General features: G+C 60.5%; 55 protein-coding genes (2 of these 55 only partly in view). 25 read left to right on the top strand and 30 right to left on the bottom strand.

Annotation, left to right across the window (positions count from 1 at the left end):
- Window positions 1–72 carry the start of a phosphate uptake regulator PhoU gene (locus tag Harman_RS16450; protein WP_137684872.1) on the bottom strand. Its footprint begins 945 nt before the window's first position, so only the first 72 of its 1017 coding nucleotides appear in the window; it begins with the start codon at window positions 70–72; the stop codon falls past the left edge of the window.
- 191 nt (window positions 73–263) lie between these two features.
- Here Harman_RS16450 and Harman_RS16445 point away from each other — a divergent pair, with 191 nt between their 5' ends.
- Window positions 264–1139 (top strand): helix-turn-helix domain-containing protein, encoded by an 876-nt coding sequence (locus tag Harman_RS16445; protein WP_137684871.1) that lies wholly within the window; start codon window positions 264–266, stop codon window positions 1137–1139.
- Between the two features lie 49 nt (window positions 1140–1188).
- Here Harman_RS16445 and phnE read toward each other — a convergent pair whose 3' ends face one another.
- Genes phnE through Harman_RS16430 form a run of 3 tightly spaced genes read right to left on the bottom strand, consistent with a single transcriptional unit; the run spans window position 1189 to window position 4103 of the window.
- On the bottom strand, window positions 1189–2229 hold the full coding sequence (phnE, locus tag Harman_RS16440; RefSeq protein WP_137684870.1) for a phosphonate ABC transporter, permease protein PhnE: 1041 nt from the start codon (window positions 2227–2229) through the stop codon (window positions 1189–1191).
- Window positions 2226–3050, bottom strand: a complete 825-nt coding sequence (locus Harman_RS16435; protein ID WP_137684869.1) for a phosphonate ABC transporter ATP-binding protein — start codon at window positions 3048–3050, stop codon at window positions 2226–2228. The genes phnE and Harman_RS16435 overlap by 4 nt, the downstream gene beginning before the upstream one ends.
- Before the next feature lie 27 nt (window positions 3051–3077).
- Entirely contained in the window at window positions 3078–4103 is a 1026-nt protein-coding gene (locus tag Harman_RS16430) for a PhnD/SsuA/transferrin family substrate-binding protein (protein WP_235007246.1), read from the bottom strand.
- A 226-nt stretch (window positions 4104–4329) separates the two neighbouring features.
- Between Harman_RS16430 and phnG the strand changes: the two genes are divergently transcribed.
- Genes phnG through Harman_RS16380 form a run of 10 tightly spaced genes read left to right on the top strand, consistent with a single transcriptional unit; the run spans window position 4330 to window position 12139 of the window.
- Window positions 4330–4773 (top strand): phosphonate C-P lyase system protein PhnG, encoded by a 444-nt coding sequence (gene phnG, locus Harman_RS16425; protein WP_137684867.1) that lies wholly within the window; start codon window positions 4330–4332, stop codon window positions 4771–4773.
- Entirely contained in the window at window positions 4770–5315 is a 546-nt protein-coding gene (gene phnH, locus Harman_RS16420) for a phosphonate C-P lyase system protein PhnH (RefSeq protein ID WP_137684866.1), read from the top strand. Before phnG ends, phnH begins: the two co-directional genes overlap by 4 nt.
- Window positions 5316–6455 carry a carbon-phosphorus lyase complex subunit PhnI gene (locus Harman_RS16415; protein WP_137684865.1) on the top strand — a complete coding sequence of 380 codons (1140 nt, stop codon included), beginning with the start codon at window positions 5316–5318 and terminating at the stop codon, window positions 6453–6455. It abuts the gene before it with no gap.
- Window positions 6448–7500 carry an alpha-D-ribose 1-methylphosphonate 5-phosphate C-P-lyase PhnJ gene (locus tag Harman_RS16410; RefSeq protein ID WP_200830945.1) on the top strand — a complete coding sequence of 351 codons (1053 nt, stop codon included), beginning with the start codon at window positions 6448–6450 and terminating at the stop codon, window positions 7498–7500. The genes Harman_RS16415 and Harman_RS16410 overlap by 8 nt, the downstream gene beginning before the upstream one ends.
- Complete coding sequence (locus Harman_RS16405; RefSeq protein ID WP_137684863.1) at window positions 7497–8327, top strand: ATP-binding cassette domain-containing protein; 831 nt, start codon at window positions 7497–7499, stop codon at window positions 8325–8327. Before Harman_RS16410 ends, Harman_RS16405 begins: the two co-directional genes overlap by 4 nt.
- A complete protein-coding gene (locus tag Harman_RS16400) occupies window positions 8324–9055 on the top strand; it encodes a phosphonate C-P lyase system protein PhnL (protein WP_137684862.1) in 732 nt (243 codons plus the stop codon). Before Harman_RS16405 ends, Harman_RS16400 begins: the two co-directional genes overlap by 4 nt.
- Window positions 9052–10218 (top strand): alpha-D-ribose 1-methylphosphonate 5-triphosphate diphosphatase, encoded by a 1167-nt coding sequence (locus Harman_RS16395; RefSeq protein ID WP_137684861.1) that lies wholly within the window; start codon window positions 9052–9054, stop codon window positions 10216–10218. The genes Harman_RS16400 and Harman_RS16395 overlap by 4 nt, the downstream gene beginning before the upstream one ends.
- A complete protein-coding gene (locus Harman_RS16390; RefSeq protein WP_137684860.1) occupies window positions 10215–11024 on the top strand; it encodes a sugar phosphate isomerase/epimerase family protein in 810 nt (269 codons plus the stop codon). Before Harman_RS16395 ends, Harman_RS16390 begins: the two co-directional genes overlap by 4 nt.
- The gene (locus Harman_RS16385; protein ID WP_137684859.1) at window positions 11017–11685 is read left to right on the top strand and encodes an HAD family hydrolase; all 669 of its coding nucleotides are present in this window, start codon (window positions 11017–11019) and stop codon (window positions 11683–11685) included. The genes Harman_RS16390 and Harman_RS16385 overlap by 8 nt, the downstream gene beginning before the upstream one ends.
- A 58-nt stretch (window positions 11686–11743) precedes the next feature.
- A complete protein-coding gene (locus tag Harman_RS16380; protein WP_200830943.1) occupies window positions 11744–12139 on the top strand; it encodes a hypothetical protein in 396 nt (131 codons plus the stop codon).
- Window positions 12140–12280: 141 nt separating this feature from the next.
- On the opposite strand, the gene Harman_RS16375 is transcribed toward Harman_RS16380, so the two are convergent.
- The 4 genes from Harman_RS16375 to Harman_RS16360 all read right to left on the bottom strand — a co-directional run bounded on the left by Harman_RS16375 (window position 12281) and on the right by Harman_RS16360 (window position 19613).
- A complete protein-coding gene (locus Harman_RS16375) occupies window positions 12281–13255 on the bottom strand; it encodes an ABC transporter substrate-binding protein (protein ID WP_137684914.1) in 975 nt (324 codons plus the stop codon).
- An 806-nt stretch (window positions 13256–14061) separates the two neighbouring features.
- On the bottom strand, window positions 14062–14481 hold the full coding sequence (locus tag Harman_RS16370; protein WP_137684858.1) for a GlcG/HbpS family heme-binding protein: 420 nt from the start codon (window positions 14479–14481) through the stop codon (window positions 14062–14064).
- Between the two features lie 300 nt (window positions 14482–14781).
- Complete coding sequence (gene fdhF / locus Harman_RS16365) at window positions 14782–18093, bottom strand: formate dehydrogenase subunit alpha (RefSeq protein WP_137684857.1); 3312 nt, start codon at window positions 18091–18093, stop codon at window positions 14782–14784.
- Entirely contained in the window at window positions 18090–19613 is a 1524-nt protein-coding gene (locus Harman_RS16360) for an NADH-ubiquinone oxidoreductase-F iron-sulfur binding region domain-containing protein (RefSeq protein ID WP_137684856.1), read from the bottom strand. Before Harman_RS16360 ends, fdhF begins: the two co-directional genes overlap by 4 nt.
- 170 nt (window positions 19614–19783) lie before the next feature.
- Here Harman_RS16360 and Harman_RS16355 point away from each other — a divergent pair, with 170 nt between their 5' ends.
- On the top strand, window positions 19784–20053 hold the full coding sequence (locus tag Harman_RS16355; RefSeq protein ID WP_137684855.1) for a hypothetical protein: 270 nt from the start codon (window positions 19784–19786) through the stop codon (window positions 20051–20053).
- 24 nt (window positions 20054–20077) lie between these two features.
- Here the strand turns inward: Harman_RS16355 and Harman_RS16350 are convergent, their stop codons facing one another.
- Window positions 20078–20458, bottom strand: a complete 381-nt coding sequence (locus tag Harman_RS16350; RefSeq protein WP_137684854.1) for a Rid family detoxifying hydrolase — start codon at window positions 20456–20458, stop codon at window positions 20078–20080.
- A gap of 90 nt (window positions 20459–20548) precedes the next feature.
- Entirely contained in the window at window positions 20549–20959 is a 411-nt protein-coding gene (locus Harman_RS16345; RefSeq protein ID WP_137684853.1) for an EamA family transporter, read from the bottom strand.
- Between the two features lie 172 nt (window positions 20960–21131).
- On the opposite strand from Harman_RS16345, the gene Harman_RS16340 reads away from it, so the two are divergent.
- Both Harman_RS16340 and Harman_RS16335 read left to right on the top strand, forming a co-directional pair.
- Entirely contained in the window at window positions 21132–22382 is a 1251-nt protein-coding gene (locus tag Harman_RS16340; protein ID WP_137684852.1) for an NAD-binding protein, read from the top strand.
- 93 nt (window positions 22383–22475) lie between these two features.
- A complete protein-coding gene (locus tag Harman_RS16335; RefSeq protein ID WP_137684851.1) occupies window positions 22476–24332 on the top strand; it encodes a BCCT family transporter in 1857 nt (618 codons plus the stop codon).
- A gap of 21 nt (window positions 24333–24353) precedes the next feature.
- Here the strand turns inward: Harman_RS16335 and Harman_RS16330 are convergent, their stop codons facing one another.
- Both Harman_RS16330 and Harman_RS16325 read right to left on the bottom strand, forming a co-directional pair.
- Window positions 24354–24926, bottom strand: coding sequence for an anthranilate synthase component II (locus Harman_RS16330; protein WP_137684850.1), 573 nt, complete (start codon window positions 24924–24926; stop codon window positions 24354–24356).
- Window positions 24923–26434, bottom strand: coding sequence for an anthranilate synthase component I family protein (locus tag Harman_RS16325; protein WP_137684849.1), 1512 nt, complete (start codon window positions 26432–26434; stop codon window positions 24923–24925). Before Harman_RS16325 ends, Harman_RS16330 begins: the two co-directional genes overlap by 4 nt.
- Before the next feature lie 316 nt (window positions 26435–26750).
- Between Harman_RS16325 and Harman_RS16320 the strand changes: the two genes are divergently transcribed.
- Window positions 26751–27644, top strand: coding sequence for a bifunctional methylenetetrahydrofolate dehydrogenase/methenyltetrahydrofolate cyclohydrolase (locus Harman_RS16320; protein WP_137684848.1), 894 nt, complete (start codon window positions 26751–26753; stop codon window positions 27642–27644).
- A gap of 35 nt (window positions 27645–27679) precedes the next feature.
- Here Harman_RS16320 and Harman_RS16315 read toward each other — a convergent pair whose 3' ends face one another.
- Window positions 27680–27880 (bottom strand): hypothetical protein, encoded by a 201-nt coding sequence (locus Harman_RS16315; protein WP_137684847.1) that lies wholly within the window; start codon window positions 27878–27880, stop codon window positions 27680–27682.
- 152 nt (window positions 27881–28032) lie between these two features.
- Between Harman_RS16315 and epsC the strand changes: the two genes are divergently transcribed.
- On the top strand, window positions 28033–28896 hold the full coding sequence (epsC, locus tag Harman_RS16310; protein WP_137684846.1) for a serine O-acetyltransferase EpsC: 864 nt from the start codon (window positions 28033–28035) through the stop codon (window positions 28894–28896).
- 799 nt (window positions 28897–29695) lie between these two features.
- Here the strand turns inward: epsC and Harman_RS16305 are convergent.
- The 4 genes from Harman_RS16305 to Harman_RS16290 are packed head-to-tail and all read right to left on the bottom strand — an operon-like array spanning window position 29696 to window position 33031.
- Window positions 29696–30370 carry an ABC transporter permease gene (locus Harman_RS16305; RefSeq protein ID WP_137684845.1) on the bottom strand — a complete coding sequence of 225 codons (675 nt, stop codon included), beginning with the start codon at window positions 30368–30370 and terminating at the stop codon, window positions 29696–29698.
- 1 nt (window position 30371) lies between these two features.
- Window positions 30372–31358: an ABC transporter ATP-binding protein gene (locus tag Harman_RS16300; RefSeq protein WP_137684844.1), complete on the bottom strand. Its 987-nt coding sequence runs from the start codon at window positions 31356–31358 to the stop codon at window positions 30372–30374.
- A complete protein-coding gene (locus Harman_RS16295; protein ID WP_137684843.1) occupies window positions 31355–32074 on the bottom strand; it encodes an ABC transporter permease in 720 nt (239 codons plus the stop codon). The genes Harman_RS16300 and Harman_RS16295 overlap by 4 nt, the downstream gene beginning before the upstream one ends.
- A gap of 3 nt (window positions 32075–32077) precedes the next feature.
- Window positions 32078–33031 carry a glycine betaine ABC transporter substrate-binding protein gene (locus tag Harman_RS16290; RefSeq protein ID WP_200830939.1) on the bottom strand — a complete coding sequence of 318 codons (954 nt, stop codon included), beginning with the start codon at window positions 33029–33031 and terminating at the stop codon, window positions 32078–32080.
- Window positions 33032–33208: 177 nt separating this feature from the next.
- Here Harman_RS16290 and Harman_RS16285 point away from each other — a divergent pair, with 177 nt between their 5' ends.
- Window positions 33209–33982, top strand: coding sequence for an IclR family transcriptional regulator (locus Harman_RS16285; RefSeq protein WP_137684842.1), 774 nt, complete (start codon window positions 33209–33211; stop codon window positions 33980–33982).
- Between the two features lie 30 nt (window positions 33983–34012).
- Here the strand turns inward: Harman_RS16285 and Harman_RS16280 are convergent, their stop codons facing one another.
- Both Harman_RS16280 and Harman_RS16275 read right to left on the bottom strand, forming a co-directional pair.
- A complete protein-coding gene (locus tag Harman_RS16280) occupies window positions 34013–34378 on the bottom strand; it encodes a Rieske (2Fe-2S) protein (RefSeq protein ID WP_137684841.1) in 366 nt (121 codons plus the stop codon).
- Between the two features lie 2 nt (window positions 34379–34380).
- Window positions 34381–35454, bottom strand: coding sequence for an amidohydrolase family protein (locus tag Harman_RS16275; RefSeq protein ID WP_137684840.1), 1074 nt, complete (start codon window positions 35452–35454; stop codon window positions 34381–34383).
- A 407-nt stretch (window positions 35455–35861) separates the two neighbouring features.
- Between Harman_RS16275 and Harman_RS16270 the strand changes: the two genes are divergently transcribed.
- A complete protein-coding gene (locus Harman_RS16270) occupies window positions 35862–36176 on the top strand; it encodes a hypothetical protein (protein WP_137684839.1) in 315 nt (104 codons plus the stop codon).
- Between the two features lie 96 nt (window positions 36177–36272).
- Here the strand turns inward: Harman_RS16270 and Harman_RS16265 are convergent, their stop codons facing one another.
- The gene (locus tag Harman_RS16265; protein WP_137684838.1) at window positions 36273–37793 is read right to left on the bottom strand and encodes an aldehyde dehydrogenase family protein; all 1521 of its coding nucleotides are present in this window, start codon (window positions 37791–37793) and stop codon (window positions 36273–36275) included.
- A 731-nt stretch (window positions 37794–38524) separates the two neighbouring features.
- Here Harman_RS16265 and Harman_RS16260 point away from each other — a divergent pair.
- The gene (locus tag Harman_RS16260) at window positions 38525–38764 is read left to right on the top strand and encodes a hypothetical protein (protein WP_137684837.1); all 240 of its coding nucleotides are present in this window, start codon (window positions 38525–38527) and stop codon (window positions 38762–38764) included.
- A 43-nt stretch (window positions 38765–38807) separates the two neighbouring features.
- On the opposite strand, the gene Harman_RS21630 is transcribed toward Harman_RS16260, so the two are convergent.
- Complete coding sequence (locus tag Harman_RS21630; RefSeq protein ID WP_200830937.1) at window positions 38808–38975, bottom strand: hypothetical protein; 168 nt, start codon at window positions 38973–38975, stop codon at window positions 38808–38810.
- A gap of 407 nt (window positions 38976–39382) precedes the next feature.
- On the opposite strand from Harman_RS21630, the gene Harman_RS16255 reads away from it, so the two are divergent.
- Window positions 39383–40036, top strand: a complete 654-nt coding sequence (locus Harman_RS16255) for a helix-turn-helix domain-containing protein (protein WP_137684836.1) — start codon at window positions 39383–39385, stop codon at window positions 40034–40036.
- Window positions 40037–40180: 144 nt separating this feature from the next.
- On the opposite strand, the gene Harman_RS16250 is transcribed toward Harman_RS16255, so the two are convergent.
- Window positions 40181–40456, bottom strand: a complete 276-nt coding sequence (locus Harman_RS16250; protein ID WP_137684835.1) for a hypothetical protein — start codon at window positions 40454–40456, stop codon at window positions 40181–40183.
- Window positions 40457–40570: 114 nt separating this feature from the next.
- Here Harman_RS16250 and Harman_RS16245 point away from each other — a divergent pair, with 114 nt between their 5' ends.
- Together Harman_RS16245 and Harman_RS16240 are read left to right on the top strand one after the other, a co-directional pair.
- On the top strand, window positions 40571–41068 hold the full coding sequence (locus Harman_RS16245; RefSeq protein WP_137684834.1) for a dihydrofolate reductase: 498 nt from the start codon (window positions 40571–40573) through the stop codon (window positions 41066–41068).
- A gap of 246 nt (window positions 41069–41314) precedes the next feature.
- The gene (locus Harman_RS16240; RefSeq protein WP_137684833.1) at window positions 41315–42691 is read left to right on the top strand and encodes an aminomethyl transferase family protein; all 1377 of its coding nucleotides are present in this window, start codon (window positions 41315–41317) and stop codon (window positions 42689–42691) included.
- 311 nt (window positions 42692–43002) lie between these two features.
- Here Harman_RS16240 and glyA read toward each other — a convergent pair whose 3' ends face one another.
- Window positions 43003–44250, bottom strand: a complete 1248-nt coding sequence (gene glyA / locus Harman_RS16235; protein WP_137684832.1) for a serine hydroxymethyltransferase — start codon at window positions 44248–44250, stop codon at window positions 43003–43005.
- Between the two features lie 214 nt (window positions 44251–44464).
- Between glyA and Harman_RS16230 the strand changes: the two genes are divergently transcribed.
- Window positions 44465–45796 carry an ABC transporter substrate-binding protein gene (locus tag Harman_RS16230; protein ID WP_235007244.1) on the top strand — a complete coding sequence of 444 codons (1332 nt, stop codon included), beginning with the start codon at window positions 44465–44467 and terminating at the stop codon, window positions 45794–45796.
- Between the two features lie 103 nt (window positions 45797–45899).
- The gene (locus tag Harman_RS16225; protein ID WP_137684830.1) at window positions 45900–47102 is read left to right on the top strand and encodes a hypothetical protein; all 1203 of its coding nucleotides are present in this window, start codon (window positions 45900–45902) and stop codon (window positions 47100–47102) included.
- Here Harman_RS16225 and Harman_RS16220 read toward each other — a convergent pair.
- From Harman_RS16220 to Harman_RS16190, 7 genes are all read right to left on the bottom strand, one after another.
- Entirely contained in the window at window positions 47099–47806 is a 708-nt protein-coding gene (locus Harman_RS16220) for an ABC transporter ATP-binding protein (protein ID WP_137684829.1), read from the bottom strand. The two genes, Harman_RS16225 and Harman_RS16220, sit on opposite strands and share 4 nt — an antisense overlap.
- Window position 47807: 1 nt before the next feature.
- Window positions 47808–48776 (bottom strand): ABC transporter ATP-binding protein, encoded by a 969-nt coding sequence (locus Harman_RS16215; RefSeq protein ID WP_137684828.1) that lies wholly within the window; start codon window positions 48774–48776, stop codon window positions 47808–47810.
- Window positions 48773–50554, bottom strand: coding sequence for an ABC transporter permease subunit (locus tag Harman_RS16210; protein ID WP_137684827.1), 1782 nt, complete (start codon window positions 50552–50554; stop codon window positions 48773–48775). The genes Harman_RS16215 and Harman_RS16210 overlap by 4 nt, the downstream gene beginning before the upstream one ends.
- 3 nt (window positions 50555–50557) lie before the next feature.
- Entirely contained in the window at window positions 50558–51976 is a 1419-nt protein-coding gene (locus tag Harman_RS16205; RefSeq protein WP_137684826.1) for a branched-chain amino acid ABC transporter permease, read from the bottom strand.
- 102 nt (window positions 51977–52078) lie between these two features.
- The gene (locus Harman_RS16200) at window positions 52079–52939 is read right to left on the bottom strand and encodes a methylenetetrahydrofolate reductase (RefSeq protein WP_137684825.1); all 861 of its coding nucleotides are present in this window, start codon (window positions 52937–52939) and stop codon (window positions 52079–52081) included.
- 164 nt (window positions 52940–53103) lie between these two features.
- Window positions 53104–54291: a hypothetical protein gene (locus Harman_RS16195; protein ID WP_137684824.1), complete on the bottom strand. Its 1188-nt coding sequence runs from the start codon at window positions 54289–54291 to the stop codon at window positions 53104–53106.
- 135 nt (window positions 54292–54426) lie between these two features.
- Window positions 54427–55383 carry a succinylglutamate desuccinylase/aspartoacylase family protein gene (locus Harman_RS16190; RefSeq protein ID WP_137684823.1) on the bottom strand — a complete coding sequence of 319 codons (957 nt, stop codon included), beginning with the start codon at window positions 55381–55383 and terminating at the stop codon, window positions 54427–54429.
- 521 nt (window positions 55384–55904) lie between these two features.
- Here Harman_RS16190 and Harman_RS16185 point away from each other — a divergent pair.
- A protein-coding gene (locus Harman_RS16185; protein ID WP_137684822.1) for a GcvT family protein crosses the window boundary here: on the top strand, window positions 55905–56722 show its 5' portion. Its footprint extends 1756 nt past the window's final position; only the first 818 of its 2574 coding nucleotides appear in the window; its start codon is at window positions 55905–55907; its stop codon lies off the right edge, out of view.

Below are 56722 nucleotides of genomic sequence, written 5' to 3'. Positions count from 1 at the left end.
GTTCGCCCACGATTTCGGCAGCGAGATAGTGTAGGTCGTTCCCCCGGAGAGCTGGACTTTACGTGTCTCCATACGGGGTCGCGACGACCAAGCGATACCTAATCGTTGATATGAAAGGTCCGTATCGTTACAGAGGACTATGTACTGAGGCAAGCGATAGCTCCTCGCCTGACTCGGTCACGTCTCGTCCGATCCGTCCGAGTACATACTGGTCCGGAGTGTCTGTGGGGCACACATATGCCAGCCAGTCGAAATTTTCAGGTATGTCTCGCCAAATGTATGGGCGCTCGCTGGGCGTCGGTGGTCGTGAGGCGACGCGTGTACAGATTGTCGAAGCCATCGACAGGACGGCACCACAGACGAAGTCAGAGCTAGCACAGGCCGTCGGCATCTCCGAGCAGTACCTCTCGGAGTTGCTCCAGGAACTGAAAGCTGAGGGCGCTGTCCGAAAGGGGTACGTCGTCGATGACGACGCATTGTACGCCAGTGCCGACCACATTACAAAGCTAAGTGGCGGAGATGAGGACAACAGCCCCGGAGCAGACGTTCTAGAGCTTTTAAACCGCCTGGAGTCGGTAACGGCCCGTCAGTACGACGCCGCGCGGGCCGCCTTTGCGGGCGAGTCAGTCGACCGATCCGCCGAAACACTGGAGTCGCTGACCAACGAGCGGTACTCCGCGGTCCTCTCGGAGCTCAAATCCTACACTCTGACCACGGACTGGCCGGGCAACCGTGTCGCCTCGGATCTGGCGACCATCGCCACGAACCTGGAGATTATCGGCGACCGGGCCTGTTTCATCGCGGACGTAGTCGACCGCGAAGACACCGACACAACGGGTATCGTTGGCGAACGGATGGCCGATATCTTCGAGTCCGGCGCGCGCATCAACGACTACTTTTCAGCAATACTCTTCGACTGCGAGCTCACCGTCCACGAGACGCTCCGCGACGAGGAGGAGACGGTCCACCGCGATCTGGACGAACTGTTCGAGCTGGTGACTGCATATGACCCCGAGATGTACGGGTATCTCGTCACCGTCACCCGGGCACTCGAACGGGCCATCTACTACTGGGTCGACGCCGCCGAACTGGCCGTTCAGCTCCACTCCGGCGTCCGACCCGAGCACACTTCGATTTGAGCGGTTCGGGACCGAATGTTTGGTACCAGACCGTTGTCCTCGTAGTAAGTCAGTGCCCGCGTCGTCCCATCGTGGAGGAGAGGATATTCTTGGGCGCGTTGACGAGAGCCTCGATGACGCCCGACTTTTCGACATCGTCTTCCTCACGGAGGTATGACCGGACGCGCTGGCTGAGCAGTTCGACCGAGCCGGCAAGCAGGAAGATCAGGATGATACACGCCATCATATTCGTATAGTGGAACGTCTGGCGCTGGACGTACAGTTCCAGCCCCAGGCCGCCGCCCCCGATGAGGCCCAGTCCGATAGCGGCACGGACGTTGTGTTCGAGGTCGAAGGCGATCCAGGCGATGAACTGCCTGAAGACCTGGCTGAGCATCCCGAAAGAGACGACCTGCGAGCGGTTCGCACCCGTCGAACGGATACCCTCGATGGGACCGTCTTCGATCTCTTCGAGTTCGTCGGTAAACAGTCGCCCCAGGTATCCGGTGGTGTCGATCATGATAGCGAGCGCTGCGGTGAACGGTCCGACCCCACCTAGCGGAATCAGGATGAGGAACCAGACCAGCCCGGGGATAGCTCGAATAAGACTCATCGTTGCACGGAAGGCAAAGTTGAAGGGGTAGGGGATGACCCGCTCGCTGGCCATCACGCCGAACAGCAGTGCCGCGGGCAGTCCCAGAACCGACCCCGCGAACGCGACCGCCAGCGTGACGAACATCGCACCCCAGACGATCCGGCCGCCTTCAATCGTGAGGATGAGGTTCTCCTCCATCATGAACGACCAGTACGCACCCAGGTCGATGAACGGAATCCCGAAGAGTTCTCCCGGTGGGAAGTAGTTGTTCGGTCCGTAGAGCGCATCGATGAACTGCGGAACCTGGTTGTACAGCATCCCCAAATTGAACTCGATGACGACTAGACTGAAATAAAATAGCACTCCACCGCCGATCACGCTAGCAAGCGTCCAGAGACGCCGCTTCGTCTTGCGACGCTTCAGGTCCTGCAGCTTCTGCTCGGCGTCCGAGTCGCCGGCCTCCCCGTACCCGAAATACGTCGCTATCGACTTGCTTTCGGGCCGTGGCGTACTCATGCTTCGATCTCCTCTGTCACGGCCTCCGGTTTCGATGCGGTTTCCGGGGCCTTGCCGTTGTTCAGTATCTCCTCGACAGTCTCGTCCTGCTCGGCGAGGCCGACGGTCTCGACGCTGCCGTAGAGATCATCGATCAGTTCGGGTGTGAGCTCGTCACGACGGACATCGAACAGTTTCTCGCCGTCCTTGAGCCCGATGAACCGGTCGCCGAAGTACGCGGCGATGTTCACCTGGTGGAGGCTTACCAGCGCGGTAACGTCGTGTTCAGCGGCCGCCTTGCGGAGATACCCCATCACCGTCTCGGCGCTGGAGGGGTCGAGGCTGGCGACCGGTTCGTCCGCGAGCAGCAGCCGCGGGTCCTGAACGAGGGCGCGAGCGATACCGACACGCTGCTGTTGGCCGCCGGACATCTGGGAGACCCGCTGGTGGCTCTCCTCCAGCAACCCGACAGTCTCTAAGGCTTCTAGCGCCCGGAGTTTGTCCTCGCGGGACTGCCATTGGAATAGGCTCTTGAGCATCGAGACTCGGTTGAGCGAACCGGTGAGCGCGTTGAGATACGCTGAGACGCCTTCGACGAGGTTGTGTTGCTGGAAGATCATCCCCACGTCCGTCTGTGAGTCGCTGATCTCCGTGCCATCGAGAGCGATGGTCCCCTCGGTGGGTTCGGTCAGGCCATTGACACACCGCAGCATCGTGGACTTGCCGGCACCGGACTCACCGAGCAACACCGCGAACTCGTCTTCGATCTCGAAGGATACGTCTTCGAGAGCCGTTACATCGCCATACTGCTTCGAGAGATTCTCTATCTTGAGGGTACTCATTGGGAGTGAAAATAGCTGAGTGGGAGGTTACGCCGCAGGGTCGATGCCGACCGCGTTCATCCGCTTGATGACAGGTTCATAGGTCTCCATCGACGTGTCACGCAGCGTCGTGAACGCGGGGTTGTCCGTGTCGTAGTCGTCGGGATAGTACTCGCTTATTGTCTCCTGGTCGGAGTTGCGCAGCACCTCGCCGATCTCCTCTTTGACCGGGGACTCCCACGTCTGGCGGGCGTACCACGGCTGTTTGGGGATCGGGAACGAGAACCAGATCGGGCGCAGTTCCGGTTGCTCGGTGCCGACATCTCCGAGGAAGGAACTCTTCTCTGTGACCCGCTCGGGGAACTCAGACTCGAACTTCTCCGGGACGTGCGGGAAGCCATTGCCACCCCAGGTCGTCGCGCCGTCGGCCTTGTCGTTTGCGACACGCTGGATCGCCTGGTTGTGGTCGGTCCAGCTTCCCTCGAAGTCGTTGGGTTGCTCCTCGGGTGCCTCGCCGATGTCGAGGCCGGCCTCCTGAAGCGTGTAGAGTGCGAAAATTGATCCACTGGTGCTCAGGCGGTCCGCGAACGCCCACGTCTTGCCCTCGACATCGGTGCGTTTCTCGATCTCCGAGTCCAACGGGACGAGCATCATCGAGAAATAGAAGGCCGACCCGTCGGTGACGTTGGTCCCGTAAACGTCCATGATATCGGGGTTCGAGATGAGCGTCACGTCGTCCATCCCGATCTCGGCCTGTTCGCTCTCCAGTGCCGGCTTGATCGCCGAGTAGTTTTGCGGGACCTCCATCTCGACCTCGGCACCGTCGACCTTGTCGTTGAGCATCCTGAGGACGGGTTCGTACCGCGGTCGGATGTCGCCCGGCGTGCCAGGCGTGAGCAGCATTGTGACGGTCTCCCCACCCGAGGAACCGCTACCGCCGATAGCGCCGCCACAGCCCGCCAGACCCGCCGTGACCGCCGTCGCCGCGCTACCGGCGATGAACTTGCGGCGACTGATCGATGTACCGTCAGTCAGTGTCGATACCCCCTCACGTCCGCTCTGATTGTCTGACATCATCTCAGGACTGGCAAACAGGTCGAATAACGGTTGTCTGGGTAGAGTCCAACCCGTCAGGGTGGCACTCCGTCGATAGTGGGCAAAGTAATCGCCCGCCACAGCTCGTCCGTACTAGTCCGGATAGGCTACCGTGGGAGGGGGAACAAACCCCCACGTCCGGGAGAGAACAGAGAGTACTGAGCGAAGTCTTATGCGACCGTTGGGGCGTGTTTCCCCCGAGTGCATGGTTGATCCACACGACAGATCGGACCGGTTCGAGTTGATCGCTACCTGTGAGGCGGCGACGCTCGCCCGGTTCGCCAACGAGGTACTTGCGGACGACCCCCCGCTGTCGGTCCGTCAGGAGCCGCGGCCACAGTTGTTGATGCAGCGCGTGGAGGAACCGGTCGAGCGCAGACCGTTCAATTTGGGGGAGATCCTGGTCACCCCAGCGGAGGTCGACCTGGCCGGCGAACGCGGGTTCGCGATGGTCCCCGGAAAAGCCGAACGCGCCGCCCTCTCGGGGGCCATCGTCGACGCAGCGGTGGCCGCCGACCACGAGCGGACACCGGCTATCGTCAGCGCGCTCGACGACGCGGCAGCCCGCCAGCGAGAACAGCGCCAGCGCGCGTGGGCCGAGAGCAAACACACCGCCGTCGAGTTTGAGACGATGGAGGACCAGCAGTGAGAGCGCTCGGCATCGACCCGGTCCACGACACGCGCCGGACGTTCGACGGGCTCCTGTCAGCAATGAGTCGACCAGGAACGGTCCACCAGGTGCCCGCCCCCGCCGACCACGCTGTCGTCGCCACCCTCGTCGATCACGAGGTGACGATAGCGACGGCAGATGAGGGACTCCGGGACGCCCTTTCGGGGCAGGGTCGCCTCGAACCGGCCGCTGTAGAGGACGCCGATATCGTCCATGTCCGGGATCACACCGCTGTCGACGTGCGGGCGTGCAAGCGCGGTCCGCTGGTCGAACCCAGTGAGGGCGCGATCATCGTCTACCGCGTCGACTCCATCTCCGGCAGTTCCGGACTGGGGACAACGGTGACGCTCTCGGGCCCCGGTGTCGATGGGACCGCGGCGCTGTCGGTGTCGGTACCCGAATCGGCACTGTCGGCGCTGTCCGAGGCCCAGTCGGAGTACCCGCGCGGCGTTGACGCTGTCTTCGCCACCGAGGAACGTATCGCCGCCGTCCCGCGGTCGGTGACGATGGAGGTGGCCTGAATGGGCTACGTCGCCGTAACCGCCGGCGAAGAAATCATCGAGCGGGCGGCGGACCTGTTCGAGAAGCAGCGCCTCGCCGGCGACAGCGAGGGCCTCGACGTTGACCAACTGGACGACCAACTCGGACGCCTTACCGCCCAGGCGATGAGCGAGGGCGGCCTGTACGCGCCGCGGTTGGCGGCCCTGGCAGTCAAACAGGCACAGGGTGACACCGTCGAGGCCGCCTTCCTGCTTCGGGCCTATCGCTCGACGCTGGAGCGGTTTGACGAGACGCCAGCGGTCGACCCGGGCGAGATGATTGCTACCCGGAGAGTGTCCCCTGCATTCAAAGACGTACCCGGCGGGCAGATTCTCGGCGCGACGAAGGACTACACCCAGCGCCTCTTGGACTTCGACCTCGTCGACGGAGAAACAGCGGACCCGACCGAAGAGTGGGAGGTTGCAGACGAGGGCGACCCCGAGCGGTTGACCACCGTCACGGAACTCCTGCGTTCGGAGGGCCTCCTCCACGAACCGGACGAACCCGACGTGGACGACCCAACAGACACGACCCGGGAATCGGTAACGCACCCGCCGGACCGGGACGCAGTGCTTCAAGAACTCGCCCGCGGCGAAACGGGCGCGGTGACCGCGCTGGGGTACTCGGCGCTTCGGGGCTACGGCCAGGTCCACCCGACGCTGGCGGAGGTCCGAGTGGGTCGCCTCCCGGTACGGATCGAGCATCCCTACACCGGCGACGAAGTGACGGTCACCCATGCAGACGTGACTGAGTCCGAGGCGGTCGTCCCTGTCTACGAGAAGCGCGAGGACCCGCAGTTCGCGTTCGGCTACGGCCTGACGTTCGGCCGCAACGAGCGCAAGGCCATCGGAATGACCATCCTCGACGCCTCGATCCAGCTGGACAGCGACGACGAACCCGCCGAGAACGCTGAGTTCGTCCTCGATACCATCGACGGCATGGACTCCTTTGGCTTCATCGAACACCTCAAACTCCCTCACTACGTCACCTTCCAGTCCATCCTGGACCGGATCCGGGCGATCCGGGAACGCAAGGGCACAGCGGGAAAGGGCCACGATGACCTTGCCGACGAGGAGTCCGCCGAACGCGCGCCGGTCGCGGAGGCGAACGACGATGGCTAAGGAAACCACCTCCCAGCACCGAGATGAATCGACAGGCGGGGGAACACCGGTGCCAACCGACTCCGTCGATGCCGCACTCTCGGCGGTCGAGACTGACGGGCTATCGGGGTACAACTACGCCTACCTCGACGAGCACACCAAGCGAGAGGTCCGACGGTCGATGCTGAAGGCCGTCGCAATTCCCGGCCACCAGGTGCCCTACGCCTCGCGGCCAATGCCGCTTGCCCGCGGATGGGGGACCGGCGGGATCCAGGCATCGCTGTCGCTTCTCGGGCCGGCTGACACGCTCAAGGTGATCGACCAGGGCGCAGACGAGAGCGTCAACGCCGCCAACATCCGGCGACTCGCGGAGAACACTGCTGAGGTGGCGACGACCACCGACACGACGAAGGCGGACTTGATCCAGAGCCGCCACCGCATCCCCGAGGAGGTGCTGACCGACGACCAGCGGTTGGTCCTGCAGGTACCGATCACCGACGCACTCAGGAAGGTCGACCCCTCCGACGCCGCGAACCGACGGCGTCACGCTCACAAGAACTACGGGAAGATGTGGGTCCACCTCTACGAGAACGTCGTCGAGTACGGTGAGATCAACATCGCCTCCCGCTACCCGACGATGGTTGCGAACCGGTACCTGATGGATCCGTCGCCCATCCCGCGGTGGGACGTGCCCAAACTCGACGACGCCAACCACCTGACGATACTCGCGGCGGGCCGGGAGGCCCGCATCTACGCCGTGCCACCACACACATCCGTCGAGCCGCTGGCGTTCGAGGACCGGTCGTTCACCGTCGAGCGCTTTCCGGAGCAGGCCTGTCACGCCTGCGGGTCGACCGACACCTACCTCGTCGAGGTCTCCGAGGAACCCGGAACGACAGCGGGCGACGACGACACGGCGGCGAGCTTCGAGACGCGCTACGCCTGCAACGATTCGAGCTTCTGTGCCAAGCGCCGCGAGAACCCCAACCTGCCGAAAGACCACCACCTCGACCGCTCCGGGGTCGACTGGGGACCCGCGACGCCGGACGGGGGTGAGAACGCGTGACACTCCTCGAAGCGTCGGCTGTCGAGACAATCTACGGGCCGGGATGCCCGGACTGTCTCGACGCGACCGGCGACCGCGCCGGGACCAACCAGTGTCCCCGCTGTGGCACCGTCGTCGCCTGCGCCGAGGCCGACCTCGACGTAGCGGAGGGCGAGGTGCTCGGTATCGTCGGCGAGTCGGGATCAGGCAAGTCCAGCCTCGCAGAGGCGCTGGCGCTGGAACGCGACCCGGAGGCGACCGTCAACGGCGAGGTGTCCTACGCCGGTCACGACGGGAACCTGCTTGAGGTGGATTACCAGACGCGCCACGACCTGCGGAGTCGTGACATCTCGCTGGTCCACCAGCACATCCGCGACGGCCTGGACCTGGAGTTTACCGGCGGCGGCAACGTCGCCGAGAAACTCCTCTCGGCCGGGTGGCGCTCGTACGAGGACGTGCGAATGCGCGTCCGGGAGTTGTTCGAGGAGACGGAGATCCCGGTTGCCCGGATGGACGACCCCGCGCGAACCTACTCAGGTGGGATGCAGCGCCGTGTCCAGATCGCCCGCGCCCTGGCGACCGATCCGGACCTGATCGTCCTCGACGAACCGACCACGGGGCTGGATGTCAGCGTCCAGGCGCGAGTCCTTGACACCTTCCGCCGCGTCCAGCGCGAGGAGGGCGTCGCGGCCATCGTCGTCTCACACGATCTCGGCGTCGTCCGCTTGCTCGCCGACCGGACGCTGGTGATGCGCCACGGCCGCATCGTCGAGTCGGGCCTCACCGACCGGGTCATGGAGGACCCGCACCACGAGTACACGCAGACGCTCATCAATTCAGTAATATGACAGTCCTATCAGTCGAAGGCCTCTCGAAGACCTTCGACGTGCACGTGCTCGACGACACCCAGGTCGTCGGGTTAGACGGCGTATCGTTCAACGTCCGGGAGGGCGAGTTCCTCGCAGTCGTCGGAGAGTCCGGTAGCGGGAAATCCTCGCTGTTGAAGTGTCTCTACCGGACCTACGACCCCACCGACGGCCGCGTCGTTTACCACGGCGACGACGAGGTTGACCTGGCCACGTGTGACGACCGTACCGTGATGGCCCTTCGCGGTACCGCTATCGGCTACACGTCCCAGTTCCTCAACGAGATACCTCGCGTCCCGGCCGTCGACGTGGTCGCCCGACCGCTGGTCGAACAGGGAACGCCGGCCGAGACGGCCAGGGGACGCGCTCGGGAGTTGCTTCAGGCCCTCTCGGTCCCTGCGGAATTGTGGGACGCCTACCCCGCGACATTCTCCGGCGGGGAGCGCCAGCGGGTCAACCTCGCGCAGGCCCTCGCCCCCGACCCGGACTTGCTGTTGCTTGATGAACCCACAAGCGCTCTCGACCCGGAGACTCGTCGGGAAGCGATCGACCTGCTGGAGACGGCTCTCGGACAAGGAACCACCGTCATCGGTGTCTTCCACGATACGGACGTGGTCGCGGCCGTCGCCGACCGCGTCGTCGTGCTGGACGAGGGGCGTATCCAAGCGGTCCTGCCGATCGAGGAGTTCGACGGTGAGGTGGTGCGATGAGTACGACCGCCCAGGCCGCCGAAGCCACGATCGCAGTCGTCGACGGATGTCTCGTCACGCCCGAGGCCGTCGTCGAAGGCGGCGTCCGCATCGAGGAGGACCGCATCGTCGATGTCGGCGACGTGGACGCGGACGCGGACATCGTCATCGATGCCGACGGCCACCTGGTGTTGCCGGGATTGGTCGACCTTCACGGCGACGACATCGAGGGCCACCTCCACCCGCGGTCCGGAGCACGGATTGACATCCCGCTGGCCCTGGCGTCCGCCGACCGCGCGAACGTCGCCGCTGGCATCACTACGAAGTTCCACGCCATCTCCTTCGAGACAGACGAAGCGGCCGACCGTTCGCCGGAACTGGCGGCGACGTTGACCGACGCCATCTCGGAGGCCACGGACCTGCTGGTCGACCACCGCCTGCACGCCCGGTGTGAAGTCACCCAACAGCGGTGTGTCGAGGCTGTGCTGGAAGTCGTCGACAACGGTGACGCCGATCTGGTGTCGGTGATGAGCCACATCCCAGGAAAGGGCCAGTTCCAGGATATCGATACCTTCCGGGAGTACTACGAGAATGCCAACGACCGGTCGGCCGAAGAGGCCCAGGAGATCATCGACGAGCGCACTGAAATCCCGACCGGGACGATACGGGACCGGATCGACCGAGTCGTCGAACGCGCCCACGCGGCTGGCGCGGTGACGGCCTCTCACGACGACGAGCACCCCGAGGAAGTCAGGCGTCTCGCGGGGGCAGGCGTCGATATCACCGAGTACCCCATCACGCTGGAAACCGCCAAAGCGGCGGCCGAGGAGACGATGACGACGGCGATGGGCGCACCGAACCTCGTCCGCGGAGGCAGCCAGTGGGGCAACCTCGCGACCGCCGAGGGCATCGACGCCGGCGTCGTGGACATCCTGGTTGCGGACTACCACCCGCCGTCCCTTTTAGCGTCAGTGTTCGTCGACACGGGAGAGTCGCTCCCCGAACGGGTGGCCCGTGTCAGCGCGAACCCCGCCGACGCCGCGGGATTCACCGACCGGGGACGGATCGAGGAAGGCAAGCGTGCGGATCTGATCGTCGTCGACCGGGAGCCAGCGCCGACCGTTACGAACGCGCTGGTCAGCGGGCGGCCGGTGTACCACGCCGATTCGGGAGGGCGACGATGACTGACCATCGCGTCGGAGCGGCCATGGACATCCGATTTGGTGCGAGCGTCGAGGAGTTCATGAACTACGTCACGGACATCGGGCTGGACCACGTCGAGTTCAAGCGGGAGTACCTGGCCGGACACCCCGATACGCCCGGCCCCGAACGGGTGCGGGAACTGGCCGAGTCCTACGGCGTCACTATCACCTACCACGCCCCGTTTCGGGACTGGAACGTGGGAAGCTACGACGAGACGGTCCGGCAAGACTCCGTCGAGCGTGTCAAGCAAACGCTCGACGACGCGGCGGCCGCGGGGGCGTCCGGTGTCGTCGTCCACGGCGGTTCGGTTCCCCGCCGATACCCGGACTGGGTCCGGGAGCAGGCCCACGAGAACGCGCGCCGGTCGCTCGCCGAGTGCGCCGAGTACGCCCAGTTCGTCGGTGTCCCACTCTGTCTAGAGAACCAACCGATCGACGACGACACGCGGCGGTACACGACGACACAGTCGGACCTGGCCGCGATGATCGACTCCGTCGACGTGCCCGCTCAGTACCTCAGCGTCACGCTCGACGTGGGCCACGCGAAGATGAGCGGCCACGACTGGCGAGAGTTCGTCGACCGGTTCGGCGATCGCATCCGTGTCTGTCATCTCCACGACAACGACGGCACTGCGGACCAGCACCGGCCGTTCCCCGGTTACGAGTCCGTCGTCGAAGCCGTCCCGGCGGACTGTTTCGTCTTCGAGATGAAATCTGTCGCGGACGTGGCACAGACCGTCGGTGTCGATCAGGCGCCGCCGGAGACGGAGGTGTCGACCGATGACTGACGGCTACGAATCCATCGTTTTCGACTGTGACGGCGTGCTGGTCGAACCGACGGACACTGCAGTCCTGGTCGATGCCGTCGTCGAAGCGTTCGACGCGTTCGGCGCCGATATCGACCGCTCGGTCGCCCGTCAGTCAGTTACCGAGGACGCCGTGCCGGCCGAGACGGCTTGTGACCACGGTATCGATCCCGAGGCGTTCTGGCACTACCGCGAACTCGCCGCTAGCCTGGCCCAGCAGACTCATATCCGGGACGGCGGCAAGCCCGTCTATGACGATGTCGCCGCCCTGGACAGCATCGAGTGCTCTCTCGGCCTGGTGAGCAACAACCAGCACGCGACCATCGAGTTCCTGCGTGCCTACCACGACCTGCCGACATTCGAGACGGCCCGCGGACGACGGCCCACCCTGGCAGGTGCCGCGGCACGCAAGCCGGAGCCGGACTACGTCGAGGCAGCGCTGGCGGAACTGGGCGTCGAAGACGCGCTGTACGTGGGGGACTCGGAGAAAGACGTGGTCGCTGCACAGCGGGCCGGTATCGACGCGGCCTACCTGCGACGCGACCACGTCGCTGACGTGACACTCACCGCGGAACCGACCTTCGAGGTCCCAGACTTAGAGTGCCTCGTCGAGCGGATAACCGAAACCGAACGCCCTGTGTGATGCCGAGTCCGGACTCTACGGACGATACATTGAGGGCTGACCTCGCTTCAGTGGGAGTATGCACCGACGGAGGTTTCTCGGGACGCTGGGAGCAGGGACAGGGGTACTGCTGGCCGGCTGCTTGGGGTCGCGGGTCGACGGGGAGGTGGCGTTGAACGAGACGCCCCTGGTCTTCTCTCACGAATACACGACACAGGCGACGCCCTCCGGGACCCGCGTCTACGTCGATGTTACCGCCGAGAACGGCGGCGACGAACAGATCACGCCGGACGGTCAGGTCCCGAATATCACCTGTACGTTTCTGGACAACGCCGGCGAGACACTCCACGAGGCCGGCAAACAACTGGTCCAACCAGTCGCCGTTGGGGAGTCGATGTCCCTGGAGTTCCCCCTCACGATCGACACTGAGGACGTAACGCGGTACGAACTCCGGTGTGAGTGGGTCGAATCCTGAGATCACCACGGGGCGAATGCTATGGATTTCCTTTTATACCATGGGTCGGCGGGGTAACACGTCGTCCTACACTGAGAGCGAATTGAGAAGACTTCACGGTACCGCTTAGCGCAGAAGCAGTCCCTCGGTCGATAATTTGTCTCAGATATTCCCTTTGACGATCTCCGCGACGCGTTCACGGTCGAACAACGTCACATCCTCGAATGCATTCGGGTAGATATCCTTCGCCGCGCGGTCAGTATGGTAGAAATTGATAATTGGTCCCTGATCGAGATAGCCAGCATTGTATATATTACCGTCCTGAACTGCCTGTACGCCGTTAGATCCGTCCTCCGCTTGCAGTGGCTCGACGACCTCTGTTTGGAACGCAGACTCGGACGCACCGCCGTGATTTCGCACTAACAGTATCTCGGGATCGATTTCGATCAAGGCTTCCAGATCGAGTGTCCCCCTATCAGAGAAACTATAATGTCCCACATCCGTCGCCGCGAGTGCATCTGTCAGACCGAGTTCGCGCCACTGCTTGGTGCTGATTCCGCCATCATCAAACCGGAACGGATAGAATTGGAACCCTGATCCGTCCGCTGGGAAGATCAGTAAGGCAGTCGGCCGCTGGTCAGCCGGCGGCAAGTGTTCATTGATCAACGTACGCATCCGCTCGTGGAGGTCAACGAATGCTTGGTAGCGCTCCTGTGCCTGAAAGACCTCAGCCATCACTCCAAAGGCCTCATACAAGGAGTAGTAGCGGTAATCGTGCCAGTCGTCACTATGTCGGCGAATAAAATTACCGAAGAACGGACCGAGGTTTTCGGCAACCTCATCGATATCAGCCTGATCCCAGTCATACCAGAGTCGCAGTATATGTGGGTCAATGAAATGCACATCCGCATCCATTTTATAGAACGCTTCCTTGCTCACACCGTCTCCGACGAGTTCCATGATCTCATCCGCATCGAACGCTACCCCTGGAAGGTTTTCGAAGACCTCGTTCGCAAACCGATCGTGATTCTGAATGCCGAGTGTTTGTCCCCCGCCGAGTGCAAACGCCATATCCGCGAACGTCGGTAAGAGTGCGGTCCATCGCTCGGGTGGTCCGTCGAACTCAACTGGACCCATTGGTTCCATTTCGACAGTGTATGACCCATCAAACTCAGTCTCGGTATCCGTTCCCGAGTTCCCTGTCTGTGACGATGGGACAGGTGATCCTGTGGCGTCCGGTCCTGACTGGGAAGTGCCCGAACAGCCTGCAAACAGACCGCTACCCGTAATTACCCCGCCGTACTTCAGATAGTCACGCCGCGTCAGTTCCTGTGGACCGCTTGACTCGCCTGGCATATTTTTTAGGTTCCCCTAATAATATAAAACGGTTCCGAACTTTAGGCCGTCCTAATCCTTCAATGAGAGTCCCTTTACCAGCGGCGGGCGTGCCAGTGTGCTCGGGAGTCAGTCCGGTATTGGCCACACGCTGAGGGGATCGTGGTATCGGATGCCGTGACCCCGGCAACCGAGACGGACTCCAAGTACTACAGCATCCATAGATCGTATATTGGGAGGATATAGTTATATGCAAAGAGATAGTGTAGATATTTTTCAGTAGATGATTTCATATACCATAATACTCTATTGTATTTTCGAATGCGTGTTTGTATTATCCTATCTTGATCATGGGTCTGCTGATATTGGTAACAGAGACTGACACTGGTTTCAGTTCGCACATGGGTCCGGGGCGACAGCTTGCCCAGTTTCGATAGATATGGTTGTTCAGCGGCACATCAAGACGACGGAAAACAAAGCAAGTGACGGGGATTCACCCACGGAGACGCCCAACACGGTGAGACGGTATTCGACTTGTTGTGTCGCTCGTTGGACGCCTCGATGCTATCGCGGGTCAATCGGCCGCGCGTCGTGCGTGACTGACGGGGTTACTCCGTGAGTTCCTGCCATCGGTCGACGCCGGCCTCGGCGACCGTTCGGTCTTGGGCAACTGCGCCGCCGGATACACCGATGGTTCCGACGATCTCTCCGTCTCGTTCGAGCGGATAGCCGCCCCCGAAAATCACGAGCTGTCCGTCGTCGGTGTTCTGTAGCCCGTACAACGAATTTCCGGGCTCCGATGGCTCGGCCAGTTCGTGTGTCGGTGTTTCGAGCGCCGCCGCAGTGTAGGCCTTGTTGCGCGAGATGCTAACAGACGCAAGCCATGCCCCGTCCATGCGGTGTTGTGCGACGAGGTTGCCTTCGCTGTTTGCGACTGTGATGACCATCGGATTCTCGATCTCGGTGGCTTTCTCCTCGGCTGCTGCAATCAATTCCGTCGCGGTCGCAAGCGGGATAGATTCGACCATGCGACTGATGTGTTGTCGAGTAAATATAAAAAGGCAGTCATAGCTAATATAGGGAATCCCAAATACTGACGAAAACGGGGTTCTCAGATCAACTCGCTCATTCGACTTGCGAATACAGTAACGTCACGTATCCAGATTACACAAGTGATAAAATATATGATGGATTTTGGGAGTCCCACTGGAGATATACTGGTAGTTGACACTGAAGTTATCACAAAAGTAACTATATCTGGGAACGCCGCCAGACGTACCCCCAAGACCGGGAGCGGTATCGTATGACCCCCAAGGAAATGGGTCAGTTCAGTCGTCGCCCGCGCCTCGCTTGCGGATCTGTTTCCCGCCGGCGTCCGGCGTCCGGAGCACCGTCTCGTCCGTTTCCGGCCCCAGCACTTCCACGCGGACGCTGGAAACCTTGTACTCCGGTATGCCGGCAGTCGGATCGAACGTTTCGCCGGTGAGCTTGTTCACCGCGCCCGCGGCGAAGTGCATCGGGATGAACAACGTCCCGGGGCCAACCCGTTCGGTGACCTGCGCCTTGACGACGATGTCACCCCGGCGGGACTCGACGCGGACGTATTCGCCGTCAGCGATGCCGAGCTTCTCGGCCGTCTCGGGATTGACTTCGACGAAGCTCTCCCCGACGTGGCTCATCAGTCCCTCGACGCGGCGGGTGATCTGGCCCGTGTGCCAGTGATACAGCACCCGCCCGGAGGTGAGCGTCAGCGGGTACTCTTCGTCGGGAATCTCGCCGGGGTGGCCGCCGTCCGCTGGAACGAAGCGGGCTTTCCCGTCCTCGAAGTTGAAGTTCCCCTCCTCGTAGTCGTAGAGGTACGGCGTGCCCTCGTGGTTCTCGTCCCAGCAGGGCCACTGCAGGCCGTGTTCCTCGCCCTCCTCTAAGCGGTCGTAGGTCACGCCGCCGTAGATGGGCGCAAGGGAGTTGATTTCATCCATGACCTCCCGCGGGTGGTCGTAGTCCCAGTCGTAGCCGAGCCGACGGGCCAGCGCCTGCGTGATTTCCCAGTCCTGACGGGCCTTGCCCGGCGGCTCCGAGGTTGGGCGGACCCGCTGGATGCGGCGCTCAGTGTTGGTGAACGTGCCGTGTTTCTCCGGCGAGGTGGCAGCGGGCAACACCACGTCGGCGTGGTCGGCCGTTTCGGTCATGAAGATGTCCTGTACGACGAGGAACTCCATGTCTGCCAGCGCCTCGCCAGCGTGCTGGATATCCGGTTCGGAGAGCGCGGGATTCTCGCCGACGACGTACATCCCGCGAAGGTTGCCCGCGTGGGCCTCGGCAAGCATCTCCGGCACTTTCAGGCCGGGTTCTTCAGGTGGTCGCTCGCCCCACGCGTCGGCGAACTTCTCGCCCACGTCGTCGTCTGCAGGGTTCTGATACCCCGGGAGGCTGCCGGGCAGTGTGCCCATGTCGCCACCGCCGCCCTGGACGTTGTTCTGGCCCCGGAACGGTGAGAGGCCAGCGCCAGGCTTGCCGACCTGTCCCAAAACGAGCGCGAGGTCGGCCATGGCGATGAGGTTCTCCGTGCCGTGGCTCTGCTGGGTCATTCCCATCGCCCAGCCGAATACGACGCTGTCGGCCTCGGCAAGCGTTTCGGCGGCCGAGGCGAGTTCCTCGGGCGACACGCCAGCCAGTTCTTCGACTTTCTCGGGTGTAAACGCCTGAACCTTCTCCCTGACTTCCTCGAAGTTCTTCGTGTTGCGCTCGATGAAGTCCTCGTCGTGGAGGTCGTGTTCGATGATGTAGCGGATCAGGCCGTTGAGCCAGGCCACGTCGTAGCCGGGGTTCGTTCGAGTGTACTGGTCGGCGTGTTCGGCGATGCCGATCTTCCGCGGGTCGAACACGACCAGATCGGCCCCCTCGCGGACGTTCTGCTTGATTCGCGTGGCGAGCACTGGATGGGACTCCGTCGTGTTGGAGCCGCTGATGAGGTAGGCGTCGGCCTCGCCGATGTCCTCGTTGATACGGTTGGTCATCGCGCCATAGCCCAGCGTCTGCTGGAGCGCGGCGACCGTCGAGGAGTGACACAGCCGAGCGCAGTTGTCGATGTTCTTCGTCCCAAGCACCTGCCGAGCGAACTTCTGGACGAGATACGCCTCCTCGTTGCTGCCCTTCGAGGAGGCCAGACAGCCCAGCGAGTCGATGCCGTGGTCCTCCTGAATCTCGGTGAAGCGCTCGGCGACGTAATCCAGTGCCTCGTCCCACGTGGTGGGTTCGAGTTCGCCGTCATCATTGCGGACCATCGGTTCGGTGACCCGCTGTTTGCTGTTGGCGAACTCGTGGCCGAACTTCCCTTTCACGCAGGTCGAGAAGTTGTTCGCGGGCGCATCGTCAGGGTCATCAACCGGAACAACCCCGAGGGAGTCGCCGTCCTTGCCCCACATCTCGAAGCGACAGCCGACGGCACAGAACCCACAGGTCGTCTCTTCCTTGTCGATTTTCGAGAGGCGGTAGTCGCTGACCACGCTGGCGATGTCGAACAGGCGACCCTCCGGCATCGTGTTTGCCGCGATACTCTCGGCGGTGTGTTCACCGGCGAGGAACGCCTTCTTGCCGTAGTCCTTGGCGATGTCACCGGCGCGCCGTTTCGCCGCTGACGCGAACTTGGCGAGGCCGGTCTTCCCCTTCGCCGCCCTCGGATCACCGGGTTCGAAGGCGCGGTTCGGAGCGGTGGTATCGTCGATGGTCTCCACGTCTTCGTGCTCGATGACTGTCCCGATGGAGTTCCGTTGGGTAAAGCCCGGCAGCGGAAGCGTCGCCGCGCCGTCGATTCCCTTCTCGGTCAGTGAGCCGGTCGGACACACCGTCGCGCAGTGGCCACAGGAGACACACTCCGAGTCGTGCATCGTCTCGGCGTCGGACTGGAAGCCGATGCGGGTGTCCTCGCCGTGGCCCTCGATTCGGAGGACGCCCTCGACCTGCACGTCGTTGCAGGCGTCGACACAGCGGTTACAGAGGATGCACTTGTTGCGGTCGATCTGGATGAACGAGGAGGTGTCGTCGATGGGCTCGTACTGGTCGCGCTCGTCGAAGACGCCGTAGCGTGGGTGGTCGACGCCCTCGCTGATAGCGGCGTCTTGCAGTTCACACCGACCGTTGCCGTTGCAGGTGGTACACCGGAGATTGTGGTTCGACAGCACCAGGTCGAGATTGACGCTGCGGGCTTCCTCGGCGTCGGGCGTGTCCGTCGAGACGGTGAGGCCGTCCTCGGCGGGGAACGAACACGACGGGACGAGGCCGTGCTGTTCGGTCTCGACCATGCAGGTACGACACTCACTGCGCGGGCCGATTTCGTCGCTACAGTCCCCGTCGCGGTCGTAGTAACACAGCGCCGGCACGTCGGCGTCGTCTTCGACGCCTTCGGCACCGGGGTCGACGCTGACGATGTCGTCGTCGAGGTCCTGCAAGGCGTCGATGATAGTCGACCCCGGAGCGACAGTGACTGGTTCGCCGTCGACGGTAAGCGTCGACGGGTCGTCGGAGTCGGTCCCCACGTCGGGGTCGTTAGCAGTTCCGGTCTCGAACGCTTCGGTGACCGGTGTCTCTGGCTGTGGGTCGTGTATCTCTGGAACGCGTGGGATCGATTTGTCAGTACTCATAGTTTCTCCGTGCAAGTGCCGCTGGGACAGCGGCCGTTCGTGTGGGCGCGGAACTCGGGTTCGAACTCGTCGATGGCCGTGGTCACCGGCCGCGGGGCGTGTTCGCCGATCTGGCAGTTACTCGACTCGCGCATCACCCGAGCGAGTTCGCGTATTTTCTCGCTCTCGAAGGTGCCATCATACACGTCACGCAGCAGTTCGGTGAGCTGTTTCGTGCCTTCGCGCCCGGGAACGCACCGGCCGCTGTTCTCCTCGGAGGCAAACCGAGCCCGTTTCCCGACCGTCTCGACTGCACAGCGGTCGCTGTCAAACAGTTCAACGACGCCGTCGGTCCCAAGACCGGCGGCTCGGAGCGATTGAGCCGTCGGTGCGACATCGAGACTTCGCGTGATGCCGCCGAGGACGCCGCCGACACAGGCCATCTTGAACGGACCGTCCATCTCGACTGCCTCGCGGGCAGTTGCGAGGCTCCCGCTGGACCCGAGTTCGACTGTGGCCTGGTCGGCCACGTCACCGGTGACGGTGACGATTCGCGTCCCGGGGTCCGTGGCGTCGGCATCGATGCGCTCTGGGTTTGCGATGGCTCGCTGGACGTGCGCGAACGTACGCGGGGTGTGGATAACTGTCGGGCGGCCGTACAGGCCGTGTTTGGCCGGCACCGGCGGCTGGAGTCGCGGTTCGATGCGGTCGGCTCCTTCCAGAGCTTCGAGTGCGGCCGTCGGTTCACTCGCCCGGAACTCGTCGGGTCCGGCGACCAGTTGTGGAACGACGGGCAGCGTGTCGGCGGCCGCCTCGATAGCCTCTCGGAGCGCCGCTTGCAGGTCTGTCTGGGACTCGTTTACGTAGATGACGGCGTCGCCAGCGTCCAGGTACTCGGCCACTGCCGCGATCCCGTCGAGGACTGCCATCGGTGCCCCGGACAGGAGCGTCTCATCGCCTGTCGGGAGGTCGCTGGCGTCGTTGGCGTTACAGACGACCACTGGATCACCCTCGGTCGCTCTGGCCGTTTCCCAGACAGAAGCGACGGGAGCGTCGGTGGCAGCGTCCCTGCCACCCCGCCCCAGCAGTCCAGCGTCGGTCGCCGCCTCGGCCGTCTGGTCCGTCGAGACGAACGACCAATCGGCCGGGTGCAGCGGGGCAGCCCAGCCGCACGGACCCAGTACGTGACGCTGCCCAGTCGAGAGCGGCCCATTCTCCGGGACTGGAAGCGTTGTCGTGTCCGGGTCGTGATCGACGACTGCGTCCGCCGCTGCTGTCGGGACTGTCCCTCCTTCCAGTTCGCCGACCAGTTCGCGGACGGCCGACGGCGACGGGTCACCGTAGAATGCTGTCCGTCCGTCACTCGTGAGCAGCAGTAGTGGTGACATCGCTGTGATGCCCGTCGGTCCTGTCCTGACTACCGGGACCGAGTCCGCCGTATCACGCGCCGCAGTGAGGACACGGTCCCCGCTCGTCGGCCGCCCGTCTGTCGCCACACGGACCACAGTGGTGTGGGCGAGGGCCGACCGTTCCTGTGTCATAGATTGAGCGTCGTGCTGAAAGGTTAAAAATCCAGCCTGGCGGACCCCACCGACGGGACGCTGAGAGACGGCTCCCTCAACTACTCGCTCCGATAACAGGGTGAGTACAGTGAGAGTGACACAGTTTCGTTGCAACAATGTGGGTGCAGTGTGATTGGGGATACGGACCAATGAATCCGCGATTTCAGGACGTGAAATCGGAAGCGTCAGCCGCGCTCACCGAGGACGACCTTCGCTCGGTGTACACCGGGATCATACACGAGGACGGTCGCCACGAGTACTACTTCGGCAACGATACTGAGGAAGCGGCTGAACTCCGCGAGGCCGCAGCGATACAACTCGGAATGTTGCTGCGCGTCCTCGCGGACCGTTCTGACAGTAGCGTCGACGAACTCACGGCCCTCGCAGCCGAGCGTGCCGAACAAATGGAACTCCGATAAGACCGGGACCGAACCCGCCCGTTGTTACTCGGTGGTGGCGATAGCTTCGATTTCGACGGCTGCGCCTTTCGGAACCGCCCCCGCACCGACGGCGCTCCGGGCCGGCGGCTCCGACTCGAAGAACTCGCTGTAGGCCTCGTTGAAGGCGTCGAAGTCGTCGATGTCGTCGAGGAAGACCGTCGTTTTGAGTACGTCGTCCAGCGAGAGCCCTTCAGACTCCAGAATCGCCTCGACGTTACGGAGACACTGTCGTGTCTGGTCGGCGACCGACTCGTCGTCGAGCAGTTCGCCATCAGTGGTCAGCGGGAGCTGTCCGGCAGTGATGAGGAGATCGCCGTTCGTGGTTGCCTGACTGTACGCGCCGACCGCGGCCGGTGCCTCGTCGGTGCTGATTGCACGCTTCATGCCCGGACGTACCCGACCCCATCGCATAAATCCCGGCCGTCCCGGGTCAGCTCCGCACAACGTTCTCTGGAGCTTACCAGTTGTGTCCAGTCACTGATTGATGACGACAATCGCGGTCAGCGCCAGCCCGATTCCGGCAACCTTCGTCAGTGTCATTGACTCCCCGAAAGCAATCACACCGATGACAGCGGCGGTGATGAAGTACATCCCACCGATGGTGGATACGATCGATGTCGATCCGACAGTGACGCCGATGAACGTCGACACGACCCCGACAGCGGCCGCGATGCCGGCCGCTCCAGCGAACAACAGCCCACGGTTAGTGACCGCGAGTGAGGCGTCGGAGGCGACGACGTAGACGCCGGTGGCGACTGCTGCGGTCGCGTACGACACGAACGCCGCGGTTTCGGGGTCCATCGTACTCGATGCGATGTTGCCAAACGCGATCCAGAACCCCCAGGCGATCATCGTCCCCAGCCCGAACAGGACGGCCGCGTTCATCGGTTTAGTCTCCGGAAAACTCGATTCCAATCCCCTGTGAGTAGGCTGTGCATACAGTTATGTTTCGGATCGTATACTCGGTGCATCTGGTCACTGCTACACAGCCCGAGCCCTTGAGTTCGCTGCCCGTCCGCCGCGTGTTTTTTATGGCGACTCCGACAACACTATGGTAATGGCTAACGCGCCGGAGGATTCGACGGACAAGGCCCTAGAGGACGTGTTCTACCCGGCTGACAGGGTTCCATTCGTCGACTGGGACGAGTTCTCCGGTGCGAAGCCGACGGTGGTCCTGACCGGGGTCGTCACGTTCCTGGCGTTCGTGACCGGGCTTTCGAACCTCAGCCAGACACCATTGGTACTCGATGGCCCGCTGTCAGCAGCTGTCGATCTGCCACTGGCCTTTGTTCGGTTCGGCGGCGTCCTGTTCGCGTTCGTGCTTGGACTCGTGACGGTCGGGCTCCAGCGGCGGAAACGACTCGCCTGGCGCGTTGCGTCGGTGGTGTTCCTCGGGCTTGTACTGCTGCCGCTTGCCACGTTCCAACCCACGGATATCCCGCTATTGGTGCTAACGCTGGTCACGTACCCGTTGCTCGTCCGAAACCGCCACCGATTCGACCAGTCGCTCGGCCTCTCGCCGATTCAGATCGCGTCGCTGTCAGCGATTTTTGGCGTCGTTCTCTACGGGACCGTGGGCGCGTACGGGCTTCGAGGTCAGTTTCTCGAACTCGACAGCTGGGGCGATGCCGTCTACTACGTCATCGTCACCATCGCGACGGTCGGGTACGGTGATATCACTCCGATGACGGCGGAAGCACGGTGGTTTTCGCTCTCGATCATCCTGTTCGGGACCGGCGCGTTCACCGTCGCCGTGGGCGCGCTCATCGGACCGGCTATCGAATCCAGAATGGCGACAGCATTCGGAGTCATGACTGCATCAGAACTCACACTCCTGGAGGACCACATCGTCGTCCTCGGGTACGGAGACGTTACGGCATCGCTGCTTGAGGAACTGGGCGACGAGACGGAGGTCGTCGTCGTCACGCCCGACGAGGAAACGGTCGCGTCGCTGCAAGGCGAAGGCGTGAATCTTCTCACGGGTGACCCTACCGACGAGGGCATCCTCCGGGACGCACGTGTTGGAACCGCAAGCGGCGTTGTGGTGGGGAGTAACGACGACGCACGCGACGTGTTGGCTGTCATTGCGACGAAAAACGTCAATCCGGACATCCGCATCGTCGCAGCGGCCACCGACGAGAAACACGTCGAGAAGTTCCGCACCGTCGGCGCGGACGAAGTTATCAACCCCCGGTCTATCGGCGGCCGGCTCCTGGGGCAGTCGGTACTCGGCGGCGGCCAGACCGAATCACTGTTGGACGGACGCGGGCCGAGAGACGAAGCGGGCGGGACTGACGATTCCGAGTGAGCCGTCCCGAAGTCGTGCGATGGGTGCCTCTGCCACCCACGCGCACCAGGCTGTGGGATAGTAATATACGTATTCGATACTGAATATTGAGGTATGGCCACCTCGGACGCCAGTGGCATTGCGGAACTCGTCGGCCGGCTACTGGTACCACTCTGTGCCGCGTCCGGGGCACTCGTGCTTGCAGGGTTCTTCTTTCCGACGCTGGTCGGCGACGCCGTGACCGGCCCGGCGTGGCTCACTATCGCGCTCGTGTTTTTCAGTTCGGGACTCTGTTACATCGCCCTGCTTCCGTACTCCGAAGACAACGCCGAACCGGCCGCGGCCGACGTGCTCCTCCGAGTCCGCCGGACCGATATCCGCCAGGCCGTCCGCGGGTTCCTCACACAGCACGAGCCGGCAATCCTCGCGTTCCCGGTGCTCGTGTTCGCCGCGTTCTTCGGGCTCCAGATAGCGTTCCCGGCACGGACGACGAGCGCCGTCGACGCCGCAGCAGCCACGGTGTTACGCGACGCCGGACCGCTGTTTCTCGCCGCCGTCTTTCTCTCCGTCTGTTACTGTCTGGTCTTGTTGCTGGGGCCGTGGGGTGACATCAAACTCGGCGGTCCGGACACAGAACCGAGTTACACCTACCCGACGTACTTCACGCTGGTGTTCACTGCCGGCATTGCGGCCGGGCTGGTGTTCTGGGGACCGACTGAGGCCCTGTTTCACTACGACCAGCCGCCACCGTACGTCGGCACAGCCCCACAGTCACCGGGAGCGGTCACCGGTGCCCTGACGTACACCCTCTTTCACTGGGGCCTCTCGGCCTGGAGCGCATACGCTGTCATCGGCGTCCCGATAGCGTACTTCGCGTTCACGCGGGACGCTCCGCTTCGCGTCTCGACGGTGTTAGCACCGGTGCTCGGCGTTGACGGACTGGACTCGGTATGGGCAACACTAGTCGACATCCTGGCCGTCTTCGCCACTATCGGCGGTATCGCCACCTCGGTGGCACTGGTGAGCGAGCAGTTCCTCGCCGGTATCAACTACCAGTGGGACGTGGCAGCCGGCGATATCGGACCGGTCCTGTTCGTCGGCGGACTGACGCTGATATTCGTCGTCTCCAGCGTAACCGGGATTCACCGCGGTATCCGCCGGATCGCCGGCCTCAACGTCGTCCTGTTCGGCCTGTTCGCGCTGCTCATCGTCGCCGTGGGTCCCCGGTCGTTCATCATCAGTCGGGGGACACAGGCGATTGGGGTCTACGTGCTGGAGTTCGTCCCGTTGAGTCTCCACACGGGCGGAGAGTGGGTCGCCGAGTGGACGGTCTGGAACTGGTCGTGGTGGTTCTCCTGGGCACCCTTCGCGGGGCTGTTCGTCGCAGCGCTCTCCCGCGGTCGGCGTGTCAGGACCGTCGTGTTTACGACCGTCGTCGCAACGTCGGCGGCGACGATGGTCTGGTTCCTGTTGCTCGGTGGCACGTCGCTGTTCGTCCAGCGGACGGGGCAGGCTGACATCCTCGCCGTCATCGCGCAACGCGGCGGCTCGGAAGCCGTCGCGGGGTTCCCCCTGTTCGCGTCGCTGCCGCTTGGACAGCTCCTGATGTTCCTGTTTCTCGCGCTCATCGTCGTGTTCATCACCACCTCTGCGGACACGTCGACGCTCGTCGTCTCGGTGCTTGCGACACGTCGGGGATTCGCGCCGTCGGTAACACACATCGCCTTCTGGGGCGTCTTCCAGGGCGCGGTGGCCGTTTCAGTGCTACTCCTGGGCGGTGCTGAGACGCTACAGGCGCTGGCTGTCCTGACCGGTGGCCCCTTCGCCGTCATTTCGCTCGTTGCGGCCGGCGGACTGACCGTGACCTGGTACCGAGACGAGCGGGGGCACACGTCCGTCGTTCGACGTGTCCTCGACCGGCTCCCACACGTCCAGACACACCACGACGTGGACCCGCCCGACGAGAAGTGACCCGCCCGTCCCCTGCCGAGTTCAGGCCTGCGCGAGACCGGTACAGAAGTTTTCGACGATCTGTTTCCCGGCGTCGGTGAGGATGCTCTCCGGGTGGAACTGGACGCCGATGTGTGGTCGCTCGACGTGGCGAACACCCATGACAATACCTTGCTCGTCGTTCGTGTAAGCCGTTTCTTCCAGCGGGTCCGGAAGGTCCGTGGCCTCGACAGCCAGCGAATGATACCGGCCGACCTCGAAGGGATTGTCGATCCCGTCGTACAGGCTGGTCCCGTCGTGGCGGACTTCCGAGGGCTTCCCATGGACCACGTCCGGTGCGTGGCCGACGGATGCGCCGTGGGCCGCACAGAGCGCCTGGTGGCCCAGACAAACGCCCAGTGCGGGGTACTCCGTCTCGGCGAACACGTCGATAGACACGCCGGCGTCTGCCGGCGTCCCGGGACCCGGTGAGACGATGATACCGTCCGGATCGAGGGCACGGATTCCGGCGACATCTATTGCGTCGTTCCGACGGACGGTGACATCGTCGAACTCGCCGACGTACTGGACCAGATTGTAGGCGAAGGAATCGTAGTTGTCGATGATGAGTATCATCGCGTCCCCTCCATCGGTTCGGTCGCGGATTCGACCGCGAACGACCCCTGTTCGCCGAGCGCCTCGTCGACGGCGGTGACGAGCGCGCGGGCCTTGTCCAGGGTCTCCCGGTACTCTGCCGCCGGAACGGAATCGTGGACGATGCCGCTCCCGACGCGAAGCCGGTACTCGCCGTCGTAGTGGACGAGCGTCCTGATGGTGATGTTCAGCGTCGCTCGGTCGTCGAAACCGAAGACGCCGATGCTACCGGTGTAGGGACCGCGACGGGTTTGCTCCACTTCGTCGATAATCTCCATCGTCCGTGGTTTCGGCGCGCCGGTGATGGTCCCGCCGGGGAACACCGCCGCGACCGCCTCAGCGATACTCACGCCGTCACGTAACTCCCCTTCCACGAGGGACACGAGATGCATCACCTCCGAGTACCGGTCGACGCGGCGGTACTCCGCGACATCGACGGACCCGTACTCGCTGACCTTCCCGAGGTCGTTGCGTTCGAGATCGACCAACATTGCGTGTTCCGCCCGCTCTTTCTCGTCGCTACAGAGGTCTGCCTCCAGTTCCTCGTCTTCTTCGGGTGTCGCGCCCCGCGGACGCGTGCCGGCAATCGGCTCCGTGAGCAACTGGTCGTCATCGACATCCAGCAACAGTTCCGGGCTGGCACTGACGAGGTCGACACCGGGGAACTCAAGCAGCGCCGAGTACGGGGCGGGGTTCACCCGACGGACAGCACCGAAGGTGTCGACCGGATGGACGGCCGCCGGGGCGGTCAGTCGGTGTGAGACGTTCGTCTGGAACGTGTCGCCGTCCCTGACGTACTGTTTTATCTGTCGGACCCGCTCGGCGAATGCCGCTTCGCCGCAGTCGCTCTCGAACGTCGCCTGACTCGCTGCGATCGGCTGGGACTGGACATGTGTCTCACCGTCGATGGCGTTTTGGGCTAGCTTGTGGGCCTTCTCACGGCCGCGCTCATACGCTTCTTCGGGTGGTCCATCAACGATGGGACACGCCGTCACGTGCATCTCGACCGCACCGTCGCGTGGCTCCTCCCAGGCGGCGACACAGTCGAACACCCCCAGCTGTAGCCGTGGCAGCCCATCCGAAACGGTCGTCTCCGGGAGGTCCTCTAGCTCCCGGGCCACGTCGTACGATAGCCACCCGAAGGCACCACACGGGTACGGAACCGTACAGTCGCCCCGTTCCAGGTGTTCACGGTCGAGTAGTTCCTCGATGGCCTCGATACTCGCGCTGCTTCCGTCCCGTGTGGGCGTTGGGTCCTGTGGGACCTCGATCTGTTCGACCGGATCTACGCCGAAGTATCCCCAGCCGGACTGTCCGCCGGTTGTTTCGAGGTAAACGCCCTCAGTGTTCTCGCTCCGTGCGCGTCGGTACGCCTCGAACGGATCGGTGACTGTGACGCGCGCTTCGACCGGCACACGAGCTCCGTCCGGTGCCGCCCGTGCAGTTTCGGCGAACGATTCCTCGTCGGTGCTGAACCGAATAGTACTCATCGTACAGTCGCTCCTAAACGAGAGGTCTCTGCCTCCCAATATGGTTGTGTAGACGTTTCACCGGTCCCGACAAAAACCTTCGGTACGTCCCACCAATGACGCTACTACTGTCTATATTCCGTCTGTTTGTGGTTGCTCAGTGGACGAATATCAGGGGCTATTTCAAAGGCTGCATTATTCCACATTGCCGACTAAGCTAGCAGGGTTCGAGGCGTGTATCGAACGCGTGTCTGGTCCCGACTGCTGAGTGTGATGCAGTGTGTTCCCGCACGGAGCCGACTCGGGGAGCTACGGGCCGACAGCGAACACAGCAACTATGACCACAATAATCGACGGTAACGAGATCGGCGACCAGATCACAGACGGCGTCGCGGCGTGTACGGACACGCTCGTCAGCGAAGGTGTCACACCAGGGCTGGCGACAGTGTTGATGAGCGACGATGGGGCCAGCGAGACCTACGTCTCGATGAAACAACAGGCCTGTGAAGAAATCGGTATCGAGGGGTTCCATCGCGAAATCAGCGCCGACGAACCGGCCGAAACGCTGTTTGAAACCATCGACGAACTGAACGCCGATCCGACTGTCCACGGGATTCTCGTGCAGATGCCAGTGCCCGACCACGTGAACAAGCGGGACGTGTTGGAACGGATCGATCCGATGAAAGATGTCGATGGCTTCCACCCTGAAAACGTCGGCCGTCTCGTCGCAGGCAACGCGCGATACAAACCCTGTACACCGCATGGGGTACAGAAGATACTCGCCGAGACCGGTATCGAAACCGAGGGGAAAGACGCCGTCGTCGTCGGTCGCTCGGACATCGTCGGCAAACCGATGGCGAACTTGCTCATTCAGTACGGACCCGGCGGGAACGCGACAACGACCGTCTGTCACTCGCGGACAGACGACCTCGCAGCCAAGACCCGCAACGCGGACATCGTCATCGCGGCCGCCGGCGTGCCGGAAATGATAGACGGGTCGATGCTCTCGGAAGGCACGACGGTTATCGACGTGGGCATCAACAGGGTGGACGCTGACACCGACAAGGGATACGAACTCGTTGGTGACGTGGACTTCGAGAGCGCGAAAGCGAAGGCGGACGCCATCACCCCGGTTCCGGGGGGCGTCGGCCCACTCACCATCGCAATGTTGATGTACAACACCGTGAAAGCGGCCAGCCTGCAGTCCGGCGTCGATATTACACTTCCATAGGCTGGGACTGCTTGCCTGTCACGGGGTATGTGTCGTTACGCGGTTTCGACTTCGCCACATTCCGGGCACGTAATCAGGATCTCACCGTCAGACTGTTGCCCTTCCTCGATGACGTTGTGTCCGCTCGCACACTGTTCATGCATGTACACTTCATGGCTGTCGTGCTCACGCAACCAGATGTGACCCTCCTCCGGTGCTGAAACGATGCCGTGACAGAAGTAGCACTCGCCGTTCATACGTATTCAGTGACAATCCAGTATCAAATAACTATCTCTCCTGAGAGTGTCTGTCCGCTTTTTCAGTGTAGCTACGACTGCGAGAACATAATATAGCGGAAATTCGACAGGTCTTGTTTCAGAACTAAACAGTTGCAGCACGAAGTTGTGATATGGACTACTGCTACACCGGTGACACACACGAAGAACTGTTCGAGGCGTACCAGGCCGACGCCGAGCCGTTCCCAACCCAGACCCAGATGGAGTTCCCGCGGCGGGAACACCGACGGGCAGAGGTGGACATCCTCAAACGACTGTTCTTTCCGACCTGCTGGAACGCCGCCGCACTGGTTCGAGACGAGCTCGCTGTCTTGGACCACCTCGACACTCTCGGCGGGCTCTTCTTTGCGGGCATCAGACCGTACTCCGGATCGGACCCGGCTGCGACAGTCGCTGCTGTCATCGACCAACTCCCGGCCGTTCGGGCACGACTCAAGAAAGATGTCGAAGCCGCGTTCAAAGGCGATCCGGCGGCGAAAACGTACATGGAGATAATCCGGTCCTATCCGGGGTTCATGGCGATACTGGTCCAGCGTGTCGCACACGTGCTTTACGACGCCGGAGCCGCCGAATACGCTCGGGAACTCACAGAATACGCCAAAACCGAGACCGGTATCGACATCCATCCCGGTGCTGAAATCGGGGACTACTTCTTTATCGACCATGGAACCGGTGTCGTTATCGGCGAAACCACCACCGTCGGGGAATGGGTCCGGCTGTATCAGGACGTGACTCTCGGGGCTCTCCACTTCGAAGCCGACGAGAGCGACGAACACAGACTGAAAAAGGGGTACAAACGACATCCGGACATCGGTGACCACGTCGTTATCGGTGCGGGAACGAAAGTGCTGGGCGCTATTACCGTCGGCGACCACGTCAGCATCGGTGCGAACTCATGGATCACTGACGACGTTCCGGACGATACGAAAGTATACGTCACTGACCACCCGACACAGGAGCGGAAACGAACCGACTGATACTGTTGGCTGTAACTTCGTGAAGATATTCGCCACCCCGAGGTGGCATTATTCTTCACGTGATTACAGCCGACAGTATGAGAGCGGACCTGTTCCCGCTCGGTTTCCGAGATCCCGAAGATATCGATTATAGGGCGGCACCGGTTCCCAGCTGGCAGTTCGGACTGGAGACCGCTAATACACTCTTCTCTGTCCATGCACCACAGTCTCTCTCAGCATAACGGATCTGCCAATTTTTGCGGATACTGTGTACGGACCGTTGCGGGCTGTGATACCGATTTTATAAGTTAAAAATAACAACTGTACCAATATTAGTCCCGATGACTTACAGGCCGTACTGCCAAACTCTGACGCGGTGTCGGGAATTACTGGGTGTGTGTGCTTGATGCAGTTAGAGACTATGAAAATTGGGTGCATCACACCCCACATGAATCCGTCTGCTTATTCTTGATTGGGACGCCTGTACACTGGCTGCCGTAACGATCCAGAATAGAATATTCTTGATATTAAATACTATTAAATTGAGGTATTTACTACTATATATCAGTTTTTGAACTCGAATAGTGAACTATTAGAACCATATAATCGAATATGGTATTTGAAATGGGGAAACGTGAATTTAGTGGGGAACAGTATACGAAACGCATAGCTCATCCGCTGTTTTCACGTGGTGGTACCCGTCCGAGAGCTATCGAGGTCATCAATCACGACAACGTTCCAACCGTGTCCGTAGCGTATTGGTGGCGGGTGAGTCCGTTATCTGAGAATCGCTGGCGAATCGGGAGCCGCACAAACTCCCTTACGCGGCAACCTGACTGGAATCCGGACTCGCAGTGCCAATTCGAGACTCGATCACCGCTAAGCCGATATCCAGAGTGATCGCAAGTAGCGCTCCAGTGACTGCGCCGGCGAGAACCTGCGGCATATTGAAGAGGTTGATACCACTGATAACCCACACTCCCAGCCCCCCTCCGCCTATGAAGAACGCGAGGTAGGCGGTTCCGACATTTATCACCATACTTGTCCGAATGCCCGCAAATATCACTGGCAGCGCGAGCGGAAATCTGATCTTCGTGAGCCGTTCGTACGGCGTCATTCCCATTCCCTTTGCAGCGTTGATGGTACTCTCTTCGACATCCTCAAGTCCGGTTATCGTATTCACCAACACCGGCAACAGTGCGTAAATGAACAGCGCGACGAACGACGGGAGAAAGCCCAATCCGAGAACCGGGAACATCAGTGCGATTATCGCGAGTGGTGGAACGGTCTGGGCGACGTTCCCGATCGAAAGGATCGGGCTCTTGAGTCGCTCGTGACGGACAGCCAAAACGCCGAGTGGAACCGCGATTGCGATAGCCGTGATCTCTGAGATGATGACCAACAGCAGGTGTTCCTGAAGCAACTGCAGGAATTCGGGGAAGTTCTCCGACAGGAACTGAATGCTTTCGGCGACCGTCGATACGGCGCTTTGCATTCTACGATTCCTCCGTCGGGCCGAAGTATGAGCGAACGTGCCGTTCGGAAACCGTTCCGACTACTCTCCCGTCTCTGACGACAGGTAACGTCGGATCCTCTGACCCGAGTAACTTTGTCAGTGCCACCTGAAGACTCGCATCTGCGGGGATGGCGTAATCGTCGCCGCCGTCGGTCGCCGCCGAGATCACATCGCCATCGCCCGGTGGACGTTCCTCTCTGGGTTCCATCACCTCCTCAACGGTGGTGATCGCGAGTTGCTTGAACGTTCGATTGTCACCGATGAAGTTCTCGACGAACTCGTTTTTCGGGTTTTGGAGGATCTCCGTCGGCGTGTCGTACTGGACGATTTCTCCCACGTCGAAAATCGCGATTTGATCCCCCATCTTGAGTGCCTCGTCGATGCTGTGAGTCACAAACAGGATGGTGGTGTTAATCCGGTCTTGTATCTCCAAGAATTCGTCCTGAAGGTTATCACGGGTGATCGGATCCAGTGCTCCAAACGGCTCGTCCATCAGCAAGATATCCGGGTCAGCAGCGAGCGCTCGTGCAACGCCAATTCGCTGTTGCTGTCCGCCCGACAGCTCTCGGGGGTACTGGTCGCGGTAGTTGCCGGGGAGGTCCATCAGTTCCAGTAGTTCGTCGACGCGTTCGTCGATACGAGACTGCTCCCATTCTCTCAGCTCAGGCACTGTCGCAATGTTTTCCCCGACCGTCATATGGTCAAACAGACCGATTTCCTGAATGACGTAGCCGATATTCCGACGCAAGTCTATTCTGTCTTGTGCCATATTATCGACGCCGTCGACGTACACAGTTCCTTCGGTCGGCTCTTCGAGCCGGTTCACCAGTTTCATACTCGTCGTCTTTCCACAGCCCGACGGTCCGACGAGGACCGTCGTCGTGCCTTCCTCGACCGTGAAACTGACTTCTTCTATCGCCTTCGTCCCGTCCGGGTAGACTTTCGTAACGTTCTCGAATTCGATCATTGAACTGCCCTCCGAATGACCTGCGTGCTCACTCGTTGCTCGATTTGTTCGCCGTTCCGCAGTCGAAGCAGCTGCTCAACCGTCGCGATACCGTAATCCACGACGAGTGCGAGCACCGAGACGACGACTGTGGCGACGACGATCATCACGGTATCTCCCTGTCGGATCCCCTCGAAAATGAATTCGCCGAGCCCGCCCGCTCCGATGTAGGCCCCGACGGCGGTAACACCGACCACGATGACGACAGCGTTGCGCACGCCTGCGAGAATGATGGGAAGTGCCATCGGAATCTGCAGTCGCTGCAGACGTTGTCGACGCGTCATACCAAGTCCGCGTCCTGCGTTCTTCGTTGCCTCTTCGACGCCCGTGAGTCCGACGTACGTGTTCCGGATAACCGGCAACTGAGAGTACAGCACGAGCGTAAAGATGACCGGCGCACTCCCGATGCCGAGAAACGGAACGAGCAACCCGAACGCCGCAAGACTGGGAATCGTCATCGCAATCCCCGCGAGCCAGAGTACCGCCGTCGCCGCCTGGTCGTTGTACGTAATGAGGATTCCGAGACTGACCGCGATTGGGACCGCGATCAGGACGGTCTGGGCCGTGATGAGAATATGCTCGGCGAGCCGTGCGATGAGCTGGGTGAAGTTTTCGCGGATGAACTCTACGTACGCACTCCCAACAGTCAATCCGAGGACGAAGTGGATCAGACCCATCGTTCAGATAATCCCCTCGCTTTCCAGGAAGTCAACTGCGACCGTCTGTACGTCCTCTTCGTCGATCGCGATCCGTGCATTCAACTCGATCACCTGTTCTTCGCTCGTGAGCGCCTCCATCGGCGCGTTGAGCGCCTCTTCTATCGGTGAGCCTTCCGGAACGGCGTCCGGATGTGCCACCGGGGCGGGATTGTACGGCGCGAAGAAGGTCCGGTCGTCTTCGAGGACGACGAGGTCGTACTGCTGTATCTGTGGGTTGGTCGTGAATACCATTCCGACCTCCGCCTCCCCTTCGCCCAGAACTTGGTACGTGAGGTTCGCACCGATCTGTCGGATGTTTAGCTCCTCGGCTGCGTTGGCGAACCCATATGCTTCCACTAGCCCGGGCCATCCATCCTCTCGTTCGGCGAACTCCGGACCCAAAACAGCCGTAATATCGGTGTTACCGCTATTAATGTACTCCGCGAACTCGGAGATAGTCTCGACTCCCGTCTCTTCCTGGAAGCCGGGTCGGACCGCCAGGGCGTAGGTGTTGTTGAACGTCGCCCGTTGCAGATACCGCAGTCCGTGTTCATCGCTCAGATCTTCTTTGGCGCGCTGGTAGAGGTCCTCCGGATCACTCGGAATCTCATCGTGTTCCGGTGGTATCGTTGCGTACGCACCGGCGGTGTAGAGGTGGTAGAAGCCAGCCTCTCTGTTCTTGACTGCCTGGAAGCACTGCATCGAGCCCCCGAGTGAGAGTTCGTTCTCGACCTGCACGTCCGTGTTGGCCTTCAACGATTCGAATCCGAGGTACCCCATCAACTCGGCTTCCGTCCACTGCATCGATGCCGCCGTAACTGAGGTACCACCGGACCCTCCGAGTATCGTCCCCGTACAGCCGGCCAAGGACCCGAGTGCTGCGGTTCCAGATGCGGCTATGCCGTGTTTGAGGATATTTCTGCGTGTGAGAGTCACACTCACCCAATACGAGCCATCATATTTATAGCTTTCCCAAGTATACAGGGTATTTATACTGGAGCTATAAAACTACCCTAGCAGTTCCCAACAACCCACAGCAAATATATCACAGATATGGTGTATTCTGTAATGCCGAAGTACTTTTATATAATTCCGATGTCACTGTGTATCAAAATGACCTACGAGGCCCGAAATCCGGTGAAAGCACTGTTGACCGCAAACGAGATTATAACGGCGTTAGACGACCTTGACGGCGGCCGGATCGTCGACATCGCGTCCTACGTCGACCGTCCCCAAAGCGTCGTACACAACCACCTCAACACACTCAGGCAGCTTGAATACGTAGTCAAATCGGGAGACGAGTACGAACTGAGTCTCCGGTTTATGGGTATCGGTGAACGGGTTCGACGCCGGATCGAACTGTACGATGCCGCACACACTGAAGTCCAGAAGCTAGCCGATCAGACTGGTGAACTAATCACGCTACTCGTCGAGGAACACGGTCGCGGCATTTACTTGGACATCGGCGTTGGGAGCAACGAAATCCGATATCCGGCCGTCCCCGGCGACCGAACTTATCTCCACTGTTCGGCGGTTGGCAAAGCAGTGCTGGCGTGGCTGCCAGAAGCGGATGTGAATCGGATACTCGACGAGCACGGCCTGCCAGCCCAGACGACCCAGACAATCACCGACCGCAAACGACTCCATAACGAACTTGCTTCGATACGCGAAGACAATCTAGCCTACGATAGAGAAGAGTTCCGAGACGGCCTCAAATCGGTCGGCGCGCCTATTACGCGGCAAAACGACACTGTGATCGGAGCACTCAGCATCGCTGGCCCCGCTCACCGGATGAAAGACGAGCGGCTGGAGCGAGAACTTCCCGACCGGCTCCGCCAGTCCATTAACGTGATCGAACTGAACATCAACGAACCGAACGTGCGGTAGCCCCGGAAACGGCGTCGCTTCCCGGCACGGCTACAGCGAGACGATTATCTCCTGCTCTTCTACCTTCACCGGATGGCCGGGCAGTTTCGTGCCGTCTCGGGACAGGCAGTCGCCGCTCGGAATGTCGTACTCCCAGCCGTGCCACGGACAGTTGAGTATCTCGTCTTCCTTACACCACTCTAGATCGGTCTCTAACTCCTCTCGATCGAATTCGGCGTTTCTCGTCCCCGTGACGCTCCCCTCACAGGCTGGTCCACCTTGATGTGCACACCAGTTCGTGTACGCGTAAAACTCGCCGTCGAGCCGGAAGATCGCGATTTCTCGACCCTCTACTTCAACGAGCTTTCGTTCGCCATCCTGAATCTCGTCGACCGTCGACACAGTGTGTTCACTCATCTTTAGAGGTCCAGATTGAAGGCTTCAACCGGCGTTTCATAGAGGATTTTCTGTCGCTCTTCTTCCGAGAAGTAATGCTGTAGATACTTGTCTAACTCCTCGAGGTGGTCGAAATCCCAATGCGGGTAGTCCGTCGCGAACATCAGCAGGTCCGCTCCGAGGGTTTCGATCATTCGTTTCATATCCTCCGCACCGTTCGGTTCGCCTAACGGCTGCGAGCCGATATAAAACTGATCGCGGACGTACTCTTCGGGGGACTTCTCGAGCAGTGGGACCTCACTACGGCGCATTCGGTATATCTTGTTCATCCGATGCATCATATACGGAACCCAGCCGATTCCCGCCTCCAGGAAGACGAAATCGAGATCCGGGAACTTCGCGGGAACCCCCTCGCCGATCAGACTCGACATCGTCGCCATCTGTTGCCACGGGTGACCCAGTGTCTGGACCTCGAAGTAATTGTTGAAGCCCTTGTTGTGATGGGGGAAATCGAACATAAATTCGTCTCCGTTCCCGTGGAACACGACCGGGAGGCCGTTGTCCTCTGCGGCCTTATATATCGGGTCGTTGGACGGATCACCGAGCGGTGGGTATTCGCCGCTCGTTCCCAGATAGATGCCGACAATCTGGTCCTCGTCGCCCATTCGGTCGATTTCCTCCGCGGCTTCGGCCGGCTTTTGCGTCGCGACCGCGGCAAGTCCCAAGAAGTCATAGTCGTCCAAGAACCGATCCATCAACAGGTCGTTGTACGCCCGCATCAGACTCATCGCCAGATCGGGCTGAGAGAACTTCCCCAACGGTTCGAACGTATTGATGATCGGGTAATCGATGTTGAAATCGGACTGGAACTGCCGGATATCGGCCGGGCCAGTGAACGTCGAGAAGTGATCGTCGATTTTGCCACCCATCCGTTGATCCCAGCTACTGGAGGGAAACACCGGATGCGGGGAGTCCAGGATACTTGACCGATAGGGCTCGTCGAGATACTCAGCGATCGTCTCCTCTTCGACCGTGATGTGCACGTCTGTATCAATCACGGTAGTGTCTGCTAACGCGTGAGAGCTCGTTTGTGCCATACACCGCTTCTTTTGCAGAAGTATCATAAAACCCTTTTTCTAGCTTGCTGAGATTTCATTCATTCCGATAGAAAAATATCTGCGATGGCGGACACTATCTCATTCGACTTCGTTCTTTTTTGCGCCTGAGCAGCCCGTTTTGGTCCGTTCGTGACAACACTACGTTGTTTGGTTGCCCACGATATCTCCACAACTTCGTTACCACCACCCATGTTACACTCTAACGTGCCAAATTCGGTATGACAGAATGATTTAGACTGAATATAACAGGAGTACGTATGTTATCGTAAGAAACTCTGAAAATTCAGATAAATAATCGTCCCTGCTCTTCGGATCGGAATTCGGTAATACAGAATCCGGTTCGAACACTAACATCTACGTGTGTCGCAGTAGAATCTGGGGATAGTATGGCACACGATTATCCGGAATGGTGGGAGAAGAACGCAGCGCTCCGCGAGAAGATGGGATTGCCGGAATACGAACCGTCTCGATTTACCGACGGAGCCTACGTCCACGAAGTTATCGAGGAAATCGAAGAGGAATACGACTGTGAAGTCGAGTTGGTAAGCGAAGACCCGAACTATCCCAGTAACTGGACGTTTCGAATCAACGGCACAGCCTGTGCGGAGACTCGCCGGCATCGAGACGAGAACGGGAACAACGTGTACCAGTTGACTGCGTCGGAGTTCCGTCGACAGGTCACAGAAACGATCGAACCGTAGTTCGCAACACCGCCCACGAATCTCGCTACCGAACGATGCCGTTGTCCCCCTTTGGCCCGGTAGCCCTGCTATTTGGGGATAGAAGATCCCACCGGATCAGAGACTAGGCTCATCAAGGTTGACGTACACGCTCTTCGTCTGCTGGTAGTGGTCTAGCGCCTCCGTTCCGAGATCGTTGCCGATTCCCGAGTCCTTGAACCCCCCGTAGGGAGCTTCGGGGAGAATCGGACCGTATTCGTTAACGTAAATCAGGCCCGCCTCGATATCCTGTGCTGCATTGTGGACGAGTGATGTCCGCTCTGTCCCGATACCCGCTGCGAGACCGAACGTCGTATCGTTCGCCAGTTCAATTGCTTCCTCGTACGTTTCGAACGACTGTACTGTCTGTACCGGTCCAAATATCTCTTCTTGCGCGATCCGCATATCGTTCGATACATCGCTGAAAACAGCCGGTTCGATGTACCACCCGTCCTCTAGCGCTTTGTCATCCGGGACCCGACCTCCAGTGAGAAGTGTTGCACCTTCCTGACGGCCGATCTCGATATACTCTTTGACCGTCTCGAACTGCTCCCGGTTCGTGAGCGGACCCATCGTCGTCTCCTCGTCCAGTGGGTCGCCAAGCACGTATGACTCCGCCTTCTCGACGAGGCGGTCAGTGAACTGATCGACTATATCTTCGTGGACAATCGCACGCGAAAGCGCGTCGCAGATCTCGCCCGTGCTGTAAAACACTCCGTCCGCAACCGCATCCACGACTTTATCGAGCTCCGCGTCGGGAAATACGATAAACGGCGATTTGCCACCGAGCTCCAGCGTCACCGGGACGATATTTTCTGCGGCCGATTTCATTACCTGCGAACCGACATCCGTGCTGCCGGTGAACGATAGCTTTCGGATGTCATCGTTTGCTGTCATGGCGGACCCTACGGTGGATCCCTCACCGGTGATTACGTTGATCACTCCGTCTGGGAATATTCCGGCTGACAGTTCGGCTGCCCGAATTGCGGTTAGCGGGCTATCAGAAGCCGGTTTCAGAACGGTACAGTTACCTGCCGCAATCGCCGGGCCCAGTTTCCAGGCGAGTGCCCACAGCGGAAAGTTCCACGGGATGATCTGTCCGACGACCCCGTACGGTTCGTGACGCGTATACAGGTGGAGATCGTCTCTCGCGTCAATCTGGCGCGCGTCCTGACTCCGACAGATGCTTGCGTAGTATTCGAGTGTCTGGATGGCCCCTTCGACCTCACCACGGGCGTGGGTTTTCGGTTTTCCAGTATCGATACATTCGAGCAGCGCCAACTCTTCGAGGTTGTCTTTGAGGACGCCGACCCATTCGTGGAGAAGCCTCGACCGGTCTGCTTTCGTGACCCCCTCCCAGGTCGTCTCATAGCATTCTTTCGCCGTATTCACGGCGTCTTTCACGTCTTTGCTCTCGAATTTCGGCACAGTAGTGATCGGTTCGTTGATAACCGGGTCAGACGTGACGATCGATGCCGCTGTCTCGCTGGTCGTTGGACAGCCCCCAACCCAGGCATCGAAGTCACTTTTTGTATGAATCGTTTCGATTGCATCTTCGTGGCGTTCGAGGACTCGTGATTCGGAGCTACGACTACCCATTGTTAAGATTTAGTCGTAATATACTATATAAATATTTCTGCGAGCGAAACCACTGGAGTCAGATTTCACCTGTCTCAGTTTGCCTTGACTAAATAGTATGTCTACAAATAGAACCGTAAATATGAGTGCAAAGTAATATATCTAATTGCAGTGCTGTTGCTACGACGTTTTGCCTTTGCCCGAACTCCAGATTGATAGAAATATGTAATCATGTTCTGTGCTATCGGCCAAAAACAGCTGTTTTGATGTCGAATTCCTGTGTTAAATTGAATATATTTCGATGAACACGGTTTCTCCGGTGGAAGTGGCCGCGGATAGCCACTTTGGTTCGACTGGGGTTTCACAGTAACGGACAGCCAGACTGTTGTTCGTCGCTTCGAAGCTCTCCCAGTCGGCCACGATCTGATTTGATATTTACCGCTGGCGACCTGGATTTTGGCTTTCTGGGTCCAGTCGTAGACAGCCTTTCAGAGTATTGGTTACCCAACCTATCAAGAAATATAGTAATATATAGTTCTTATAATTTTGCACATATGGCTGAATATCGACGGTTACCACTCGTTCGGGTATCCGTTCGTGTTCACAGGCTTCATGTAGTCGCGACACTCCCTGAGATAGGCGGTTAATGTCATATACCATGAGTATATTTATACAGTTCATTTATTATACTCAACTAAACATTGTTGTATCCAGACCTCCTGATTTGTTGCTGGTCTGTATATTGTGAACGAATGTCAGGCAGATCGGTCACACTCGCAGCCACACGGGTCGAATCCGTCTACTTCGGCAAAGAAGGAACGCCGGACGAGAGATACCGGTATCTCGAACAGGCCGGTCGAGACGGTGCGGACATCGTCGTATTCCCGGAGACGTACTTCCCGGACGACCCACACTGGCGGAGAGGCGTCTCAACATCCATCTCGATACCGTCGAAGCCCTTACAAACAAACTGCCCGACTAACCGCGGCTGACCGGTCAGTTGCCGAACGGATCCCACCCCGATCCCGTGTCGAGTTACTTGTTGTAACTGTCCGGGATCAACACGACGCCGTGGAAGTCGAAGAGGTTGGAAACGACCGCTTCGATCCGACTGAAGTTCGGCGGGAGCGCGACAGCCGGTAGATAGAAATCATCGTTCGAAAACTTGCTGACCTCGGTAGTCTGGTTCTGTGTTTTATTCATTTCAATACACTATACTGGGTTTAGCCCCCTAAGCTCATTGGTGGATAATTTCGGGCATTTAATACAGCTAATTATAAACGATTGTTAATACAGGTTACTGTCGATACGTGTTCTACCCACCGAATTAAGTGGATTACTGACACACGAGTTCTGAGTTGTCCGACATGTCGTCAGCCCCTGATCGTATCCGCAGAGTCGTTTTCAATAGTGAGATACTTACCGGTCACGGCGGTCGGTATTATTTGGGTCTGGAGACAGGTTTTTATTGTTACCCTCGTGTGTGCACCTGTGCATGTAAACATTGACGTGGGGGCCCAACATAGCTACACCCAGCAACAGACGATGACACTCAATTGTCGAACCCGCACCTGTTTTTGACGCTTCCATAGCAGGATCTGTTCCACAAAATGTCAATAACAACAAAAATCCACATCGAACACGAACGCCTTGCTCTCGTCCCGACGTTACAGAACCTCGAAGACGTAACGATCCGCGTGATCACGCAGGGCAACACTGACCCGGGATCAACTGTGTTCCCGTTCCTCATCGATTACGAAGACAGAGAGCGGCTCGAAGAGATGCTCGATACCGACCCGACAGTCCAGAGCTACGAACTCGTCGACTGGACCGACCAGACAGGGATATACTACATCGAACACACTCCCGAGACGAAACTCATCAGCTCCGTCGTGACAGATGTCAACGGGTTTCTCGTCCATACGGAGACGAAGGGTAACGGCTGGCTCGTCCGACTACTGCTCCCCGACCGCGCGGCACTCAACACGATATGGGAGTATGCCGACGAGAACGACATCTCGCTCGATATCATCGAAATATACGGAAACACGGACACCGGCGGTGAGTCGTCGTACGGTTTGACCGCTGAACAGCGGACGGCATTGATAACCGCTTACGAAAACGGCTACTTCGGAGAACCCAGAGACATCTCGTTGAACGAGGTTGCGGAGGAAATCGGGCTCTCGTCGACAGCAATGAGCGGTCGGCTCCGACGGGGGATGCGGAACCTCGTTGCAGCAACGATTATTGACAAAGAGGAGTGAGTTCACAAACCAGTAAACTAAGCAACTATTGTATCAATTTCTCCGAATATCGGCCAGGTATACGACTTGATCGTCGGTCTTTATCTCTGAGCTCTCGTCAATACAGATTCTTCGGTCTGTTTTATACATCTACGACCGGGTTCGCTACTCGGACCGACTATTCGATCCCTTTTCGCGGTACACAGGCCGCAACGATGTCGCGTCTTTGTTGTACCCCAGCCAGACACTCAGTGCCGTCGCAGCGAAGACCATATACACGGGGAACAAGAGAACGAGTGCGTATCCGGCAAAAATTGGTGCCAGGACACCGAGCCAGTATAGCGTCACGATACCAGTGAGTCCGGCGACTGCGCTCGTAATGATGCCCAGGCGATAGGCCTGAGCTGCATCGGGACCGGGCGAGAGGTGAATCGTATCCATACGATGTTTTATATGGCTGACCCTCATAAGTCGCGCGCGAGACGCGGTAGCGCGTGTCGAGTTAGCATTGCATTGGAATGGACTTATGTCCTTGAAACGAACAACGACGTGTCTATGAAGCTCTCGTTGATTGCCGCCGTTGCGGCAAACGGAGTCATCGGTGCCGACGGCGACATTCCGTGGCAGTATCCCGAAGACCTGACACACTTCAAGCAGACGACTACCGGCCATCCAGTCGTCATGGGACGGCGGACCTTCGAGAGCATCCAGCGGGATCTCGGCGGCCCGCTCCCGAAGCGATCGAACATCGTTCTGACCACGACGCCGGAACGGCTTCCTGATACTGTCACAGCTGTTACGTCGACAACAGCGGCGCTAAGGGAGGCAGACGACAGCGACGCGGTCACGACGTATGTCATCGGTGGTGCTACCGTTTACGAACAGTTTCTCCCACAGGCCGACGAACTACTCCTGACGGAGATCGACACGGCCTTCGACGGTGATACGGTCTTTCCGACCGTCGATTGGTCTCACTGGACTGAGAGGGACCGAACGTCACACGATGGGTTCGACATTGTCAAATACACTCGCACCGAGCGCGGGTCGGAATGACAGAGCGGCGACAGCACAGCCATACCAACTGTCTCGTCCCGTCCGGTGGCCATCCTTTGACCGCTGCAGTTTCCACTATCGGCCGACTGACACACATCGTAGCTATACGTTGACCAGTCATGCTTACTACCCGTAAACGATGGATTTGAGAACTATCGCTATCCGAATGAAATACCCTTCCGTATATAAATCCCAGAAGCAAGTAACAATATCTTTTATTAGCATTTCTGGTCATCTTTCACAGGCATGAGCGGTAACGAGGAACACCCTAACTATCCTAGTGTCGACCAGTCAGATCGAACCATTCCCCGGAACCTTCGCCAGACCGGTGATCCCAACATCGAGATGTTGGTGTCAACGCGGGTCCGAAAGTCCCCGTTCTTCCACAAGTCCTTCAACGAGGAAGGTGCCTGGCGCTGTACCGTCTACAACCGGCTGTACCACCCACGCGGATTCGTCGAGCCGGAAGACGGCGGCGCAATGAAGGAGTACGAGGCTCTCACCGAGAGCGTCACACTGTGGGACGTGGCCGTAGAGCGCCAGATTCGGGTCAAGGGCCCGGACGCCGAGGCGCTGACCAACTACGTCGTCACCCGTGATGTCACCGGTATGGACGCGATGGACGGGAAGTACGTCATCCTCTGTAACGAGGACGGCGGCGTCCTGAACGACCCAGTGCTGCTGCGCCCGGAGGAGGACGAATTCTGGTTCTCCATCTCAGACTCGACCTTGATGCAGTGGCTCCAGGGAGTCAACGTCGACAACGACTTCGATGTCGAAATCGACGAGATCGACGTGGCTCCGATGCAGATTCAGGGCCCGCTCTCGGAAGACGTGATGATCGATGTCGTCGGCGACAAGGTCAGCGATGTGCCGTACTACGGCCTGATGGACGCCGAAATCAACGGTGCCGATGTCCTCATCAGCCAGACTGGCTTCTCCGGCGAGAAAGGGTTCGAGATTTACGTCCGAAACGCACACGAGGACGCCGAAAAGGTATGGGACCCCGTTATGGAGACCGTCAAGGAACACGGCGGCCGCCAGATTGCGCCGGGCCATCACCGTCGCATCGCGGCCGGTATCATGTCCTGGGGGCAGGACCTCGACCACGAGACCTCCCCGTTCCAGGTCAACCTCGGGTACCACGTCCCTGACGACAAGGACGCGGACTACATCGGAAAAGAGGCACTCGAAGAGCAGAAAGAACAGATCGAGAACGGGAACTACCCGTTCCAGCACAAGCTCATCGGCCTCAAAATCGCAGGCGAGCCGATCCGTGATTACGCTCCGGACTTCTGGCTCATCTCCGATCCGGAGACGGGCGAGGAATGTGGCTACCTCACCTCACCGTGGTACAACCCGGACCTCGAAACCAACATCGGCATGGGCTTCGTCCCGGCCGAGAAGATCGAGGAAGTCACCGACACGCCGCTCAACGACGACATCTACGACGAAGAGCTGGATCTGGAGTTCCAGATTCACCTCCCCGACGAGTACGCCGAGGAACCCGGCGAACCGGTGTTCGCGACGGCAGCCAAGGTCCCGTTCAAGGAGTCCGTCAACCCGAGTGCCCGGGAGCAGGCGAAGCTCAACGCTCGGAAAGAAGCCGAAAGCCAAGACTAACCACTCACCATAGTCTGTCCCACCTTCGGTTCGTACCCCCGCACGGGGTATCGTGATGCGCGGTTTTTGTGATTTCCCAGCTATCGGCTGAAGAGTGCACTCCGTTTGGAACACCCCTCGGACCGATGGAGGGTTCGGACAGCGTATTTGTTCAGCGACTGTTTGCGTTCCGTCCCGTTGGTTTCCAGAACCGAATCTGCGAACGCGTCGGCCTCTGGGTCGCGACGGAACAGGCGGCAAGCCGCTATATCGAAGAATTGGCCCCTGAGCGAGGAAAATTTTGGACTGATTCGACTATCTGTGTCGCAGCGCTACTCGTACAGCGTGTACTCGTCGGTCAGTTCGTCCACACGGTCGCTGACTGCCGCGATCACATCGTCGTCGTGTGGGGCGTCGACGACCTCATAGATGAGATCGGCGACCTCGCGACAAGCGTCTTCGCCGAACCCGCGTGATGTCAGGCCTGGGGTCCCCGCACGAATGCCCGAGGGGTTGAACGACGAGCGTGTCTCGCCGGGGACGGTGTTGGCGTTGAGGACGATGCCCGCGTCTTCGAGGGCCTCCTCGACTTCCTTCCCAGTCGTGTCGGGATGGGACGGGCGGAGGTCAATGAGGACGAGGTGGTTGTCCGTGCCACCAGAAACCAGATCTAGGCCGTGCTCTTGCAGTCGGTCGCCGAGAGCAACTGCGTTGTCGACGGTTTGCTGGGCGTACTGGTCGAACTCGGGGGAAAGCGCCTCGCCGAAGCCGACCGCCTTACCGGCGATACAGTGCATCGCTGGTCCGCCTTGTGTCCCGGGGAAGACGGCGGAATCGATGTCGTCGGCGTACTCCTCGTCGCACATGATGATACCGCCGCGACCGGACCGGATGGTCTTGTGTGTCGAGCCGGTGACGAAGTCAGCGACGCCGACGGGCGATTCGTGGACGCCGGCAGCGACGAGACCAGTGATGTGAGCGATGTCCGCGAGGTGGTAAGCGTCGGCGGCGTCAGCGGCTTCCTGAATCCGTTCGAAATCGACCTCACGCGGGTATGCGGAGTAGCCCGAAACGATGATGTCGGGATCGAACTCCTCGGCGTGGTCGTGGAGCCCCTCGTAATCGATGTAGCCGGTTTCTTCGTCGACTTTGTACTGTTCGACCTCGTACACCTGGCCGGCGAAGTTCGCCGGATGGCCATGGGAGAGGTGACCACCGTGGGTCAGATCAAGCGAGAGGATCTTGTCGCCGGGTTCGAGTACACCGAGATAGACGCCCATGTTCGCCTGCGAGCCTGAATGGGGTTGAACGTTGACGTGGTCCGCGCCCCACAGCTCTTTCGCGCGGTCGATAGCCAACTGCTCCACTTCGTCGGCGTACTCACAGCCGCCGTAGTAGCGCTCGCCTGGATAGCCTTCCGCGTAGTTGTTCGTCAACTCGGAGCTTTGGGCTTCCATTACGGCCTCGCTGACGTGGTTCTCGCTGGCGATCATCGCCAGCGTGTCGTTCTGTCGCTGGCGCTCGCCAGTGAGAGCGTCAGCTACTGCTGGGTCCGTTTCGCGAACAGTTTCGTACGTCATACTGCCGTCAACGGCCTGGTAACGTAAGAATTTGCGTGGTGACGCAACCTATCAGATCGGTGACTGGCTGTGGGACCCGGCGGTCACTGCTGTGCAAGCGAGGAATCCAGTGGTGGTATCGAGAGCGGACACCACAGCTACCGACGCTAGTGGAAGGTCAATATTGCATCTCAAGCTAGATTGATAAGTGATTTGTTCATACATACCAATGGACATGTCAAGACAGACCAGACGTGACCTTCTGAAACGACTCGGCGTCGGAAGCACGGTCGGTGTCGCATCGCTCGCTGGATGTGCACAACAGTCAGACGACGGCGGCGGTGACGGCGAGACGACGGCCACCGAGGGTAGCGACGGGTCGACGAGCACGGAGAGCGATGATGGTGAAAGCGGTGGCGGTGGTGGTGAGTCGATTTCGATTGGGACGCTGTTCCCGGTCACGGGAACCAACAGCGCATACGGTGGCGGCCATCAGGAGGCTGCCAATCTCGCGGCCGAGGAAATCAACGAGGCAGGTGGCCCACTGGACCGGGAGATCGAGACAATCAACCGCGACACGGAGGGGAACCCCTCTCGGGCGGCCCAGAAGTTCCGGACGATGATAAACGAAGAAGGTATCGTCGGACTCGTGGGTCCGTACTCAAGCGGTATCGGGACCACGCTCGCCCCGGTCGCTCGTGACAACCGGGTAATGGAAGTGAGCAACGGCAACACGTCCCCGGCGCTTGCGACCGCGGGCGTCAACGAGGACAACGGCGTGAAATACTACGGCCGAACCGCACCCAACGATGTCCAGCAGGCGCTCGTGATGGGTCGGATACTGAACCAGCGCATCGAGGCCGAGACGGCGTCGTTCCTCTACGTCGACAACCCCTACGGCCAGGGACTCGCGGAACAGGCCAGCGAGAACTTCGAGGGTGAGACGCTGAACATGGTCGGGTACTCCCAGCAGACGAACGACTACACCTCGACGCTCGATTCAGTGTTCGACGGCGACCCCGACGCCGTCGGCGCGGTGATGTACCCGGGGAACGGTCGGACGATACTGAACCAGTGGAGTCAGGGCGGCTACGGCGGGCAGTGGGTCGCCGCAGAGGCCATCCTCGCACCCCAACTCCTGTCGGACCTCTCGGACATCGTTGAGGGGATGTTGATTACGTCCCCACAGACCGCCAACAGCGAGACGTTCATCAGTAACATGGGCGGGGAAGACGCGGTCACGCAGTTCGCGCCCCATGCCTACGACGCGACCTACCTCGAAGCGCTGGCGATACAGCAGGCCGGGGAAGCCAGCGGGACGGCTATCGCGGAGAACATCCGTAGCGTCTCCCGGAGTGAGGGGACAACGGTCGGTGTCGGGGAGTTCCAGGCCGGCAAAGAGGCGCTCGCAAACGACGAGAGCGTGAACTACGACGGAGCCTCCGGTTCGGTCGATCTCAACGAGAACCTCGAACCGGTCGTCCCCTACCGCATCCTCGAAGTAACCGACGGCGAAGCCGAAGTCATCGAGGAAGTCCCACTGAGCTACTTCGAGGGCAAGATGTAGCCGACAGCAACCCTCCCAGTGGCTTTGTCGGGTGCATAGAGAGCCACCAACGACAGACGCAGACGGTGTATGGCTTTATTTCGCCGACGTGTCTACGAGAGGTATGAGCGTGGATATCGAGCCGGAGTGGCAGCCGGCGACGAAGCTGAATGTCATCGGCGGCGCGCTGGATTTCACGGCGCTGGATCCGCTCCCGGAGAACGTTACCCGCGACCAGATCGAGGAGATCTGCTACACGATCCGCGAACTCTACGGCGACTACGTGGACGAGATCGTCGCCGAGACCACCCTCTCACAGCGGGAAGCCCAGACGTGGGTGCTCCGGACGCTCGCTCACGACGGGACCGAACCGCTCTCGTATGAGGCTATCGGCCTATACATCTGGGCCATCGGCCGAGCGACAGACGGCGACCCGCTCTCGCGGACTATCGTGACGGACTATTACGACCGGGCCGAGACAAAGATCGAGCGAGCCGAGGCGACGGTCAAGCGGACCGGGCCGCCACCGTACCCGGACGACGTGTACGACGACCCCGCCATGCTCTGGGTCGACACACCAGTCGCCGAGCGGCTCCAGCGACACCGGCGGCCGAACGAAACGTTCAGCGACTGCCTGTCTCGACTGTTGGACGAGGCCGTCTCGGCGGTCCCGCTGGCGGCGTTCGTTGAGGCCTATCGGACCGAGCGGGATGCCGACTACGTGGCGGTCGATACCGTCTACCCGGATTGGGACGCCGAACTGCGCGTGGTCGTCGGGGTCCCAGCAAACGGTACGAAACCCGACGCCGTCACGGACGCCGCCGCGTTGCGGGTAGATGGCCAGTCCTACGACTTCACCGTTAGCGAGGCGTCGGACCCGGTCCACGCGGACTCACACCTCGTCGTGTACGCTGAGACGGACGACATCTCGGTTGCGATAGCGGACGGGACTGACCGACTCGAAACGGCACTCGCGGGCGTCGAGCGCTCGCTTCCGGACCTGGTCTCGCACCTCCGCTCCGTGGGCGCGACAGGGCTGGCCATCGGGACCGAACCCGCCGGTGCCGGTGCCCACCTGTTCCCGGTTTTCGAGACAGAACCGAACGACGAACCGCTAGCCGCTCTCGAACGGCTCCCGCTAGACGAGCGGACGCTGGACGTGGGCCGGGTCTCGCCGGTGACGGTGGCTGCCTATCGGGAGCACAGTGAGACGACGAAGCTGCTTTGGGCACGCAATGACGGGCCTTTCGAACCCAAGGCGCTCCCCGATGACGGGGCCGACCGGCGGGAACTGATTCCGGACAACGTGCTCAGGACGAGCACTTAGCCGCCGAGATACAGCTCACCCACTTCGTCGCTGTCGAGCAGGTCCTGGCCGCTTCCCGCGAACTTGTTTTCTCCCATGTCCAGTACGTAGCCTTTGTCGGAGACTGACAGGGCCTGCCGAGCGTTCTGTTCGACCATGAGAATCGCCGTGTCGGTCTCGTCACGGATGCGAACGAGGCGGTCGAACATGTCGTCCACGAGGTCCGGGGCCAGACCGGCCGAGGGTTCGTCGACGAGGATGAGTTCCGGGTCGAGCATCAGCGCCGAGGACAGGGCGAGCATCTGCTGTTGCCCGCCGGACATAGTTCCGGCCTTCTGGTTCTGTCGCTCACGGAGGACCGGGAACCGCTCGAAGGCTTCCTGGAAGTCCGCTTCGCTCACGTCGGCGTCGATATAGGCCCCCATTTCGAGGTTCTCCCGGACGGTGAGCGTCGGGAAGACGTTCTCCCGCTGGGGGACGTAGCACAGTCCCTGTTCAGTCACTTCATCGGCCCGGAGGTCGGTGATGTCGAGTCCGTCGAACGTGACCTGTCCTTCCCAGCAGTCGATGAGGCCGTAGATAGCCTTCATCAGCGTCGACTTCCCGGCCCCGTTCGGGCCGATGATCGTAACGATCTCCTCCGCCCCGACCTCTATGTCGACACCGTGGAGGATTTCGGCGTCACCGTACCCGGAGACGACGCCCCGTGCTTCGAGCAGTGCCATCTCAGTCCACCCCCAGGTAGGCGTCGATGACACGCTGGTCGTTCCGAATCGCGGCGGGTTCGCCTGCGACCAGTTTCTTGCCCTCGTTCATGACGATGATCGTATCAGAGAGGTCCATAATGACATCCATGTCGTGTTCGACAATACAGAAGGTGTAGCCCTCGTCTCGCAAGGCCCTGATGCGGTCGGTCAACTTCTCGGTCAGCGCCGGGTTGACGCCTGCGACCGGTTCGTCGAGGAGGACGAGCTTCGGGTCGAGCATTAGTACCCGGCCCAGTTCCAGCAGTTTCCGCTGGCCGCCCGAGAGGTTGCCGGCCAGTTCTTCGGCGACGTGGTCGATTTCGAGCAGTTCCAGCATCTCCGTCGCCCGCTGGTACAGCGCCGTCTCCTCCTCGGCGACGGCGTCGCGGCGGAACCACGCGTTAGCGAGGTTCTCGCCGGCCTGTTGCTGGGGGGCGAGCATCAGGTTCTCCCGGGCGGTCATATCGCTCAGTTCCCGCGTTATCTGGAACGTCCGGGCCAGCCCCTCCCGAGCCAGCATGAACGGTCGACTGAATTTGTGGCTGTCGGACGCGGCCTTGAGTCGCTCTTGCCCGAAGTAGACGCCGGCCCCCAGTCCCGCCCCCAGCGCGCCCGCGCCCAGACTGGTCGCCGGGCCGAGGCCCGCAGCACCGAAGGCCGTGATGGCACCGATACTCCCGGCGGTGAGTCCGGACGCACCGCCCCAGATGACCCGTTCGTCACCGCTTGCCGTCATCAGGTCCTGCAGCGATTGTCCGTCGTAGCGGATGGTCCCGCTGTCGGGCTTGTAGAACCCGCTGATGAGGTTGAACGTCGTCGTCTTGCCGGCGCCGTTGGGCCCGATAAGGCCCGTTATCGACCCCTCCTCGATGTCGAAGGTCGCGCCGTCGACGGCGACGATCCCGCCGAAGGTCTTTCGCAGGTCCTCGACTTCGAGAATCGCGCTCATTCGTCGTCACCCCCGTCGGCTCGGGCGGCCACGCCACCCTCCTGCTGTGGCGTGCGGGTTTCGTCGGCCCGTCCGGGCGTGCTGTAGTTCGCTTTCCCGAGTAATCCATCGGGGAGGTAGTACAGCACGATGAGAAAGAGGATTCCCATGACGACGAGGCGGAACGCCACCACGTTGACGCGCAGCGCCGGCGGGAAAAACGACGCTATCTGGGTCGTCGCCTGCTGGAAGGCCCAGAAGACGGCAGCCCCGAGGATCGTCCCCTTGTTGTTGTTGGGGCCGCCGATGAAGACGATGAGCAGGGCGATGAACGTCACACGCGGCGCGAACGTGACGAACGTAAGCCCCTGAGTATACATGGCCCACAGCGCGCCCGCAAAGCCGGCCAGCGCCGAGCCGATGACCATGCTCTGTATCTTGTACACGAAGGGGTCCTTGCCCAGCGAGCGCACCACGTCTTCGTCGTTCCGAACCGCCCGAAGCACGCGGCCGAACGGCGACCGGGCAGTCAGTTCCAGCAGGTAGTACGCACCGAGCATACACAGAACAAAGCCGGCCAGCAGGAACCGCTGGTAGTCGACCTGGACAGTCAGATCTCCGACGACAGCCACGATGTAGTCCACGCCGACATCGCCACCGAAGGCCAGTATCCACACGAGGTTCTGCACCAATGCTTTGAGCGCCGACCCGGGCTGTCCGCCACTGAGCGGTCCAACCATCGGAATGACGAAGTACCAGATAGCGACGAACCACAGCGCCGCTACGCCGATTATCTGTACTTTCGCCGCTGCGAACCAGTCCAGCGACCGAACGCCACGGTAGAAGCCGCCGATGACAATACCAAGCAGGAGCAGACTGCCGGCGACCTTGACTGAGACAGCATCGGCGTAGGGAATCGGTAGCAAGGCGACGAGAAAGCCCGTGCCGAGGGCGAGACCGCTCAGCCATTCGCGGCGGGTGAGTCGCCCGAGCTGTCGAGCCAGGACTGCGACCATGACGATCCACGTGAACGTCGAGACGAGCACGCCGACCAGCAGGATGAGGTCCGCGACGGCTAGCAACACTGCCATGAGCGCGGCGGCAACAACGCCGCCGGTGGCGGCGACCTGAGCCCGGTTTCTCAGCGGGCCGCCGGGCTGACTGAGCGTCGAGAGGCCGAACGAGCCCACGAGATACAGCGTTGACACCGGCAGCGGGGAGCCGCGGTCGCGCTCGCCGGCGAGTACAACGAGGGCGACGCCCCAGACGACGGCTGTGATGACGCCGAACAGCAGCGGTGTGGCCGGGAGCGACACGCCGAGGAACGGCAAGCCGACCTGCCCCTCCAGCAACAGCGGGAAGCTACTCTTCAGTGGTGGGCTGTACCCGCGCAGCGCGTCGGGGCCGTTCGCAAACCACGATTCGGCCTGGATGAACCGCTGGAAGATGACCGACACGCCAAGCACCGTGATAGCGAGGTAATCCTCCCGCAGGCGAATAGTCGGCAGCGCGACCAAGCCACCGATGATACCCGACAACAGCGTCGCGACTGCGATGCCGACGACCCAGGTCCCGACGACGGGGACATCGCCGAGTCCGAAGACGTAGGCGGTGAAGTCGCCAGGCTCGTCCGGCGGGAGAACGAACAGGACCGACGTGTACGCGCCAACGAGGAAGAATCCCACGTGGCCGAAGTCCAACAGCCCGGTGTGGCCGTACTTCAGGGTCAGCCCGTACGACAGGATGCCGTAGATGGCGACCAACACGATGAACGAGATGACGACATCTGATACTGCCATCTGTTAGTCCCCCGTTATGCCTTCCGGCTTGATGAGCAAGACGAGCAGTAACACGACGAACGCGACGGGGACCCGGTAGGTGGCGCTCAGGCCCGGGATAGCGAAGATACCGACTTCCATCGCGAGCCCGACGACGTAACTCCCGAGGATGGCCCCGTACACCGAGATACCGCCGAGGATGACGCCAGCGAACATCGGGAGCAACAGGAAAAAGCCGAGGTTGATCGTGATGTTACTGAACAGGAAGCCAAGCAACACGCCGGCGACCGCGGCGAACATCCCAGCGATAATCCAGACGACCATCATCACGCGACGCGTGTTGATACCGCGTATCATCGCCAGCTCCCGGTTGTCGCTGGTCGCCCGCATCGCCTTCCCGAGCGTTGTCGCCTGCAACAGGTAGTGGAGGAATCCCATGAGTGCCAAAGCTATGAGGATAATCCCGAGCCTGAGCGGCGACGTTCGCAGGCGCGTCTCGTACAGCGTTTCCGACGGGACCGTCCCGCCGCCGGCCAGCAGTGCGCCACCGACGATGAGCACGGCCACGCCGCCGAGTCCCGCAGCCAGGCGCGGGCCGACGACACCCGCGGTGTCACGACGGCGTCGGTACGCCGCACCTGCGACTAGGGCTGTGACGCCCAGGATACCAATCACTTCCAGCCAGCCATAGCCCAGGGCGAACAGCTGGAGGTTCTCTGTACCCCTGGTTTCGAGGACGTTGACAACCACCCCATTGCTCGATACAAGCAGGTCGATGAACTTCGCGAAGGTGAAGTTGACGCTCGACCCGGCCGCCTGAATGGTCGTGTCGACCTCGTAGAACCGGATGTCGCCGCCAAAGACGGTCTGGATGCTGAACCGGATGATAAACGCCATCGCGAGGGAGACGATGAGCATCATCGCCAGTTCGACATCTTTCTCCCGGAACTTCCGGAACACGACCGACTCGGTCAGCGGGACCACTGCTCCGAGAACGACGACGGAAAACAGGAGTGCGGCGGGATAGGACGGGAGGCCGGCGACGACGAGTCCGCCGACGGCGACTGCGAGTCCGACATGCGTGGCGGTCCCCACTGTCGGTGACACGTCAACCCCCCACCAGCCCCCGCGTATCGCGTCGACACCACCGAGGTGGTACACCGAACCGAGGACCCCCGCCGCTGTGGCAGCGAACAGCAGTCCGGCACCCGTGGCACCGACCGCACGCGGGCCCGTGGCGAACACGTCGAACAGCGGGACGGACTGTGGTTTGTTCACCAGAAGTGCGGTGTAGGCTCCCAGTGTCAGCAAGTCCCCGTGCGCGAAGTTCGGGACCTCGGCGATGTCATAGACCAGCGACAGGCCGATAGCACCGAGGGCAATGATACTACCCGTGACCAACCCAGTCAGAATTGCGTTCAACAGTCCGGCTGACGGCGCCATACGCAGGAAATGTAGCTGCCAAATAAATATTGTTTTTCCATCAGGTAATTGTACCGCCGACCGCCACCAGTGCAACGACAGGGAGCACCGCTGGGTCGACGACTAGCTCTCTAGGCGCTTGTGCCGCCATTTCTCGGTGTCCGGCGTCTGATTGAAGGTGTAGATGTGGACGCCGCGGATCTTGTACTCGTCGTCGTCGACGTACGGCGCGAGCCCGTCGATGAGGTCATCGGGTTCGTACGTCCCGCGAGACCCGACCAGTTGCTTGACGAAGCCGAGAATACCCGTCGTTTTCCTGAGGAACTTTATCGAGTCACCGACCCCGACCTTTTGGGAGATCTGCATCAGGCGCTGGTAGTTCATCACACCCGGGATACCGATTTCGACCGGGAGTTCGATACCGCGAGCCCGGATGTCTTCGACCCACTCTAGCACGGTATCCGGGTCGTAGCAGAGTTGCGTGACGATGTACGTCGCGTACGGCGCTTTCTGGGCCATCGACTCCGCCAAAGTCTCATCGTCGATGAAATCGTGGCCCTCAGGGTAGCCGGTGATTCCGACTTCCTCGAAGGAATACTCGGTATCAGCAAGCACCGTGAGTAGATCGTGTGCCGACTCGAACTCGCCGGCCGGTTCCTCGCGGTCGCCACCGGGGACGAAGATATCCGTGATGCCTGCCTGTTTCAGTCGCTCGGCGATCCCTTCGAGTTGCGCCCGATCTTCCACGTAGCGGGCCGCAATATGGGGGACGACATCGTATCCCATCGCCGCGGCTTCCTCCGTCTTTTCGACGGTCCGCTCGATACCGAGTTGGGGTGATGTCGTGATCGCGATGGTGGCGTCGTCGGGGAGGTGGGTGATCTCCTCGTCGAAGCTCTCGAACGGCATCAGTTCGAACCGAGCGCTCGTCAGCAGCGTCTGGACACCTTGTGGGTCTGAGACAGCGCGTGTTCCGAGGGCCATGAGTTACCAGAGATATGGTATAACCGTACTTTGTACTGTGGGTGGGGCATCGAACACATTTATAAATAACCGCCCCATCTCTCATAGTGATTATTGTAGATTATTTCCGGATAGCGCCGCCCCCGGGGTTGGCGCGTACCGGTAAATCGCTACAAGAATCCCTATCAGGCGCTGTGGGGCGTACACTGCCGGATTCGGCTAGCCACGGTCCCGTAAGAAACAGCATGGTCCGGCTCGTCGGTGAGCCGACACAAGACGAGATCTAACAGATTGAGCTCCTCAAGCAGGTTCCGAGTCTGGGACCGATTGAGGCTCAGGCATCGCTGGACCTCGTACACCGTATCCGAGTCAACGACCGCCTCCGCAACGTCGCGGAGTTGCACATCGGCCGGGAGTCCAAGTCCGTCGGTGACCAGTTGGTCGTCAGGGAGGTCCCCGACAGAGTCGGTCCCGGGCCCCGGTGACTCGGCTGCGACGGGATCAGCCACACTGACCTGGTCGTCTTCGCCGTCGGCCCCGGACTGGCTCGCCACGTCGTCCGGTTTGCCTGATTCGGTCGCCGATTCCACGTCGTCACTGGACGTGTTGTACGTGTTCGGGACATGAATATCGGCCTCTATCATGTACCGGCGGACGGTCTCGGACGATACGTCCATCTGGATCTGCTCTGCGATCTCTTTGAAATTGTCACATTCGTCATAGAGGGCTTGCAGGTAGTCAGTGTCCTCGTATGGCGGCACGGAATCATCGCGAACAGCGGCGAAAGGGTCCGATTCACCCTCGGACGCAGGCTCAGACTGTGTATCGTCCGTCGCCGTGTTGTCTGATTGTGCGCGTGCTTGTGACGCGTCATCGTCAGCGGGCGCGGCCTCCGTGTCCGCGACATCCGAAACGGGGAGCGAATTATTGCTATCAGTGTCGGGAGAACTCACGGAACTGATCGCTGCCGATGCATCGGTTTCACCCTGTTCGGGCCCGGAATCGACGCTAGCTGCCTCGTCTGCTGCTGCCGTGGCATCGATTCTCAGGTTGACCGTCAGAAGCAACCCATCGTCGGTAACAGCGGCCGAGGCGTCGCCGACCGACAGCGATGCAGCGGCAGTTGAGGGCAGCTCAGTGGCTGCTGGTGAGAATTCGACTCTCAGATCCCCGCTGTCGGTCAGCATCGCGCTCTTCGGCGTGAGCCCGTCACCTTCGCCAGAACAGACTGAGACCGGCATCGAGACCGTCACGTCGAGGACTGCGCCATCTGTCTCGGCTGGCGATGCTTCGACGGTCCGGACGGACCGGCCGCGGGATTCGTATGCATCGATTACCTCAGCGAGCGCCGTGAAGGCCGTATGAAGTCCCATGTTATTGATTGACTATGACACGTTATGCTGTAGAGATAAGTGTGGAATAGCTAACCCATTTATAAACAGCCGTGGAACTGAGGCTACTGAGTCAAGTTAAACTTGCTGCCGAACACGTTTTCGAACAGATACTGATCAGCGCGGTGTCGCGATACCGGCGAGACGCTCACCTTTCACGACGACGGACTCTCTGGCGAGCGAATATAGCACGCCTCGTTCTGTCGCTGAGACGACTTGTTGTTGTTCAAATGAGGACGGGTCGTAAATGGTTCCAAGTCGCTCCGACGCGTCGACAGTGTCGCCGATGGCGATATCCGTTCGGCACTCGAACAACCCCGATGCCGTTGCAGTAACCGGGTCCGCGTCGTTTCGGAGCACTGTCTGGTCGGCCTGCAGATCCGCCTCTGCCGGGAGGACAGCCCGCTCACGCAGGAGGTTCTGTAGGCCATCGACACCGTCTTTGACCGCACCCAGTGCGATCCGGCGGCTGTTCGACAGCTCTGCAGTGATGACCGGAATACCGGCGGCCGCAGTCGCGGCACGGAAGGTCCCATCGGGCTCATCGTCGCTAGCGTCTTCGGTGCCGTCGATGAGCCTGTAGTCGGTTCCGAACGCTTCGGCGAGGCGCTCGGCGTCCGGGTCACCCGCTCGACACCTGACGTGTGCCAGCATGTCTGCCGTGCCGGTGTGGAGGTCGACCGCCGCATCAGCGTCTTCGACAAGCGCCCACAGGCGAGCCGCTAACTGTTCCTGTAAGCTGCCGGATTCGTCTCCCGGCCAGACACGGTTCAGATTCGGGTTCATCACGTCGTACTCGCCGGGAGTCATGTACGACCGGTGGTCAAAGGCGAGCTGGTTCACCACCGGAACAACAATCACAGTCCCCGCGACCGACGCGTCGATCAGATGATCGTGGAGTCGTCGTAACGCTGCTGGCCCGTTGAGTTCGATGCCATGTTGTGCAGCTTGGATGTACACCGTCGGTCCAGCCCCACCGACGTATCGATGGACAGTCACGGACACGTCCCGGCCCGACGGCAGTTCGCCGAGCCGTCGATCAGTAGCCGTGTGCGTGACGGGCGCGTATTCCATAGTCTATGTCCGACGACGCGCAAACAAAAAGCACCGGGAGGACGCGCGAATCGGTCCGATGTGACGGGTTCGCTGCGTATGTCAGACCAGAAGGCCCGATGTGTCAGCGGTCGATATGTTTCCCCACTTCCCGCGGAGTGTCCCGAACCACAACGGTCTAGATCACATGTGCTGTTATAACGGCCAAACGGTGGCAGAAGGAGATGTGCCGCCGGAATACCGCTTGATGTGTTCGCTGTAGTCCCATATTGCCTGGCCGAGCGATTTACGCACGCGGAGTGATCTGTAACGGGTAGCCCATCAAGAAAATACGAACACATAACCTGATCACACAAACAGCCAGTCCTACGCTATGACCCTGCTCTGGAACGAAGCCATAACCGCCACAGGGGACGCAAATTTATTAACATTAGTACTCCTGTTATTCTGAAACACTACATGATTATTCAGTTATATATTGCAAAAGAGAAGGGGCAGGCGGTAACTATAATGGCCCTCCATAACACGGTCAATACAGAGTTATGGAGCCTACCGATAGCCTGCCGACTCAGGCCGACACCGTCATCGTCGGTGCCGGAATCGTCGGCTGCAACATCGCATACCAGTTGACTGAGCTCGGCCGCGAGGACGTTGTCGTGGTCGATCAGGGACCGATGCCTACCACGGGTGGATCGTCGACGCACGCCCCCGGGATCATGTTCCAGACCGCAGAGCCGAAGGTCCTCAGCCAGTTCGCGGACTACAGCCGCCGACTGTACTCCGATCTTGAAGGAGCGGACGGTACCCAAGCGTACTCCGAAACGGGCGGCATCGAAGTCGCACGCAGCGAGGAACGCATGGACTTCCTCCAGCGCCGCGTCGAATATGCCGAGGCGTGGGGCATCGAGGACCCACAACTCCTCTCGCCCGAGGAAGTCACCGAGCACCTCCCGCTCGTGGACGCCGACCAGATCGAGGGCGGCTACTATTCGCCGACGGATGGCCAGGTGTCGGGCGTCGTCGCGTGTGACGCACTGGCCCGCGAAGCGATGGACAGAGGGGCTAAGTTCGTCCCACACACGCGCACCGAGGACGTGGAGACGAAAGACGGCGAAGTACAATCCGTTGTCACGGAAAACGGCACCATCGAGTGCAACGAGGTCGTCGTCGCAACGAACATCTGGGCTCGACAACTCGGCGAGAAACTGGACGTTCACCTCCCAGTGACACCGGTCGAACACCAGTACACGATGACGGAGTCGCTTGAGGAACTGGCCGACAGCGCGGTCGACATCACCGACCACCCGCTGTTCGAGAACTACGAGAACGTCTCCGGAGAGAAGGCAAAGCGGCTCCTCGT

Source organism: Haloarcula mannanilytica, assembly GCF_005406125.1.
Taxonomy (GTDB): Archaea; Halobacteriota; Halobacteria; order Halobacteriales; family Haloarculaceae; genus Haloarcula; species Haloarcula mannanilytica.
Note: the sequence above shows the minus strand (reverse complement) of the source record. Positions and strands in the feature narration are given on the sequence as shown.

Excerpts from the sequence above, each read along its gene's own strand:
- Harman_RS16445 (WP_137684871.1), top strand. The coding sequence starts at position 264 with ATGTCTCGCCAAATGTATGGGCGCTCGCTGGGCGTCGGTGGTCGTGAG.
- phnE (WP_137684870.1), bottom strand. The coding sequence starts at position 2,229 with ATGAGTACGCCACGGCCCGAAAGCAAGTCGATAGCGACGTATTTCGGG.
- Harman_RS16435 (WP_137684869.1), bottom strand. The coding sequence starts at position 3,050 with ATGAGTACCCTCAAGATAGAGAATCTCTCGAAGCAGTATGGCGATGTA.
- Harman_RS16430 (WP_235007246.1), bottom strand. The coding sequence starts at position 4,103 with ATGTCAGACAATCAGAGCGGACGTGAGGGGGTATCGACACTGACTGAC.
- phnG (WP_137684867.1), top strand. The coding sequence starts at position 4,330 with ATGGTTGATCCACACGACAGATCGGACCGGTTCGAGTTGATCGCTACC.
- Harman_RS16415 (WP_137684865.1), top strand. The coding sequence starts at position 5,316 with ATGGGCTACGTCGCCGTAACCGCCGGCGAAGAAATCATCGAGCGGGCG.
- Harman_RS16410 (WP_200830945.1), top strand. The coding sequence starts at position 6,448 with ATGGCTAAGGAAACCACCTCCCAGCACCGAGATGAATCGACAGGCGGG.
- Harman_RS16400 (WP_137684862.1), top strand. The coding sequence starts at position 8,324 with ATGACAGTCCTATCAGTCGAAGGCCTCTCGAAGACCTTCGACGTGCAC.
- Harman_RS16395 (WP_137684861.1), top strand. The coding sequence starts at position 9,052 with ATGAGTACGACCGCCCAGGCCGCCGAAGCCACGATCGCAGTCGTCGAC.
- Harman_RS16390 (WP_137684860.1), top strand. The coding sequence starts at position 10,215 with ATGACTGACCATCGCGTCGGAGCGGCCATGGACATCCGATTTGGTGCG.
- Harman_RS16385 (WP_137684859.1), top strand. The coding sequence starts at position 11,017 with ATGACTGACGGCTACGAATCCATCGTTTTCGACTGTGACGGCGTGCTG.
- Harman_RS16380 (WP_200830943.1), top strand. The coding sequence starts at position 11,744 with ATGCACCGACGGAGGTTTCTCGGGACGCTGGGAGCAGGGACAGGGGTA.
- Harman_RS16375 (WP_137684914.1), bottom strand. The coding sequence starts at position 13,255 with ATGGGTCCAGTTGAGTTCGACGGACCACCCGAGCGATGGACCGCACTC.
- Harman_RS16370 (WP_137684858.1), bottom strand. The coding sequence starts at position 14,481 with ATGGTCGAATCTATCCCGCTTGCGACCGCGACGGAATTGATTGCAGCA.
- fdhF (WP_137684857.1), bottom strand. The coding sequence starts at position 18,093 with ATGAGTACTGACAAATCGATCCCACGCGTTCCAGAGATACACGACCCA.
- Harman_RS16360 (WP_137684856.1), bottom strand. The coding sequence starts at position 19,613 with ATGACACAGGAACGGTCGGCCCTCGCCCACACCACTGTGGTCCGTGTG.
- Harman_RS16355 (WP_137684855.1), top strand. The coding sequence starts at position 19,784 with ATGAATCCGCGATTTCAGGACGTGAAATCGGAAGCGTCAGCCGCGCTC.
- Harman_RS16350 (WP_137684854.1), bottom strand. The coding sequence starts at position 20,458 with ATGAAGCGTGCAATCAGCACCGACGAGGCACCGGCCGCGGTCGGCGCG.
- Harman_RS16345 (WP_137684853.1), bottom strand. The coding sequence starts at position 20,959 with ATGAACGCGGCCGTCCTGTTCGGGCTGGGGACGATGATCGCCTGGGGG.
- Harman_RS16340 (WP_137684852.1), top strand. The coding sequence starts at position 21,132 with ATGGCTAACGCGCCGGAGGATTCGACGGACAAGGCCCTAGAGGACGTG.
- Harman_RS16335 (WP_137684851.1), top strand. The coding sequence starts at position 22,476 with ATGGCCACCTCGGACGCCAGTGGCATTGCGGAACTCGTCGGCCGGCTA.
- Harman_RS16330 (WP_137684850.1), bottom strand. The coding sequence starts at position 24,926 with ATGATACTCATCATCGACAACTACGATTCCTTCGCCTACAATCTGGTC.
- Harman_RS16325 (WP_137684849.1), bottom strand. The coding sequence starts at position 26,434 with ATGAGTACTATTCGGTTCAGCACCGACGAGGAATCGTTCGCCGAAACT.
- Harman_RS16320 (WP_137684848.1), top strand. The coding sequence starts at position 26,751 with ATGACCACAATAATCGACGGTAACGAGATCGGCGACCAGATCACAGAC.
- Harman_RS16315 (WP_137684847.1), bottom strand. The coding sequence starts at position 27,880 with ATGAACGGCGAGTGCTACTTCTGTCACGGCATCGTTTCAGCACCGGAG.
- epsC (WP_137684846.1), top strand. The coding sequence starts at position 28,033 with ATGGACTACTGCTACACCGGTGACACACACGAAGAACTGTTCGAGGCG.
- Harman_RS16305 (WP_137684845.1), bottom strand. The coding sequence starts at position 30,370 with ATGCAAAGCGCCGTATCGACGGTCGCCGAAAGCATTCAGTTCCTGTCG.
- Harman_RS16300 (WP_137684844.1), bottom strand. The coding sequence starts at position 31,358 with ATGATCGAATTCGAGAACGTTACGAAAGTCTACCCGGACGGGACGAAG.
- Harman_RS16295 (WP_137684843.1), bottom strand. The coding sequence starts at position 32,074 with ATGGGTCTGATCCACTTCGTCCTCGGATTGACTGTTGGGAGTGCGTAC.
- Harman_RS16285 (WP_137684842.1), top strand. The coding sequence starts at position 33,209 with ATGACCTACGAGGCCCGAAATCCGGTGAAAGCACTGTTGACCGCAAAC.
- Harman_RS16280 (WP_137684841.1), bottom strand. The coding sequence starts at position 34,378 with ATGAGTGAACACACTGTGTCGACGGTCGACGAGATTCAGGATGGCGAA.
- Harman_RS16275 (WP_137684840.1), bottom strand. The coding sequence starts at position 35,454 with ATGGCACAAACGAGCTCTCACGCGTTAGCAGACACTACCGTGATTGAT.
- Harman_RS16270 (WP_137684839.1), top strand. The coding sequence starts at position 35,862 with ATGGCACACGATTATCCGGAATGGTGGGAGAAGAACGCAGCGCTCCGC.
- Harman_RS16265 (WP_137684838.1), bottom strand. The coding sequence starts at position 37,793 with ATGGGTAGTCGTAGCTCCGAATCACGAGTCCTCGAACGCCACGAAGAT.
- Harman_RS16260 (WP_137684837.1), top strand. The coding sequence starts at position 38,525 with ATGTCAGGCAGATCGGTCACACTCGCAGCCACACGGGTCGAATCCGTC.
- Harman_RS21630 (WP_200830937.1), bottom strand. The coding sequence starts at position 38,975 with ATGAATAAAACACAGAACCAGACTACCGAGGTCAGCAAGTTTTCGAAC.
- Harman_RS16255 (WP_137684836.1), top strand. The coding sequence starts at position 39,383 with ATGTCAATAACAACAAAAATCCACATCGAACACGAACGCCTTGCTCTC.
- Harman_RS16250 (WP_137684835.1), bottom strand. The coding sequence starts at position 40,456 with ATGGATACGATTCACCTCTCGCCCGGTCCCGATGCAGCTCAGGCCTAT.
- Harman_RS16245 (WP_137684834.1), top strand. The coding sequence starts at position 40,571 with ATGAAGCTCTCGTTGATTGCCGCCGTTGCGGCAAACGGAGTCATCGGT.
- Harman_RS16240 (WP_137684833.1), top strand. The coding sequence starts at position 41,315 with ATGAGCGGTAACGAGGAACACCCTAACTATCCTAGTGTCGACCAGTCA.
- glyA (WP_137684832.1), bottom strand. The coding sequence starts at position 44,250 with ATGACGTACGAAACTGTTCGCGAAACGGACCCAGCAGTAGCTGACGCT.
- Harman_RS16230 (WP_235007244.1), top strand. The coding sequence starts at position 44,465 with ATGTCAAGACAGACCAGACGTGACCTTCTGAAACGACTCGGCGTCGGA.
- Harman_RS16225 (WP_137684830.1), top strand. The coding sequence starts at position 45,900 with ATGAGCGTGGATATCGAGCCGGAGTGGCAGCCGGCGACGAAGCTGAAT.
- Harman_RS16220 (WP_137684829.1), bottom strand. The coding sequence starts at position 47,806 with ATGGCACTGCTCGAAGCACGGGGCGTCGTCTCCGGGTACGGTGACGCC.
- Harman_RS16215 (WP_137684828.1), bottom strand. The coding sequence starts at position 48,776 with ATGAGCGCGATTCTCGAAGTCGAGGACCTGCGAAAGACCTTCGGCGGG.
- Harman_RS16210 (WP_137684827.1), bottom strand. The coding sequence starts at position 50,554 with ATGGCAGTATCAGATGTCGTCATCTCGTTCATCGTGTTGGTCGCCATC.
- Harman_RS16205 (WP_137684826.1), bottom strand. The coding sequence starts at position 51,976 with ATGGCGCCGTCAGCCGGACTGTTGAACGCAATTCTGACTGGGTTGGTC.
- Harman_RS16200 (WP_137684825.1), bottom strand. The coding sequence starts at position 52,939 with ATGGCCCTCGGAACACGCGCTGTCTCAGACCCACAAGGTGTCCAGACG.
- Harman_RS16195 (WP_137684824.1), bottom strand. The coding sequence starts at position 54,291 with ATGGGACTTCATACGGCCTTCACGGCGCTCGCTGAGGTAATCGATGCA.
- Harman_RS16190 (WP_137684823.1), bottom strand. The coding sequence starts at position 55,383 with ATGGAATACGCGCCCGTCACGCACACGGCTACTGATCGACGGCTCGGC.